At 67.9% G+C, this 56,852-nt stretch carries 51 protein-coding genes and 1 pseudogene (2 of these 52 running past the window's edge); 22 read left to right on the forward strand and 30 right to left on the reverse strand.

Going from position 1 to position 56,852, the window contains the following annotated elements; all coding sequences use genetic code 11:
* The 5 genes from AC3WLF_RS11125 to AC3WLF_RS11145 all read right to left on the reverse strand — a co-directional run.
* Positions 1-222 carry the start of a DUF3526 domain-containing protein gene (locus AC3WLF_RS11125; RefSeq protein WP_492358270.1) on the reverse strand. 1,176 nt of this gene lie to the left of the window's left edge, so 222 of the gene's 1,398 nt are visible here — the first part of the coding sequence; the start codon lies at positions 220-222; the stop codon falls past the left edge of the window.
* The gene (locus tag AC3WLF_RS11130) at positions 219-1,637 is read right to left on the reverse strand and encodes an ABC transporter permease (protein ID WP_492358212.1); all 1,419 of its coding nucleotides are present in this window, start codon (positions 1,635-1,637) and stop codon (positions 219-221) included. The genes AC3WLF_RS11125 and AC3WLF_RS11130 overlap by 4 nt, the downstream gene beginning before the upstream one ends.
* Positions 1,634-2,350 (reverse strand): ABC transporter ATP-binding protein, encoded by a 717-nt coding sequence (locus AC3WLF_RS11135; RefSeq protein WP_492317239.1) that lies wholly within the window; start codon positions 2,348-2,350, stop codon positions 1,634-1,636. The genes AC3WLF_RS11130 and AC3WLF_RS11135 overlap by 4 nt, the downstream gene beginning before the upstream one ends.
* Before the next feature lie 21 nt (positions 2,351-2,371).
* Entirely contained in the window at positions 2,372-4,483 is a 2,112-nt protein-coding gene (locus AC3WLF_RS11140) for a TonB-dependent receptor (protein WP_492358213.1), read from the reverse strand.
* Positions 4,484-4,621: 138 nt separating this feature from the next.
* Entirely contained in the window at positions 4,622-5,029 is a 408-nt protein-coding gene (locus AC3WLF_RS11145) for a DUF2946 family protein (RefSeq protein WP_492358214.1), read from the reverse strand.
* Positions 5,030-5,276: 247 nt separating this feature from the next.
* Here AC3WLF_RS11145 and AC3WLF_RS11150 point away from each other — a divergent pair, with 247 nt between their 5' ends.
* Positions 5,277-6,434 carry a methyl-accepting chemotaxis protein gene (locus AC3WLF_RS11150; RefSeq protein ID WP_492358215.1) on the forward strand — a complete coding sequence of 386 codons (1,158 nt, stop codon included), beginning with the start codon at positions 5,277-5,279 and terminating at the stop codon, positions 6,432-6,434.
* A gap of 110 nt (positions 6,435-6,544) precedes the next feature.
* Here AC3WLF_RS11150 and AC3WLF_RS11155 read toward each other — a convergent pair whose 3' ends face one another.
* The 7 genes from AC3WLF_RS11155 to AC3WLF_RS11185 all read right to left on the reverse strand — a co-directional run bounded on the left by AC3WLF_RS11155 (position 6,545) and on the right by AC3WLF_RS11185 (position 14,740).
* A complete protein-coding gene (locus tag AC3WLF_RS11155) occupies positions 6,545-7,882 on the reverse strand; it encodes an aspartate aminotransferase family protein (protein WP_492352368.1) in 1,338 nt (445 codons plus the stop codon).
* Between the two features lie 25 nt (positions 7,883-7,907).
* Entirely contained in the window at positions 7,908-9,413 is a 1,506-nt protein-coding gene (locus tag AC3WLF_RS11160) for an N-acyl-D-amino-acid deacylase family protein (protein WP_492317234.1), read from the reverse strand.
* 26 nt (positions 9,414-9,439) lie between these two features.
* Positions 9,440-10,393, reverse strand: a complete 954-nt coding sequence (locus AC3WLF_RS11165) for a Bug family tripartite tricarboxylate transporter substrate binding protein (protein WP_492317233.1) — start codon at positions 10,391-10,393, stop codon at positions 9,440-9,442.
* 208 nt (positions 10,394-10,601) lie between these two features.
* Positions 10,602-11,957 carry an AtzE family amidohydrolase gene (locus AC3WLF_RS11170; RefSeq protein WP_492358216.1) on the reverse strand — a complete coding sequence of 452 codons (1,356 nt, stop codon included), beginning with the start codon at positions 11,955-11,957 and terminating at the stop codon, positions 10,602-10,604.
* A complete protein-coding gene (locus tag AC3WLF_RS11175; RefSeq protein ID WP_492317231.1) occupies positions 11,947-12,126 on the reverse strand; it encodes a hypothetical protein in 180 nt (59 codons plus the stop codon). The genes AC3WLF_RS11170 and AC3WLF_RS11175 overlap by 11 nt, the downstream gene beginning before the upstream one ends.
* Before the next feature lie 18 nt (positions 12,127-12,144).
* Positions 12,145-13,470 (reverse strand): MFS transporter, encoded by a 1,326-nt coding sequence (locus AC3WLF_RS11180; protein WP_492317230.1) that lies wholly within the window; start codon positions 13,468-13,470, stop codon positions 12,145-12,147.
* Between the two features lie 181 nt (positions 13,471-13,651).
* Positions 13,652-14,740: a helix-turn-helix domain-containing protein gene (locus AC3WLF_RS11185; RefSeq protein ID WP_492358217.1), complete on the reverse strand. Its 1,089-nt coding sequence runs from the start codon at positions 14,738-14,740 to the stop codon at positions 13,652-13,654.
* A 236-nt stretch (positions 14,741-14,976) separates the two neighbouring features.
* Between AC3WLF_RS11185 and AC3WLF_RS11190 the strand changes: the two genes are divergently transcribed.
* The 15 genes from AC3WLF_RS11190 to AC3WLF_RS11260 all read left to right on the forward strand — a co-directional run bounded on the left by AC3WLF_RS11190 (position 14,977) and on the right by AC3WLF_RS11260 (position 32,095).
* The gene (locus tag AC3WLF_RS11190; RefSeq protein WP_492317228.1) at positions 14,977-16,098 is read left to right on the forward strand and encodes an aromatic ring-hydroxylating oxygenase subunit alpha; all 1,122 of its coding nucleotides are present in this window, start codon (positions 14,977-14,979) and stop codon (positions 16,096-16,098) included.
* A gap of 28 nt (positions 16,099-16,126) precedes the next feature.
* Positions 16,127-17,593, forward strand: coding sequence for an aldehyde dehydrogenase family protein (locus tag AC3WLF_RS11195; protein ID WP_492317227.1), 1,467 nt, complete (start codon positions 16,127-16,129; stop codon positions 17,591-17,593).
* 84 nt (positions 17,594-17,677) lie between these two features.
* Positions 17,678-19,414 (forward strand): choline dehydrogenase, encoded by a 1,737-nt coding sequence (gene betA, locus AC3WLF_RS11200; protein WP_492317226.1) that lies wholly within the window; start codon positions 17,678-17,680, stop codon positions 19,412-19,414.
* Between the two features lie 169 nt (positions 19,415-19,583).
* Positions 19,584-20,474, forward strand: a complete 891-nt coding sequence (locus tag AC3WLF_RS11205) for a TorF family putative porin (RefSeq protein ID WP_492317225.1) — start codon at positions 19,584-19,586, stop codon at positions 20,472-20,474.
* 39 nt (positions 20,475-20,513) lie between these two features.
* Positions 20,514-20,816, forward strand: a complete 303-nt coding sequence (locus tag AC3WLF_RS11210; RefSeq protein ID WP_010811003.1) for a CBU_0592 family membrane protein — start codon at positions 20,514-20,516, stop codon at positions 20,814-20,816.
* Positions 20,817-21,179: 363 nt separating this feature from the next.
* Entirely contained in the window at positions 21,180-22,802 is a 1,623-nt protein-coding gene (locus AC3WLF_RS11215; RefSeq protein WP_492317433.1) for a trimethylamine N-oxide permease, read from the forward strand.
* Positions 22,803-22,882: 80 nt separating this feature from the next.
* The gene (locus tag AC3WLF_RS11220) at positions 22,883-23,836 is read left to right on the forward strand and encodes a PDR/VanB family oxidoreductase (protein WP_492358218.1); all 954 of its coding nucleotides are present in this window, start codon (positions 22,883-22,885) and stop codon (positions 23,834-23,836) included.
* A gap of 103 nt (positions 23,837-23,939) precedes the next feature.
* Positions 23,940-24,404, forward strand: coding sequence for an SRPBCC family protein (locus AC3WLF_RS11225; RefSeq protein WP_492317223.1), 465 nt, complete (start codon positions 23,940-23,942; stop codon positions 24,402-24,404).
* Entirely contained in the window at positions 24,385-24,741 is a 357-nt protein-coding gene (locus AC3WLF_RS11230; RefSeq protein ID WP_492317222.1) for an ArsR/SmtB family transcription factor, read from the forward strand. Before AC3WLF_RS11225 ends, AC3WLF_RS11230 begins: the two co-directional genes overlap by 20 nt.
* Before the next feature lie 99 nt (positions 24,742-24,840).
* Positions 24,841-26,055, forward strand: a complete 1,215-nt coding sequence (locus AC3WLF_RS11235) for an efflux RND transporter periplasmic adaptor subunit (RefSeq protein ID WP_492317221.1) — start codon at positions 24,841-24,843, stop codon at positions 26,053-26,055.
* A gap of 10 nt (positions 26,056-26,065) precedes the next feature.
* Complete coding sequence (locus tag AC3WLF_RS11240) at positions 26,066-26,758, forward strand: ABC transporter ATP-binding protein (protein WP_492317220.1); 693 nt, start codon at positions 26,066-26,068, stop codon at positions 26,756-26,758.
* Between the two features lie 6 nt (positions 26,759-26,764).
* Positions 26,765-27,919 (forward strand): ABC transporter permease, encoded by a 1,155-nt coding sequence (locus tag AC3WLF_RS11245; RefSeq protein ID WP_492358219.1) that lies wholly within the window; start codon positions 26,765-26,767, stop codon positions 27,917-27,919.
* A gap of 15 nt (positions 27,920-27,934) precedes the next feature.
* Positions 27,935-29,101 carry an ABC transporter permease gene (locus tag AC3WLF_RS11250; protein ID WP_492317218.1) on the forward strand — a complete coding sequence of 389 codons (1,167 nt, stop codon included), beginning with the start codon at positions 27,935-27,937 and terminating at the stop codon, positions 29,099-29,101.
* A gap of 239 nt (positions 29,102-29,340) precedes the next feature.
* The gene (gene gltS, locus AC3WLF_RS11255; protein ID WP_492340405.1) at positions 29,341-30,531 is read left to right on the forward strand and encodes a sodium/glutamate symporter; all 1,191 of its coding nucleotides are present in this window, start codon (positions 29,341-29,343) and stop codon (positions 30,529-30,531) included.
* Between the two features lies 1 nt (position 30,532).
* Positions 30,533-32,095 carry a TAXI family TRAP transporter solute-binding subunit gene (locus AC3WLF_RS11260; protein ID WP_492317216.1) on the forward strand — a complete coding sequence of 521 codons (1,563 nt, stop codon included), beginning with the start codon at positions 30,533-30,535 and terminating at the stop codon, positions 32,093-32,095.
* Positions 32,096-32,117: 22 nt separating this feature from the next.
* Here AC3WLF_RS11260 and AC3WLF_RS11265 read toward each other — a convergent pair whose 3' ends face one another.
* On the reverse strand, positions 32,118-32,927 hold the full coding sequence (locus AC3WLF_RS11265; RefSeq protein ID WP_492358220.1) for a CDP-diacylglycerol diphosphatase: 810 nt from the start codon (positions 32,925-32,927) through the stop codon (positions 32,118-32,120).
* The gene (locus AC3WLF_RS11270) at positions 32,915-33,148 is read right to left on the reverse strand and encodes a CDP-diacylglycerol pyrophosphatase (RefSeq protein WP_436224843.1); all 234 of its coding nucleotides are present in this window, start codon (positions 33,146-33,148) and stop codon (positions 32,915-32,917) included. Before AC3WLF_RS11270 ends, AC3WLF_RS11265 begins: the two co-directional genes overlap by 13 nt.
* A 153-nt stretch (positions 33,149-33,301) precedes the next feature.
* On the opposite strand from AC3WLF_RS11270, the gene AC3WLF_RS11275 reads away from it, so the two are divergent.
* Positions 33,302-33,787: a DM13 domain-containing protein gene (locus AC3WLF_RS11275; protein ID WP_492317214.1), complete on the forward strand. Its 486-nt coding sequence runs from the start codon at positions 33,302-33,304 to the stop codon at positions 33,785-33,787.
* 823 nt (positions 33,788-34,610) lie between these two features.
* Here AC3WLF_RS11275 and AC3WLF_RS11280 read toward each other — a convergent pair.
* Complete coding sequence (locus tag AC3WLF_RS11280) at positions 34,611-35,681, reverse strand: porin (protein WP_492358221.1); 1,071 nt, start codon at positions 35,679-35,681, stop codon at positions 34,611-34,613.
* A gap of 310 nt (positions 35,682-35,991) precedes the next feature.
* Between AC3WLF_RS11280 and AC3WLF_RS11285 the strand changes: the two genes are divergently transcribed.
* Positions 35,992-38,571: a penicillin-binding protein 1A gene (locus tag AC3WLF_RS11285; protein ID WP_492317212.1), complete on the forward strand. Its 2,580-nt coding sequence runs from the start codon at positions 35,992-35,994 to the stop codon at positions 38,569-38,571.
* Positions 38,572-38,600: 29 nt separating this feature from the next.
* Here the strand turns inward: AC3WLF_RS11285 and AC3WLF_RS11290 are convergent, their stop codons facing one another.
* Together AC3WLF_RS11290 and AC3WLF_RS11295 are read right to left on the reverse strand one after the other, a co-directional pair.
* On the reverse strand, positions 38,601-39,923 hold the full coding sequence (locus AC3WLF_RS11290; protein WP_492317211.1) for a DUF1501 domain-containing protein: 1,323 nt from the start codon (positions 39,921-39,923) through the stop codon (positions 38,601-38,603).
* 13 nt (positions 39,924-39,936) lie between these two features.
* On the reverse strand, positions 39,937-41,526 hold the full coding sequence (locus AC3WLF_RS11295; RefSeq protein ID WP_492358271.1) for a DUF1800 domain-containing protein: 1,590 nt from the start codon (positions 41,524-41,526) through the stop codon (positions 39,937-39,939).
* A 198-nt stretch (positions 41,527-41,724) separates the two neighbouring features.
* Here AC3WLF_RS11295 and AC3WLF_RS11300 point away from each other — a divergent pair, with 198 nt between their 5' ends.
* The 3 genes and pseudogenes from AC3WLF_RS11300 to AC3WLF_RS11310 form a co-directional block, all read left to right on the forward strand.
* On the forward strand, positions 41,725-42,648 hold the full coding sequence (locus AC3WLF_RS11300) for a DMT family transporter (RefSeq protein ID WP_492317210.1): 924 nt from the start codon (positions 41,725-41,727) through the stop codon (positions 42,646-42,648).
* Positions 42,632-43,405, forward strand: a complete 774-nt coding sequence (locus AC3WLF_RS11305; protein WP_492317209.1) for a helix-turn-helix domain-containing protein — start codon at positions 42,632-42,634, stop codon at positions 43,403-43,405. The genes AC3WLF_RS11300 and AC3WLF_RS11305 overlap by 17 nt, the downstream gene beginning before the upstream one ends.
* Positions 43,406-43,587: 182 nt before the next feature.
* Positions 43,588-43,878, forward strand: a pseudogene (locus tag AC3WLF_RS11310) (carboxymuconolactone decarboxylase family protein); the annotation flags it as partial.
* Positions 43,879-43,966: 88 nt separating this feature from the next.
* Here the strand turns inward: AC3WLF_RS11310 and AC3WLF_RS11315 are convergent.
* The 7 genes from AC3WLF_RS11315 to AC3WLF_RS11345 form a co-directional block, all read right to left on the reverse strand.
* A complete protein-coding gene (locus AC3WLF_RS11315; protein ID WP_492352125.1) occupies positions 43,967-45,004 on the reverse strand; it encodes a Bug family tripartite tricarboxylate transporter substrate binding protein in 1,038 nt (345 codons plus the stop codon).
* Positions 45,005-45,089: 85 nt separating this feature from the next.
* Positions 45,090-46,001 carry an HpcH/HpaI aldolase/citrate lyase family protein gene (locus AC3WLF_RS11320; protein ID WP_492352126.1) on the reverse strand — a complete coding sequence of 304 codons (912 nt, stop codon included), beginning with the start codon at positions 45,999-46,001 and terminating at the stop codon, positions 45,090-45,092.
* A gap of 62 nt (positions 46,002-46,063) precedes the next feature.
* Positions 46,064-47,311 (reverse strand): CaiB/BaiF CoA transferase family protein, encoded by a 1,248-nt coding sequence (locus AC3WLF_RS11325; RefSeq protein ID WP_492352127.1) that lies wholly within the window; start codon positions 47,309-47,311, stop codon positions 46,064-46,066.
* A gap of 14 nt (positions 47,312-47,325) precedes the next feature.
* Positions 47,326-47,814, reverse strand: coding sequence for a MaoC family dehydratase (locus AC3WLF_RS11330; RefSeq protein ID WP_492352128.1), 489 nt, complete (start codon positions 47,812-47,814; stop codon positions 47,326-47,328).
* Positions 47,811-49,025, reverse strand: coding sequence for an acyl-CoA dehydrogenase family protein (locus tag AC3WLF_RS11335; RefSeq protein ID WP_492352129.1), 1,215 nt, complete (start codon positions 49,023-49,025; stop codon positions 47,811-47,813). The genes AC3WLF_RS11330 and AC3WLF_RS11335 overlap by 4 nt, the downstream gene beginning before the upstream one ends.
* Before the next feature lie 26 nt (positions 49,026-49,051).
* On the reverse strand, positions 49,052-49,588 hold the full coding sequence (locus tag AC3WLF_RS11340) for a MaoC family dehydratase (RefSeq protein WP_492352130.1): 537 nt from the start codon (positions 49,586-49,588) through the stop codon (positions 49,052-49,054).
* On the reverse strand, positions 49,585-50,955 hold the full coding sequence (locus AC3WLF_RS11345; RefSeq protein ID WP_492357092.1) for an MmgE/PrpD family protein: 1,371 nt from the start codon (positions 50,953-50,955) through the stop codon (positions 49,585-49,587). Before AC3WLF_RS11345 ends, AC3WLF_RS11340 begins: the two co-directional genes overlap by 4 nt.
* Before the next feature lie 250 nt (positions 50,956-51,205).
* Between AC3WLF_RS11345 and AC3WLF_RS11350 the strand changes: the two genes are divergently transcribed.
* On the forward strand, positions 51,206-52,108 hold the full coding sequence (locus tag AC3WLF_RS11350; RefSeq protein ID WP_492357093.1) for an HpcH/HpaI aldolase/citrate lyase family protein: 903 nt from the start codon (positions 51,206-51,208) through the stop codon (positions 52,106-52,108).
* A gap of 22 nt (positions 52,109-52,130) precedes the next feature.
* On the opposite strand, the gene AC3WLF_RS11355 is transcribed toward AC3WLF_RS11350, so the two are convergent.
* From AC3WLF_RS11355 to AC3WLF_RS11380, 6 genes are all read right to left on the reverse strand, one after another.
* The gene (locus AC3WLF_RS11355) at positions 52,131-52,856 is read right to left on the reverse strand and encodes an IclR family transcriptional regulator (RefSeq protein ID WP_492352133.1); all 726 of its coding nucleotides are present in this window, start codon (positions 52,854-52,856) and stop codon (positions 52,131-52,133) included.
* 134 nt (positions 52,857-52,990) lie between these two features.
* Entirely contained in the window at positions 52,991-53,599 is a 609-nt protein-coding gene (locus AC3WLF_RS11360) for a TetR/AcrR family transcriptional regulator (RefSeq protein ID WP_492352134.1), read from the reverse strand.
* A gap of 279 nt (positions 53,600-53,878) precedes the next feature.
* The gene (locus AC3WLF_RS11365; RefSeq protein ID WP_492352135.1) at positions 53,879-54,841 is read right to left on the reverse strand and encodes a tripartite tricarboxylate transporter substrate binding protein; all 963 of its coding nucleotides are present in this window, start codon (positions 54,839-54,841) and stop codon (positions 53,879-53,881) included.
* Between the two features lie 45 nt (positions 54,842-54,886).
* Complete coding sequence (locus AC3WLF_RS11370; RefSeq protein WP_492352136.1) at positions 54,887-55,669, reverse strand: enoyl-CoA hydratase/isomerase family protein; 783 nt, start codon at positions 55,667-55,669, stop codon at positions 54,887-54,889.
* Positions 55,662-56,807, reverse strand: coding sequence for an acyl-CoA dehydrogenase family protein (locus AC3WLF_RS11375; RefSeq protein ID WP_492352137.1), 1,146 nt, complete (start codon positions 56,805-56,807; stop codon positions 55,662-55,664). Before AC3WLF_RS11375 ends, AC3WLF_RS11370 begins: the two co-directional genes overlap by 8 nt.
* A gap of 8 nt (positions 56,808-56,815) precedes the next feature.
* A protein-coding gene (locus tag AC3WLF_RS11380; protein WP_492352138.1) for an acyl-CoA dehydrogenase family protein crosses the window boundary here: on the reverse strand, positions 56,816-56,852 show its final stretch. It continues 1,103 nt past the right edge of the window; the window shows 37 of its 1,140 coding nt (coding positions 1,104-1,140); its start codon lies off the right edge, out of view; its stop codon occupies positions 56,816-56,818.

Genomic DNA, 56,852 nt, shown 5'->3' on the forward strand with positions numbered 1-56,852 from the left:
TGCCGGCGATGCCTTGGCCTGGGCAAGGCGCAATGCCGCCTGCCCGTTTGCTTCCAGCTGCTGCAGCTTTTCATGCCATGCGCGCGCACTGAGACCCGATGCCAGCGCGCACGCGCACAGGGCGGCAGCGAACAGCAGCAGCGCCCAACGGGCACTGCCCGCCGCGCAGAAGCGGCGGCATTGCGCGGCAAGCGCCTGCCTGGTCTGTCTTATGGGGCTCATGGCTGTATCCTGCGAAGAGAGAAGAACAGGCCGGCCACGGCCAGCCCGCACCACCAGAACATGATCGCGATCTCCGGCAACGCTGCCCGCAGCGCGAAGAGCGCCGGCGGCATGGTGTAGGCAAAGGGCCGGATTGCGCGCCAAAGCGCAGCGCCGGCGTACCTGGCATCGAACGAAGTCATGCCGCGCGTGTGGCCGGCATCCCATTCATCGATGACCGTGTTGACGCTGCGCCGATAGCGCTCCGCGGCGGCCTCGTAGTCGCGCTGGTGCGAGAGATCCGTTCCTGCCATCTTCATGGCGAAGTTGCGGACCGCCAGCGTGGGGCTCAGCAGCGCGGCGGCGCGCATCACGTTCTCCTGCGCCGCATAGCGCTGCCACAGCGCATCGAAATGCAGCGCATGGACCCGGTCGGCGTAGGCGTCGCGCTCCAGCCGCCGCAGCGGCGCCGCGCCCACGGGCAGGTCCTCGAGGCGCGTGACGCCATAGCGCGACAGCAGCGCCGCGTCATGGCGTTCGGTGCGGGCCGCCAGGCTGCCGTCGCCCGGCAATCCCTCCGTGTAGTCGCGCTGGATCGCCGCCCAGAACGCTTGCGCCGACGGCAGCGGCACGGCATGCCGCGCACCCGCCGCGCCAATGCCCGGGATCACGAAGACAAAGGCCAGCCACAGGCCCACCAGCACGAACAACGCGCTCCTGCCGTCGGCAACCCAGGCCGACACCGCCAGGCCCAGTCCCACCAGGATCGCGGTGTATAGCAGATAGGCGGCACCCAGGCCCGCGGCCCGCCACCAGACCGCACCATCCAGCGTGCCGCCGGCGCTGGCCGCGATGACCGGGGCCAGCGCCACGGCCAGCGCAAACACGGCAAAGCCCGCGCCCAGCGCCAGGAATTTGCCGGCCACGAGCCTGGCCGGCGCCACGCCGGCGCCGTGCATCATGCGCAGTGTGCCGCGCTGCCGCTCGCCGCTGACGGCATCGAAAGTGACGGCGATCACCAGCAGCGGCAACAGCACCGCGAACACGAAGCCGGCGCTCAGGTCGCCGAAGCGGGTGGATGGCAGCGCATCCTGCGCGGGCTCGAAGCGCGCCACATTGCGCCGGTGCGGCTCCAGCCACAGCGCCTGGCCAAAGTAGTCGCCCAGCCCCGGCTCGATCACCGTCAGCGCGGAGGCCGGCCGGAACACGTACAGGCCGAAGTGCGCGCCGCGATGCGGATGCTTGTCACCCTGGTCGTCCCACTGCTGCCGCGTCGCGGCGGCAACCTGCGCCACCTCGCTGGCGACCGCGGCATGCCGCTGCAGCGAGGCCAGGATGGCGACGGCCAATACCGCGGCGCCGATCGCAAGCAGTGCTGCGAAGCGCCCCTCCCTGGCCATCGCCCTGAATTCCTTCACAACCACGGTCCTGATCATGGCGCAACACCCTGCGCGCGCGCATGGGCCAGGTAGGTTGAGGCCAGTGCCTCGTGGCCGACGGTGGCCGCGTCGAACTCGGCCACCAGCACGCCGGCACGCAGGATGCCGATGCGGTCGGCGAGCTGCCTGGCGTTGAACAGGTCATGCGTGGCCATCAGCACCGCCATGCCCGCGTCCGCCGCTTGCCGGACACGGTTTGCCATGTCATCGGCCGCGGCCGGGTCCAGCCCCGAAGTCGGCTCGTCAAGCAGCAGCAATGACGCGGATTTGGCCTGGGCAATGGCCAGGCCCACCTTCTGGCGCATGCCTTTCGAGTATTTCGCTACGCGCCGGCCGTGCGCGTCGCGGGCCAGCCCCGCGCCGTCCAGCAGCGCCGTAGCCTCGGCGCGCGACAGGCCGATGCCGGCAATCGCACAGAAGTAATCCAGGTTTTCCGCGCCGGACAAGTAGGGATACAGCGCGACGTTCTCGGGCAGGTAGGCGACGCGCCGCCTGACCGCAGCCGGATCGGCAACGGGCGACAGTCCGTCGACCAGCACCGTGCCACCGGCCGGCGGGACAAACCCCAGCGTCACATCGATGGTGGTGGTCTTGCCCGCGCCGTTGCCGCCCAGCAAGGCGTAGACGCAGCCCTTCGGCACGGTAATATTCAGGCCGTCCACAACGCGACGCCCGTCGCGATGGACGACCAGGTCACGAATTTCAAGCATGTCGTGTCTCCGTCGAATACGTCAGAAGAAATAGCGTGCCGCCATGCCGGCTTGCCATTTCGGCTGCGGCGCTACCAGCAGCCCCGCTGCGGACCCATACGCGGCCTCGGTCGAGAACCGGTGCGGCTGCAGCACCGCGAACAGCGACAACTGGTATTGCTTCCAGTCGAGCACCGCGCGCAGGTCGAAGCGCGTGTAGGCCGGCATGAAACGCAGCTGGGTCTGCGGCGTTCCCATGTAGTAGGGAATACCGGTAGTCAGATAGGCATCGGCATTGACGGTCAGCTGCGCGCCCTGCAGCCGCTGGCGGTACTCGGCGCCCAGCTTGAGCTGGTGCCGGGGAACCGACAGCCTGGCCCCCGTGTTGGGCAGCGGGTTGTTCGCTTCGGCCTGGATGATCTGCCCGTAGCTGGCGTAGACCGACACCGGGCGGATGGGCCGCCAGCGGGCCTCCAGCTCATATCCCTTGCGCGTCGTGTCGCCGACCGACTTGAACGATCCGTCCGGCTGCCCCACGATCTCGTCCTCATTCAGCGTGTAGTAGGCTGCTGCGGTCACGGTCAGGTTGTTGGCCGGCGTCGCGGTAAAGCCCACGTCGTAGGATTTCACCTTCGACGGCGACCCGTCATAGACCGTGCCGCCGGGCGCGCCCAGCGGGCCCGTGGCCCCGCTGCTGCTGATCTGCTCCGCGGCGGGCGAACGGAAGCCCTGCGCGACGTTGGCGAACAGGTCGAGCCGGGGCAGCACCGACCAGACCGCGCCGAGCTTGGGCGTGGTGACGCCCGAGAAGTAGTCGGTGCTCGCTGCCGGCAGCTTGCGGTTGACGATGTCGTAGTCGAACCAGTCGCGCCGCAGGCCCGCGGTCAGCTTGACCGCTTCGACCGGCTTGAACTGCCCCTGCACGAACAGCCCGTAGGTGAGCAGGTCGAGCTGCTGCGCGTTGATATAGTTCGCAGTGGGCACGCCACGCACCCAGATCCGGCGCTGCGCGTCCCCCCGGTCGCGGCGCACTTCCGCGCCGACCATGAGCGCGGCCCGGTCTCCGAACGTGAAATTGTTGGCCAGCCGGCCGCCGAAGATATTCCGGTCATCCGAACCCACGGTGTGCTGCACGCTGCTGGTGGCAATGCCACGCTCGCGCTCGAAGGCTTCCCCGTACAACGTCGCATACCAGCCGTCCTCGCCATGCGCCGGGGCGCGATTCAGCGCGAACATCGAACGCTTGCCGCTGCCGAAGCCCGGCAGCCCGTATTGCGTGGAGCGCGGGTCCACCTTGCCGGATTGCAGGTCGCTCAGCAGCAGGTAGCCGGCGGCTGTCGATTCGGAGCGATAGTGGTTGAGCCGCAGGCTGTAGACGCCATCGCCGATCCTGGTCGACAGCTTCCAGAAGAAGTTGTCGCGGTCGGTGCTGCCGTCGTACCGGTAGCTATGGGTGCGGTAGATATCGGCCACGAACAGCGACCGGATCGACTCGGACCCGGGCCGCAAGGCATGGCTGCCTGACAGGACCAGTGTTGCGCGCTTGCCGTTGTACCGGTCGAAGCCGATGCCGATACTGGAGGGCACGTCGCCCGACTGCGTGCTGATCGGCACGGCACCCGCCCGGTTCTGGTCGCCATACAACGCGGACACCGGCCCCTTGACGACGTCGATCTGGCCGATCATGTCCGGGGTCAGCCATTCCAGGAATGCAGGCCCATGTCCGGCGCCGGCCTGGCTGGACGGCATGTTCTGCGGCACCCCGTCCACATAGACTGCGGTGTCGGCGCCGTGCGTGCCCTGGGTGGCGAAGCCGCGCATGCGGAAACCGTTGCCCGTGTCGCCCTGGTCGATGTTGTTGGCCACCACCCCAGGTACACGACGGAACATGTTGGAGATGTCCCGGCCGATATTGATGGTGCCCAACTCGTCGGCGGTGACGACCGAGACCGCGGCCGGCAGGCCGGTGCTGTCCGTGGTCACGAGCTTGCGCTTGCCTTGCAGGCTGGTGTCCTGCGTCGCCACCACGCTGACTTCCGGCAGCACCGTATGCTGGCCTTCGGCAAATGCGGCCTGGCTGAAGACGCCCGACGAGAGCGCGAGCAGTGTCCAGGCCAGGGGGCGCGCGGCACCCGTGTTTTCGTTCTTGTTCATGAGGCCTCGCGGCAGCCCGGCGGTATCCGCTATGGGCACCGGGCTTGCCGTACAAAATTCGGACGTGAGGATGCCGCCCGCCTGGCATGACGCAGCGGACGCGCAATCAGATGTAAGGGAAAGGGATGCGGCCGGGGGTTAGCCGGCGGCGCGGGCCAGCGCCGGTGGCGCGCGCAAGGCGGGCGGAGAGAGGAAGCGGGTACGCCATGTCGGCGCGGCGACATCGACCTGCCGTACCCGTGACAGCAGGCGCAGGATGACGCAGAGCAATTGCACCGCGATGGCGGCGCTGATGAAGAGATGCAACCGGGGCGAGCACCACAGGCAATCGCATTCCGTCGTGCCATCGGCAGGCACGCGGTCCGTGTCGGACGTGTCCGGCGTGGCGGCCGCATCGGGGATTGCGCCTGCGCTTGTGTTCGCCACGACAGCCTCCAACCGCGTTCCCGGTACCGCATGCACGTGCGTCACCGCGGCCCACGCCTGCACTAGCAAGAGCAGGAGCACGGCCCAGATGAGACGAACGATGTTCGCATGCTTACGCATTGATGGAGGCGCTGGCTGTGTCGACCGGCGCCATATTAACGCAACTCAATTGCAATTGTAAGTCGATGCCGCGACATATTGCTGCCGCCCGGCACCACCAGCGGCGGCGCAGGTCTGCCTGTCCTGCAAGCCGCTAAAGACTGCACCGTTCCCGCCGTTAAGCAAGAGTTGGCCAGCGAAGACATTGGCAAGACAGGCAGCCGGCACGCCGGCGCCTGCACTTCTGGGGTGGAAACGGGGGACAGACATGCAAAACCTGGGGATTCGCATACGCCTGGGCGCGGCGTTTGGCGCCATGTGGTCGCTGATGGCGATCGGGATCGCGGTGGCCTTGCCGCGGATGCAGGATGCGGCCGATGCGCGGCGCCTGCTGATCGCGTTGGGCGTGGGTGGGCTATGCCTGGCGGTGGGCGCGGTCTGGGCGCTGGCGCGCAGCATCGAGGCGCCGTTGTCCGAGGCCGTCTACATTGCCGAAACCGTGGCGGCGGGCGACCTCAGCCAGGAGTTCGACACCGAGCGGGGCGGCGAGTTTGGGCGGCTGCTGGGCGGCCTGGGAGAGATGGAAGACATGCTCACCGACCTGGTGACACGCATCCGCGCTTCCACCGATTCGATCACCGCCGCTTCGCACCAGATTGCCGCGGGCAATACCGACCTGTCGCAGCGCACGGAAGAGCAGGCAGCGGCGCTGGAAGAGACCGCGTCGAGCATGGGCGAGCTGACCTCGATGGTGCAGCAGAACACCGAACGCGCGCGCGCCGCCAACGGGCTGGCGGCAACCGCATCGGGCATCGCCGCGCGCGGTGGCGAAGTGGTGGGCAACGTGGTGCAGACCATGTCGGCGATCAGCGCCAGCTCGCGCAAGGTCACGGACATCATCGAAGTGATCGAAGGTATTGCCTTCCAGACCAATATCCTGGCGCTGAACGCGGCGGTGGAAGCCGCGCGCGCGGGTGAGCAGGGGCGCGGCTTTGCCGTGGTGGCCGGCGAGGTGCGCACGCTGGCGCAGCGCAGTGCTTCGGCGGCGCGGGAGATCAAGCAGCTGATCGACGATTCGGTGCAGCAGGTGGACAGCGGCTCGGCACTGGTGGGCCAGGCCGGCGAGACCATGCAGGAGATCGTTCAGGCAGTGGCCAGCGTGACCGGGCTGCTGGGCGAGATCACTGCGGCCTCTGAACAGCAGAGTGCCGGGATTGCGCAGGTCAACGAGGCGGTGGCGCAGATGGACACCGTGACGCAGCAGAATGCGACGCTGGTGGAGCAGGCGGCCAGTGCCTCGCACGAACTGGCGGGCCAGGCCACTGAGCTGCAGCGCGTGGTGGGCGAATTCAAGCTGGATGCGGAACCGGCGTCAGCACAGGCGCCGGGGCATGGCGCATTCAGGCAGGTTGCTGCGTTCGGCTGATGTGGGCAGCGCTGCAGCTGCGGCCATGGCCCGCTGACCGCTTGTTTGCCCCCCTCTCCCGCAAGCGGGAGAGGGGGGCAAACCCGCGGGAGGCAGGAGCCTTCAGCAATTCAAGCCGTCACGCAAGCCGGCAGCACCGCCTGCACCGCCGCCGCAAAGCGCTCGACGATGCGGTCAATATCCTGCGGCGTGCAAATAAACGGCGGTGCGAACAGCACGTGGTCGCCGCGCACGCCGTCGACCGTGCCCCCCATCGGATAGACCAGCAAGCCATTCTGCATCGCGGCGGATTTCAACCGCGCATGCGTCTTCAGCGCCGGATCGAGCGTGGCCTTGCTGTCGCGGTCGGCCACGAACTCCACGCCAACGAACAAGCCGCGTCCACGGACATCACCCAGGTTGGGATGGTCACCCAGCGCCTCGCGCAGCTGTGCGCGCAGTTGCTCGCCGCGGGCCAGCACGTTGGCCAGCAGCTTGTCTTCGGCAATGGTCCGCTGTACCGCCAGTGCCGCGGCGCAGGCAGTCGCATGGCCGATATAGGTGTGGCCATGCTGGAAGAAGCCGCTGCCGCCGACGATGGCGTCGTAGATCCTGCGCGTCGACAGCATCGCGCCGATCGGCTGGTAGCCCGCGCCCAGGCCCTTGGCGATGGTGACGATATCGGGCACCACGCCATCCTCTTCGCACGCGAACAGGTAGCCGGTACGGCCCATGCCTGACATCACCTCATCCAGGATCAGCAGCACACCGTACTTGTCGCACACGGCGCGGATGCGCTTCAGGTAGTCGCCCACCGGCGGCACCGCGCCGGCGGTGGCGCCCACCACGGTTTCGGCGACGAAGGCGGCCACGGTGTCCGGGCCGAGTTCCAGGATCTTCGCTTCCAGCTCGTCGGCCAGGCGCTGTGCGTACTGCGGGTCGGTCTCGCCGGCCTGCTGGTCGCGGTAGGCATAGCACGGCGACACGTGGTGCGCCGGCACCAGCAGCGGCAGGAAGGGCTCGCGCCGCCAGGCGTTGCCGCCGATGGCCAACGCGCCCAGGGTGTTGCCGTGGTAGCTCTGGCGACGCGCGATGAAGTGGCGGCGGCTGGGCTGCCCTACTTCGACGAAATACTGGCGCGCCAGCTTCAGCGCCGACTCCACCGCTTCGGAACCGCCGGAGACAAAGTAGACATGGTCGAGATCGCCAGGCGCGGCCTGCGCCAGCGTCTCGGCCAGCGTTTCCGACACCTCGGTGGTGAAGAACGAGGTATGCGCGTAGGCGATGGTGTCGAGCTGCGCCTTGATCGCCTCGATCACGCGCGGATGGCCGTGCCCCAGGCACGACACGGCGGCGCCGCCGGAGGCGTCGAGATAGCGCCGGCCTTCGCTGTCGATCAGTTCGATGCCCTGCCCGGCAACGGCAACGGGCAGCTTCTGGCGCGGATTGCGATGGAATACGTGGGTCATGATGATGTGGTGGTGGGGCCGCGCGTCAGCGGGGCAAAGCGGAATCGGTGTCGGCGGGGCAGCGCTCCAGCACGCGGCCGGAAAACGCGGGCAGTGCGCTGCCTTCGCTGTCCGTCTGCGTGGACTGTTCCCAGACCCTGGCGCCGTTGACCCAGACGCCGTGGATGCCGGTGCTCAGTTGCAGCGGGTCTTCAAAGGTGGCACGGTCCTGCACCCGGTCCGCATCGAACAGCACCAGGTCGGCAAACGCGCCCGGCACGATCCGGCCGCGGTCCGCCAGCCCGTATTGCTGCGCAGCCAGGCCGGACATCTTGTGGATTGCGGTTTCCAGCGTCATCAGCTGGTCTTCGCGCACCATGCGCGCCAGGATGCGCGGGAAGGTGCCCCACTGGCGCGGATGCGGGCGCGGATCGAAGGGCAGGCCGTCCGAGCCGAAGATGGTCAGCGGAAACTGCGCAATGCGCTCGACGTCGCGCTCATCCATGATGAAATAGATCGCCGCCGCGGGGCGCAGCTTTGCCAAGAGCGCGTCTTCGTCCAGGCCAAGCTCCTGCATCAGCTCGTGGAAGTCGCGGCCGCCCGCGGGCGGGTAGCCGGTGGACCAGGTGACCATGGTGCGCGTGGACTGGCGCACGCGGTCCAGCCGCAGCATGGTCGAGGTCGCGGGATAGGGATGGCAGTCCAGGCACAGCGGCTGCAGGCGCGCGGCGTCGGCCAGCAGCCCGAGGGTTTCGACCGAGCGGCCATGATTGCGCTTGCCCGCGACCTTGTGGTGGGAAAACACCACCGGGCAGCCAAGCGCGCGGCCAATGCGCAGCGCTTCTTCGATCGACGGCACGATGTCGTCGGTCTCGTCGCGCAGGTGGGTGGAATAGACGCCGCCGTGGGTGCGGACCGGCTCGCTCACGGCGATGATCTCGGCTTCGGTGGCGGCTGCCGCGGGCGGATAGAACGTGCCGGTCGAGACACCGAAGGCGCCCGCCTCCATCGCCAGCCTGACCTCGTCCCGCATCGCAGCGATTTCTTCTGCATTGGCGGCCCGGTCCAGTTCCGGCATCGCGCGCACGCGCAACGTCGAATGCCCGAGCAGCGGCACCACGTTGACATTGGCCGGCGTCGCGCGCAGCGCGTCGAGCCACTGCGCGAAGGTATCGAAGCGGAACAGCGCGGGCGGCCCCAGCAGGTCCAGCGGCTGCGGCGGCGCGCTGCTGACCAGCGGTGCCACGCTGATGCCGCAGTTGCCGGTGACCACGGTGGTGATGCCCTGCGACACCTTGGGCGTCATGTCCCGATGCACCAGCAGGTAGCCGTCGTCGTGCGTGTGGGCATCGATAAAGCCCGGTGCCAGCACGCGGCCGGCTGCGTCCACGGTATGTTCCGCGGTCATGTCAGCGCAGTCGCCCACGGCGACGATGCGGTCGCCCGCGACTGCCACATTGGCCACGCGGCGGGCTGCGCCCGTGCCGTCCACGACCGTGGCGTTGCGGAAGATCAGGTCGGCGCGCCGGGGCGCGGCTGGTTGCGATGCCATCGTCAATCCTTGTCTCGTCGGCGGTGTTATTGCGGCGTGATGCCGGCCTGCCTGACCACGGCCGCCCATTTGTCGGTTTCACGCGCGGCATAGCCGGCCAGCGCCTGCGGCGTGCCGCCGACCGTCTCGGCGCCCAGCGCGGCGAACTTGTCCTTGATGGCCGGATCCGCCAGCGCGCGGTTGAAGGCGCCGTTGAGCTTGCCCACCACCCCGGCGGGCGTGCCTTGCGGCGCGACCAGGCCGCCCCAGGCCACCCCTTCGAAACCCGGCACGCCGGACTCCGCGATGGTGGGCAGCGCCGGCAGCAGCGGCGAGCGCGCCAGGCTGGTCACTGCCAGCGGCTTGAGCTTGCCGGCCTTGATCAGCGGCAGGATGGTCGGCATGTTGTCGATCAGCACATTGACCTGGCCGCCCATCACATCGGTGGCGGCCTGCGGGCTGCCCTTGTAGCCGATGTGCGTCCAGGCCAGCCCCGCCTTGTCCGCGAGCAGCTGGCCGGTCAGGTGGCCGGACGTGCCCTGGCCCGGCGAGGCATAGGTGACCTTGTCGGGGTTGGCCTTGACGTAGGCCACCAGCTCGGCAAAGGTCTTCACCGGCATCTCCGGCCTGACCGCGATCACATTCGGCACCTTGAACAGCAGCACCACCGGCACGAAGGCATCGGGCCGGTACGGCAGCTTGCGGAAGGTACTCTTGTTGATCGACAGCGTCACGTTGTTGGCATAGCCGAGCGTGTAGCCGTCAGGCGCGGCGCGTTCCAGTTCGGAGATGCCGATCACGCCCGAGGCGCCGGGCTTGTTGTCTATCACGAACGACTGGCCCAGCGACTTGCCGACTTCGGCGCCCAATGCGCGCATCAGCACGTCAGGACTGCCGCCGGCGGCTGACGGCACCACCAGGCGGATCGGGCGCGACGGATAGCTGTCCGCCACTGCCGGGCCAGCCAGGCCCGCGGCGCCCAGCCACAACAGGGTGGCCATGAGCCGTCGCTTTTGCTGCTGCCTTTGCTCTTGCATCTCGTTATCCCGTTCAGTACCTGGGTTGGACCCGGCTACGCGTTTGCAGTATAGGGGCATGGCCCGAGTCAATGCAACATTTGTTTCTTTAATCATTATTATGAAACAAAACCGATGCGACGCCGGCGCGAATGCCTTTGCCGCAACGGCCCCGAACTCCATGAAACAGTCGTTACAGCCATCGGGGCGTCGCACTGCGGCACAGCCCCTGCGCCTCAAGGAAGCGCGCCGCCGCCAGTGCCTGGCTCTCGAGCCAGGGCGCGGCCACGATCTGGATGCCTGCGGGCAAGCCCTCGCCCGCGCACGGCGCGGCCACCACGGGCAGGCCCGCCAGCGACAACGGCCGGGTCAGGTGCCCGGCATCGGCACGCGGGCGATAGATGCGGCGGGTGCCGTTGACGGTGTCGGCGCCGATCGGCGTGGCCGCATAGGGAGTTGAAGGGGCCAGCAGCAGGTCGACGTCATCGAACAGCGCCAGCAGCCGCTGCCGCCACGCCGACTGGTGCTGGCGCGCGATGTCATACCAGCCGCGCGGCATCGCCAGCCCGGCCAGGATGCGCTGGCGCACGAAGGCGCTGTAGCCGCCATGGCGCACGGAGAATCCCATGGCCTGGTGGTTGCGCCCGACTTCGTAGGCGGAGATTACCGAGGCGGCGTCGCGCGCCGTGTCGGCGTCGGGCAGGTCTATGGTGCGCACCGCGCCAAAGGCCGAAGCCACGCGCAGCACTGCCGCCTGCACCGCGGGCTCGGCAAAATCAGAGAAGCCGCGGCCGAGCACGCCGACGCGCAGCGTCGCGGCACCACGGCCTTGCGGATCAGCAGGCGCGTCCACGCCGAGCATGGCCGCATAGGCAAGCGCGAGGTCACCGGCGCTGCCGGCCATCGGGCCGACCGTATCCAGGCTCTGCGCATACGGCACGCATCCGGCCAGGGACAACCGCCCCGTGGTCGGGCGCAGCCCCCAGATGCCGCAGAACGCTGCCGGGGCGCGGATCGACCCATTGGTATCCGAACCCAGCCCGAACGGCACCACCCCGGCAGCCACCAGCGCCGCGGTGCCGGCCGACGAGCCGCCGGTGATGCGCGACGGATCGAGCGGATTGCGCACCGGACCGCCGATCACGTTCTCGCCGGTGGCGCCGCACGCGTATTCGTCCATCGCCGCCAGCGCAACGGGCACCGCGCCCGCGGCGACCAGCGCCTCGACCGTATCGGCATGGCGCGGTGCCGGCGGCTCCTGCGCGCGTGGCGCGGCGCCGGCCAGCGTGGCGTGGCCGCGCACGTCCAGCAGGTTCTTCACCACGAACGGCACGCCCGCCAGCGGCGGCAGCGGCCGGCCCTGCGCGCGCAGCCGGTCCAGCGCGGCGGCCTGCGCCAGTGCACTGTCCGCCAGCAGCGCCGAGCAGGCATTGAGCGGCGCGGCGGCTTCGGCGCGCTGCAGGGCGTCTTGCACCAGGTCGAGGGCAAGCCGCTCGCCGCTGCGTACCTGCGCGGCCATGGCGGCGGCGATCAGCGTGTCAGCAGCCATGCTGCCCCTCCGCTTGCGCCAGCGCCTGGCGCAGGCCCGCCACCATGGCCGCCATGCCGGCCAGCAGCGCGGCGGCCTGCTCGCAATCCTGAGGTGCCACCGGCACCTGCAGGCTCGCGGCGGCTTGCGCCACCAGGCCGGCGGGAGCGTCGTCGCTTGCTTGTGCCATGGTTGCTTGCGCCATCCCTCAGCTCCGCGATTGCATCAGCTGGCGCGGAATCGCCAGGATCAGCACGGCCGCGGCCAGCATCAGCCCGGCCAGCGCCAGCACGCCCAGCGAGATGCTGCCGGTGCTCTGCTTGATGCCGCCCATCAGCACCGGGCCGATCAGGCCGGCCAGGCTGGCCGCGCTGTTGATCATGGCAATGCCGCCAGCCGCGGCGGTGCCGGCCAGCACGCGGCCCGGCAGGCCCCAGAACATCGACAGCGTGGCCATCAGGCCGGAAATGCCGATAGTCAGGAACACCATCGCCATCACCGTGTTGTGCGGAAACAGCGTGCTCGCCCACATGCCAACGGCGGCCACCAGCAGCGGCAGCGCGGAGTGCAGGCGGCGCTCGCCGGTGCGCTCGGCGTGCGCGGCGTTGACGTTCATCGCCACGCACGCGACCGCATACGGGATCGCCGTCAGCATGGCGATCTCAAGCGGCGACGACATCCCGGTCGACTGGATGATGGTGGGCAGCCAGAACACCAGGCCGTAGTTGCCGATATTGAACAGCAGGCAGATCGCCATCAGCATCCACAGGATCGGCGACTTGAGCGCGGCGATGAAGCGGGTGTTCTTCTTCGCGTTCTCGGTGGTCAGCGTGCGCGTGATGGCGCCCGCTTCGGCCGGCGTGAGCCACGGCGCGGCCTCCGGCGACTCGGGCAGCATGCGCAACAGCAGCAGGCCCAGCACGATGGCCGGCAGCGCCTCGATCAGGAACATCCACTGCCAGCCTTGCAGCCCGTGCAGGTCATGCGTGGCCGACATCAGCGCGCCGGAGATCGGGCCGCCCAGCACCATGCCCAGCGGCATCGCCAGGAACAGGATCGACATGATGCGCGACTGCCGGTCGGCCGGGTACCACTTGTTCAGGTACATCACCGCGGCCGGGAAGAAGCCGGCCTCGGTCACGCCCAGCAGGAAGCGCGCGGCGTAGAACTCCATCGGCGTGGTCACGAACATGGTCGCGGCGGATACCAGCCCCCACAGGATCATGATGGCCGCCATGCTGCGGCGCATGCCGAGCCGGTAGATCAGCAGGCTGCTGGGCACCTGGCACAGCATGTAGCCCCAGAAGAAGATGCCGGCGCCCAGGCCATAGACCACGTCGCTCAGCCCCAGCGCCTGCTGCATCTGCAGCTTGGCGAAGCCGACGTTGACCCGGTCCAGGTAGCTGAAGAAGTAGCACAGCACGATAAACGGCACGATGCGGCGCGTGACCTTGGCGAACGCCGTGGCGGCGGCGTCCGGCAGCAAGGCGGCGTGGCCCGGGGACTGCGGGATGGCTGGCTTGGCCAGGGACATGATGGATCTCCTCCTTGTACAGGCGCGCGGGATCCGGCGCCATGGAGATGCCATCATAGCGGAACATGAAACAAACGTTCCACTAACGTTTACGCTGAAACAAACGGTCTTATTCCTTCAAGTGACGCGGAAGACCCGCCCCAAGAAAAAGGGCGGCAATGCATGCCGCCCTGTGGTGCTGTCAGGCTGGTGTGCGTGGCCTGTCCGCCGCACGCTTGCGCGGGGCCTTGCCGCCGCCTCTTGCCGGCGGCGCTGCCGGCTCGGTGACATCCTGCGAGGCGCCGACCATGGTCAGGGCGTTGCCGTGCTCGTCCAGCGTGACCTCGCCTTCCTCATGGATGTCGCGATGGCTGCCGTCGGGCAGCTGGATGCGGTAGTCGACACTGTACGGCGCCTTGTCGACGATGGCCGCGCGGATGGCCGCCTGCACGCGGGCGCGGTCTTCCTCGACGATCGACGCCAGGTAGCGCTCCATGGTCACCTTGAACGCCTGCGGGGCCCAGCCGAAGATGCGGTAGGCCTCGTCGGTCCAGGCGCAGTCGTCGGTCTGGATATTCCAGTACCAGCCGCCCAGGTGGGCAATCTCCTGCGCCTTGGCCAGCAGCGCCTCGTTCTGGCGCAGCGCAGCCTCGGCGCGGCGCCGCTCGGTGATGTCCAGGCTGACGCCGATCATCTTGACCGGGCGCTGGTCGAAGTCGCGCACCAGCGTGGCCCGCGACGAGATCCAGCGCGTGGTGTCCCCGTGCACGACGCGGAACTCCCACTCGTGCATCTCCTGCGCGCCCAGCGTGCGCGCCAGCACCTCGCGCAGGCGCGCAACGTCGGCCGGATGCACGCAGGCCCAGAAGTCGTCCATGTTGCGGATGTGGCGGCCGAACAGCGTGACGTCGTTGGACGAGTAGGTCAGGCCATCGGTCAGCACGTTCCATTCCCAGGTGACGATGCCCGAGACCTCCTGCGCGAACTTCATGCGCGCCTCGCTCTCCATGATCTCCGCCAGGTGCTTCTGGCGCAGTTCCTTGATGTGCGGGTCAGAGGCGGTGCTGGCCTCCAGGTCGGCGATGGCCTGCTCGCCGTAGCGCAGCCACAGCCAGTTGACGCCCAGGAAGCGCGCCAGCGCGAGCAGCCGCTCGTATTCGATCTCGCCGCCGCGGGTCCACTTGTGCACCGCCGACGGCGATACCGACAGCGCCTCTGCCACCTGCTTGAGCATGATCCTTTTGCCTTCCAGCACCCCCTTCAGGCGCGCGGCAAAAGTGTCTTCCGTCATGGGCATCCCCTCCGCTTTTTTTCAACCGATGGTGAATTGAGTTACTCGAACCTTACACCATCCCAGCAAATCGCGCGAATTGATAGCTACAGACCATCAATTTAGCAGACTTCATCGCTTTTTTGAATTGCGGTACCCCTACGCTCCTCACTAGACTTCATCTCACATCACCAATAGTAATTTAATTAACTATTAGTGAATCGATAAAGCACCGAGACCAACGAGGAGACAACCCCATGCAAGAGACCATCGCCCCCGCCTGCGGCACCACCCCGCCGCTGGCCTATACGCTGCCGGCCCACTACTACACCTCGCAGGAAGTCTTCGAGCAGGAGAAGAAGACCATCTTCGCGCGCAGCTGGGTGTGTGTGATGCACAAGAGCCAGGTGGCCGAGAACAACCAGTACGCCACGGTGAAAGTGGCCGGCGAGAACGTGTTCGTGGTGCGCGGCCGCGACGGCGTGTTGCGCGCGTTCTACAACGTCTGCCCGCACCGCGCCCATGAGCTGTTTGCGGATGGCGCGGGCAAGGCCAAGAACGTGATCACCTGCCCGTACCACGCCTGGTCGTTCGGCCTGGACGGCAAGCTGATCCACGTGCGCAACGCCGAGAACGTGCCGGGCTTCTGCAAGGACAACGCCGGCCTGACGCCGGTGCGCGTGGAAGAGTTCTGCGGCCTGGTCTTCGTCAACCTGGACATGGACGCGAAGCCGCTGGCCGAGCTGGCAGGCAGCCTCAACGACGAGATCCGCGCGCGCTGCCCGGATGTCGACAAGCTGGTGCCGGCGCACAAGCTCAGCTACGAGATGAAGGCCAACTGGAAGGTGGTGGTCGACAACTACCTGGAATGCCTGCACTGCCAGACCGCGCACCCGGCGCTGGTCGAGTCGATCAGGATGGAGACCTACAAGCACGAAGTGCGCGGCCTCTACACCAGCCAGGTCGGCCAGACGCGCTCGGGCAGCGACGCCTTCACCTATGACAGCGACGCCCCCAACACCGACTTCGCCGCCTACTGGCTGTGGCCCAACGTGACGCTGAACGTGCTGCCGGGAGATGGCAACTACGGCGTGTTCTACATGTTCCCGGTGGATGCCGACACCACCATCCAGCACTTCGAGTTCTACTTCCGCGACAGCACGCCCACGGCCGAGCAGGAGCAACTGATCGAGTACTACAAGAACGTGCTCAAGCCCGAAGACCTGAGCATCGTCGAATCGGTGCAGCGCGGCCTGAAGTCGCGCGGCTACCGCAACGGGCAGGGCCCGCTGCTGGTCACCGACGACAAGACCTCCGCCATCGGCGAGCACGGCGTGCAGCATTTCCAGCAGATGGTGCTCGACGCCCTGGCCGCCTGAAACGAACCACCGAACCGGAACCGCAGCAATGATCCAGACCCAGCTCTATATCGACGGCCAGTGGCAGTCGCCCATCGACCAAGGCACGCGCGCCATCCTGAGCCCCGCCGACGAGTCCGTGATCGCCCAGGCCGCCGAAGCCACCCGCGCCGACGCGCGCCTGGCCATCGCCGCTGCGCGCAAGGCCTTCGACGGCCCGTGGCGCCAGACGACGATCCGTGACCGCGCCAGGCTGCTGAACAAGATCGCCGAACTGATCGACCGCGACGCCGGGAAGCTCGCCCACCTGGAGTCGCTCAACACCGGCAAGACGCTGACCGAGAGCCGGACCGACATGGGCGATATCGCCGCCACCTTCCGCTACTTCGCGGGGCTGGTCGCATCCGAGTCGGGCGCGGTCAACGAAGCCCCGCACCATGTGATCAGCCGCACGCTGCGCGAGCCGGTTGGCGTGTGCGGCCTGATCACGCCGTGGAACTACCCGCTGCTGCAGGCCGCATGGAAGATCGCGCCCGCGCTGGGCGCAGGCAATACCGTGGTGATCAAGCCCAGCAACCTGACGCCGCTGACCACGCACCACTTCACGCAACTGGTGGCCGAGCTGGACCTGCCGCCCGGTGTGTTCAACCTGGTGACCGGCGGCGCCGAAGTCGGCGCCGAGCTGGCCGAGAGCCTGGACGTGGACCTGGTCTCGTTCACCGGCGGCGCCTATGCCGGCGAGAGCATCATGAAGGCCGCCACCGGCAACTTCAAGCGCATCGGCCTGGAGCTGGGCGGCAAGAACCCGAACATCGTCTTTGCCGATGCCGACCTGGACGCAGCGGTGGATTACGCGCTCAATGCCGCGTTCTTCCACGCCGGGCAGGTCTGCTCCGCCGGCTCGCGCCTGATGATCGAGGACAGCATCTATGATGCATTCATCAGCCGGCTGGCCGAGCGCCTGCCGCGCATCGTGATCGGCAACGGCTTCCACGGCGAGACCCAGATGGGCCCGGTGCAGTCGGCGCAACAGCACGAGAAGATCCTGGGCATGGTGCAGGCCGGCATTGCCGAGGGCGCACGGCTGGTTCACGGCGGCAAGCGGCCGGCGGGCGACGTCTTCAAGAAGGGCTACTGGCTGGAACCGACGCTGCTGGCCGACGTGACGGCAGACATGAAGATTGCGAAGGAGGAGATTTTCGGGCCGGTGATCACGGCCGAGCGCTTCCGCTCCGAGGAAGAAGTACTGCGTGCCGCCAACGACACCCCGTACGGCCTGGCCGGCGCGGTCTGGACCCGCGACCTCGACAAGGCCAACCGGATGTCGCGCGGCCTGCGCTTCGGCACGGTGTGGGTCAACGACTACCACCCGTACTTCCCGGAAGCGCCGTGGGGCGGCTACAAGGCGAGCGGCATCGGCCGCGAGCTGGCCCGCGTCGGCCTGGACGAGTACACCGAACTCAAGCACAGCTATATCAACCTGGCCCCCAAGGCGATGGGCTGGTTTGGCGCCTGAGCGCAGCTGACTTCGCAATCGCGTGCGCGGCAGGCCCGCCCCCGGGCGCCACGCACGGCGTCAAGCAAACAAGGAGATTGCACCATGCAGGCAATCCATGAGTACGACTACATCATCGTCGGCGCGGGCTCGGCCGGCTGCGTGCTGGCCGCGCGGCTGACCGAGGATGCCGATGTCTCGGTGCTGCTGCTGGAAGCCGGCGGCCCCGACTGGCGCCTGGACTGGCGCACCCAGATGCCGGCCGCGCTGGCGTATCCGCTGCAGGGCACGACTTACAACTGGGCCTACGTGACCGAGCCCGAGCCGCATATGAACAACCGGCGCATGACGCAGGGCCGCGGCAAGGGGCTGGGCGGTTCGTCGCTGATCAACGGCATGGTCTATATCCGCGGCAACGCGATGGACTACGACGGCTGGGCAGAAAACAAGTCGCTGGAGAACTGGAGCTACGCCGACTGCCTGCCCTACTTCCGCAAGGCCGAGACCTATGACAAGGGCGCCAACGACTACCACGGCGGCAACGGCCCGCTGCACGTGACCACGCCCAAGGCCGATATCAGCCCGCTGTTCCGCGCCTTTATCAAGGCCGGCGAGCAGGCCGGCTATGGCCAGACCGATGACCTGAACGGCTACAAGCAGGAAGGCTTCGGCCCGATGGACCGCACCACCACCGCGCGCGGGCGCCGCTGCAGCACCTCGCTGGCCTATCTGGACCAGGCCAAGGACCGGCCCAACCTGACCGTGCATACGCGCGCGCTGGCGGACCGCATCCTGTTCTCCGGCCAGCGCGCCATCGGCGTCTCGTACATCCAGGGCGACCATGTGCGCGAAGCGCGTGCGCGCCGGGAAGTGATCGTCAGCAACGGCGCGATCGCCTCGCCGCAACTGCTGCTGCGCTCGGGCGTGGGCAATGCGGACGAGCTGCGCGCATTTGGCATCGAGTCGGTGGCAGACCTGAAGGGCGTCGGCGAGAACCTGCAGGACCACCTCGAGATGTACCTGCAGTACGAATGCACCAAGCCCGTATCGCTATACCCGGCGCTGAAGTGGTGGAACAAGCCCGCGATCGGCATCGAATGGTACCTGCGCGGCACCGGCACCGCGGCCTCCAACCACTTCGAGGCGGGCGGCTTTATCCGCAGCAGCGATGACTTTGCCTGGCCCAACCTGCAGTACCACTTCATCCCGCTGGCGATGAACTACGACGGCAGCAACCCGGTGCAGTCGCATGGCTTCCAGTGCCATGTGGGCTCGATGCGCTCGCCCAGCACCGGCTTTGTCAAGCTGGCCAGCCGCGACCCGCGCGTGAAGCCGCGCCTGTTGTTCAACTACATGGCGCACGACGTCGACTGGCGCGAGTTCCGCGCCGCGGTGCGCCTGACGCGCGAGATCATCGGTCAGCAGGCGCTGGACCAGTTCCGCGGCCGCGAGATCAAGCCCGGCATGATGATCCAGAGCGATGCCGAAATCGACGCCTTCGTGCGCGAGCATGCCGAGACCGCGCTGCACCCGTCCTGCACCTGCAAGATGGGCGACGCTTCCGACCCGATGGCGGTGGTCGACAACCAGGGCCGCGTGCACGGGCTGTCGGGCCTGCGCGTGGTCGATGCCTCGATCATGCCGAAGATCATCACCGGCAACCTGAACGCGCCCACCATCATGATGGCCGAGAAGCTGGCCGACGTGATCCGCGGCCGCGCACCGCTGCAACGCTCGACGGCGCCTTACTACAAGGCCGCCACCGCGCGTGGCGGGGCGCAGGCAGACGCGGTGCGGCATCCGCCAGCCACTGCGCGAATGCCGATGCCGATGCCCGCCTGACCAGGCGGCGCGGCGCGCGGGCTTCCCGCCAGAACCCCTGACCGACGCATGTGCTGCCGGGACTTCGGTCCCCGGCGGGCAGCGTGCGTCCGGTCGGCGCGCCGCGCACCCACACCACAAAGCCGGCTACCCAGAACAAACCCAGACCGGCTGCAAGGAGGAGACTTCCATGCTGCGCAAATGCTTTGCTTCAAAACGGGCCCTGCAAGGCGCCCTGCCCCTGCTGCTGTGCCAGGCGCTGAGCGCGCAGGCGCAGACCAGTGCCGGGGCCGAAACCACGCTGGCCGTGGCGCCGGTGCCGCAGGTCACGGCAACCGTGCCGCCGGCCGAGGCTGCATCGCCAGCGCCGCTGAGCGCCAACCTGACCCTGACATCGCAATACGTATCGCGCGGCTTCCGCCAGACCTGGGGCAGGCCTGCGGTGCAGGGCGGCATCGACTACGCCCACCCGAGCGGCTTTTCCGCGGGTACGTGGATGTCGAGCATCAGCGACAAGTTCATCGAGGGCGGCACCGTCGAATGGGATCTGTATGCCGGCTACACCGGCACCGTCGGCGATCTCACCTATGCCGGGCAGGTCTACTACTACCTGTACCCGGGCGCGAAACTGCAGTACGCGCAGACCAAGTACAACTACGGCGAGGCCGTCGCGTCGCTGACGTACAAGTGGTTCAACGTCAAGTACTGGCTGACCTATACGCCCGACTACTTCGGCTACAACAGCGCCTCGCTGCTCGCCGGCAATGACCTGCACAGCCGCGGCTCCGGCTATCTGGATATCAACGGCACCTTCGACCTGGGCCATGGCGTCACGCTGCTGCTGCACTACGGCCAGGAGCGCGTGCGCAACTTTGCCGCCTACAACTTCCGCGACGTGCGCGTGGCGCTGTCCAAGGCCTTCGAGGGCGGCTGGACCGTGACCGGCGCCTATACCCGCGGCTGGGGACGCACCGACGTCTACGACAAGTACACCACCGGGGCGCTGGATTCGTCCGGCAACCCGTCCGTTTCCAACCCGCTGAAAAGCACGTTCCTGGTCTCGGTGACCAAGACGTTCTGACGGCAATCTTCAACCGCTGTTTTACCGCTTCCTACCACCATGGCCTCCCTGGGTCTTACCGACGCGACCGGACTTGTCGGCGTTGCCGCCTACGTTGCCGCGCATTTTGCCGTGCAGGTCCTGCACAAATCCCCGACCGGCAGGCTGGCCGTCGTCCTCAACGTGATCGGGCCGAGCTGCATCCTGATCTCGCTGACCGGCGCCTTCAACCTGGCGTCGTTCCTGACCCAGTGCTTCTGGCTGGGGCTGACGCTGCTGGGCTGGTGGCGCAACCGGCGGGCGGGGCATGCGGTGGTGGAAACGCTGGGCGGACCGCGCCCGGGACAGCCCGTGCAGCAGTAACAAAGAGGCGGCCAGGGCGCTTGGCAACGACGATACAAAACTTCCGTTGCCTTGGCTCCCAGCCGTTTCTATACTCACCCCGAAACACCATTGGTAATCTAATTAACCTATGGTGAATCAACAAGAAACCCGCATGCCTGAGACCCGTAACGGGCCGCATGGCAACCCCGGGATGACAACAGGAGACAAGGATGAGAAACGCCCCCAGAATCCCCGCCAGACATTCCCGACCGTCGTAACCCCGGCAGGCAGTACCGCAACGTACCCACCCAGACCGCAGACGGCAGACCGTGACGGAGCGCAGCTCCAGATAAACGGCAACCCGGGAAGCAAGGAGACATCGTGTATTCACAGAAAGACGTGCTGTCGATCGGCGCGCAGGCGCCGATCGCCCCCGCCCAATCGCAGCAGCAAACCCAATCGCATGAACTGCAGCGCACCCTGACCTGGAAGGATGCCTTCTGGGTCACCAGCGGCGTGCCCGCGGGCGTGCTCTTCACCATCGGCGGCGTGTCCGCCACCATCGGCAACCCGGCCTGGGTGATCTGGATCCTCGCCATCCTGGTCGGCTTTGCGCAGTGCTTCGTCTATGCCGAGATCTCGGGCCTGTATCCGCACAAGTCCGGCGGCGCCTCGGTGTATGGCGCGCTCGGCTGGGTGCGCTACAGCAAGTTTGTCGCACCGGTCTCGGTGTGGTGCAACTGGGTGGCCTGGTCGCCGATGCTGGCGCTGGGCACCAGCCTCGCCGCCGGCTACATGCTGAGCGCGCTGTTCCCGCCCGATTCGGTCATCAACACCTGGCAACTGACGCTGGTGGACCTGGGCTTTGTCAGCAAGGGCCTGACGCTGCGGGTGAACTCCACCTTCATCCTGGCCACCGCCTTCCTGCTGGTCACCTTCAAGCTGCAGCACAGCGGCGCTTCCGCCGCGGCCACCACGCAGCGGATCCTGGGCATTGCCTCGCTGACGCCGCTGGTGCTGATCGCGCTGGTGCCGATGTTCACCGGCGACATGCCGTCCACCAACTTCCTGCCGCTGCTGCCGCTGACCCATGACGCCGCAGGCGCCCCGGTGCTGGGCGGCTGGAACGCCGCCGGCATCAGCACCGCCATGGGCGCGATGTTCCTGGCGTGCTGGTCGACCTTCGGCTTCGAGACCGCGGTCTGCTACACGCGCGAGTTCAAGGATCCGCAGAAGGACACCTTCAAGGCGATCTTCTGGTCCGGCGTGCTGTGCCTGTTCATGTTCATCGCGGTGCCGATCGCGTTCCAGGGCTCGCTGGGCCTGTCGGGCATGCTGGAACCGGCCATCGTCGACGGCTCCGGCGTGGGCGCGGCCATGGCCAGGTTCGTCGGCGGCGGCGCGGTGGTGTTCAACGTGATCGTGGTGATGCTGGTGCTGGCGATCCTGCTGATCGTGATGACCTCGATGATGGGTTCGTCGCGCACGCTGTACCAGGCCTCGGTCGACGGCTGGCTGCCGCGCTACCTCTCGCACGTGAACGAGCACGGCTCGCCCACGCGCGCGATGTGGACTGATCTGGTGTTCAACCTGTTCCTGCTGCTGATGTCGAACTACATGGCGGTGCTGTCGATCAGCAACGTCTGCTACATGATCTTCGTGTTCCTGAACCTGCAGTCGGGCTGGATCCACCGCATGGACCGCCCGGACTGGGCCCGCCCGTACAAGTGCAAGAACTGGCTGCTGGCACTGGGCGCGTTCTTCGGCTTCTTCGACCTGGCCTTCGTCGGCGCCGGCGCCAACTTCCAGGGCGAGCACACGCTGCGCAACGGCCTGATCGCCGCGCTGCTGATCGTGCCGGTGTTCGTGTACCGCCACTACATCCAGGACAAGGGCCGCTTCCCCGAGTCGATGCGCCGCGACATGGAGCTGCCCAATGCGCGCGCCGGCGTACTGCCCTACGTGGCGCTGGTCGTCGGCGGGCTGGTGGTGTGGATCGCTGCCAAGCTGACGGTGATCACCTGACGGCTCCGGCAGGCCGGCCCGATGCCGGCCTGCCCCCCTTTCCCGATTTCCCTGCTTTTCCTGAATTCCGAGGTACCGCCATGACTGACACGCTCCGCGTGCGCGTCGGCCGCGTCGAGCCGCTGGCCGCCGGCATCAAGCGCTTCACCCTGCAACCCTGCGACGGCGGCGCGCTGCCCGCCTTCGACAGCGGCAGCCACGTGGTCGTCCATATGGACGGCGGCCGGCTGCGCAATGCCTATTCGCTGACCAGCACGCTGGGCGAGCCCGGCCACTACCAGATCGCGGTGCGGCTGGAAGAGGCTTCGCGCGGCGGCTCGCGCTATATGCACGAGCAGGTCAGCGAAGGCGACGAACTGCATATCGGCGCGCCTGGCAACCTGTTCAGCCTGGACCACGGCGCCGGCCGCCACCTGCTGATCGCCGGCGGCATCGGCATCACGCCGTTCATGACGCATATCCAGGCGCTGGCCGCGCGCGGCGCGGCGTTCGAACTGCACTACTGCTTCCGCAACGCCCGTTCCGCCGCCTTCCTGGACGTACTGCCCGCCACGCTGCAGCCCGGCCAGCTTCACCTGTACGAGAGCGACAGCGGCACCATGCTCGACCTCGCCGCGCTGATCGCCGCGCAGCCTGCCGACACGCACGTCTATGTCTGCGGCCCGGCGCCGCTGAACGACGCCGTGGTCAACGCCGCGCGCGCCGCGGGCTGGGACGCGGGCCGCATCCACTTCGAGCAGTTCCGCAACGAGGTCGACGCCACCGGCGGCGCCTTCGAGGCCGTGCTGCAGAAAAGCGGGCTGACGTTGCAGGTCGGCGCCGACGAGCCGCTGCTACGCGCCATCGAGAAGGCGGGCATCAAGGTGGACTGCATGTGCCGCGAAGGCATCTGCGGCTCCTGCGAAACCACCATCCTGGAAGGGCAGGCCGATCACCGCGACCAGTACCTGTCGGATGCCGAAAAAGCCGCCCAGAAGACGATGATGCTGTGCGTGTCGCGCTGCAAGGGCCAGCGGCTGGTGCTGGATCTCTGACCATACTGAGGTCATTCGCAACCTTTTGGTTGCGTTTCCCCACCCGGTCTCCTAACATGCAACCACAACGTTGCCTATTCATCCCTGAACAAGGAGACCGGACATGGCTTCATCCACCGACCGCATCGAGCGCAGCATCCTGCTGGCCGCACCCATCGAACGCGTCTGGCACGCACTGGCCGACGCCGACACCTTCGGCAGCTGGTTTGGCGTGAAATTCGACGGCGTGACCTTCGCCCCAGGCCAGCGTGCCGTGGGCAGCATCACCTATCCCGGCTATGAATACCTGAAGTTCGACGTAGAGGTCGAGCGCATGGAACCACCGAGGCTGCTGTCCTGGCGCTGGCATCCGGCGCCAATGGAGCGCGGCCGCGACTATTCGGCCGAACCGCCCACGCTGGTGGTGTTCGAGTTGAAGGAAGCCGAAGGCGGCACGCTGCTGACCGTGGTCGAATCCGGCTTCGACCAGATCCCGCCCGAACGCCACATGGAAGCCTTCCGCATGAACAGCGGCGGCTGGGACGGGCAGATGGAAAACATCCGCAAGCATGTCAGCGGCGCAGCCTGAAACCCCGCCCGCGCTCGAAGCGCGCGATGCTGCGACCGTCTTCGCCGCGCTTGGCGACGAAACCCGGCTGCGGCTGGTGGCAGCGCTGTGCGCGGGCGGCGCGATGTCGATCGCGCAGCTGACCGCGGGCAGCGCCATGACGCGCCAGGCGGTCACCAAGCACCTGCAGGTGCTGGCGCAGGCCGGGCTGGTGCGCGACAGCCGCGCCGGCCGCGAGCGCCTGTGGCAGCTCGAGCCCGGCCAGGTCGAAGCCGCGCGCCGGTCGCTGGAAGCGATCGGGCGGCAATGGGATTTCGCGCTGGCGAAGCTGAAGCTGGCGGTGGAGACCAGTCACTAGCCGCCCAGGTGGTTTTCCCCCTTGCTCGCGGGCAATGGACACCCTTTCACTCGCCGCTATACTGGGAGCCCCTCCCATCACAGCGAGAGGAAGCGCGCAGTGGCTGACCACGACCTGTCCAGGCTGAAAATCGACCGGAGCGCCGCCGCGGCCGGCGCCGGCATCCGCCCCCGGCGCAGGTGGCTGCGCTACGCAGTGATCGCGCTGGCCGTGCTGGCCCTGGCCGGCATCGCCATGAAGCTGGCCGGGCCGCAGGCGGTGCAGACCGCCACCGTCACCTCCGCCTATCCCACGCAGAATTTCACCGTGCTCAATGCCACCGGCTATGTCGTGCCGCAGCGCAAGGCGGCGGTCGCGTCCAAGGCGCAGGGCCGGCTGGAATGGCTGGGCGTGCTGGAGGGCTCGCACGTGAAGAAGGACGAGATCATCGCGCGGCTGGAGAGCAAGGACGTCGCCGCCTCGTTCGCGCAGGCGCAGGCACAGGTCCAGGTGGCGCAGGCCAACCTGGCGCTGCAGCAGGCCGAGCTGAAGGACGCCGAGGTGAACCTGCGCCGCTCGAAGATCCTGATCGTGCCGAACGCCATCTCGCGCACCCAGTACGACGCCGACGTGGCGCGCTTTGACAAGGCGCGGGCCTCGGTCAACAGTTCGCGCGCGTCGATCGCCTCGGCCCAGGCCAATGCCCGCGCGGCCGAGGTCGCGGTGGAGCAGACCGTGGTGCGCGCGCCCTTCGATGGCGTGGTGCTGGTCAAGCATGCCAACGTGGGCGACAACATCACGCCCTTCTCTGCCGCCGCCGACACCAAGGGCGCGATCGTGACCATCGCCGACATGGAGACGCTGGAGGTGGAAGCCGATGTCGCCGAATCCAATATCGGCAAGATCCGCGCCAACCAGCCGTGCGAGCTGCTGCTGGATGCGCTGCCGGGATTGCGGCTGGCGGGGCAGGTGTCGCGCATCGTGCCGACGGTGGACCGCTCCAAGGCCACTGTGCTGGTCAAGGTGCGCTTTGTCGACCGCGATGCGCGCGTGCTGCCGGACATGAGCGCCAAGATCGCCTTCCTGTCGCGCGCCGCCTCGGCGCAGGACCGCCAGCCGGTGGTGGCGGTGCAGCCCGCCGCCGTGGTCACGCGCCAGGGCCGGGAGCTGGCCTATGTGGTGAAGGACGGCCGTGCGCATGAGGTGCAGGTCAAGACCGGCGACAAGCTGGGCGAACTGGTAGCCGTGCAGGGCGTCAAGCCGGGCGACGTGCTGGTGCTGTCGCCGGCCGACAATCTCGGCGACGGCGACCGCGTCACCGTGGCCAAGCCGTAGAGAGGACAGCATGAGCGCAGCACCGCTGGTGCAGATCAGCCACGTCGCCAAGTCCTACCGGCGCGGCGTGCAGACCGTGCCGGTGCTGACCGATATTTCGCTCGATATCGGCGCAGGCGAATTTGTTGCGCTGATGGGACCGTCGGGCTCGGGCAAGAGCACGCTGCTGAACCTGATCGCCGGCATCGACCGGCCCGACAGCGGCACGCTGCACGTGGCGGGGCTGGACATCACGCGGCTGCCGGAAGCCGAGCTGGCCGACTGGCGCGCCGCCAATGTCGGCTTTATCTTCCAGTTCTACAACCTGATGCCGGTGCTGACCGCGTTCGAGAACGTGGAGCTGCCGCTGATGCTGACCAGCCTGCCGCGTGCGGAGCGTCGTGCGCGCGTGGAACTGGTGCTGGACATGGTCAACCTGGCCGACCGCATGCGCCACTACCCGTCGGAGCTGTCGGGCGGCCAGCAGCAGCGCGTGGCGATTGCACGCGCGCTGATCACCGACCCGGCCCTGATCGTCGCCGACGAGCCCACCGGCGACCTCGACCGCACCTCCGCCGCCGAGATCCTGGCGATGATGCAGCGGCTCAATGCCGATGCCGGCAAGACCATCATCATGGTCACGCACGATGCGCACGCCGCGGCCGCGGCGGGGTCGCTGGTGCACTTGGAGAAGGGAGAGTTGATCCGTGGCGAGATTGCCTAAGTCGTCATGTACGCACTCAAGCTGATCACCCGCAACGCATTGCGCCACAAGCTGCGCACCGCGCTGACGGTGTTCGGTCTGGTGATCGCGGTACTGGCGTTCGGGCTGCTGCAGACCGTGATCGACGCCTGGTATGCGGGCGCATCGGCGGCTTCCAGCGCGCGCCTGGTCACGCGCAATGCGATCTCGCTGGTGTTTCCGCTGCCGCTGAGCTACGAAAGCCGCATCAAGGGCGTCGACGGCGTGAGCTCGGTGGCGCGCTCCAACTGGTTCGGCGGCGTCTACCGCGATCCCAAGAACTTCTTCGCGCAGTTCGCGGTATCCGACAACTACCTCGACCTCTATCCGGAATTCATCGTGCCCGACCAGCAGCGCGCCGACTACCACCGCGACCGCAAGGGCGCGCTGGTCGGGCGCCAGCTGGCCGACCAGTTCGGCTTCAAGCTTGGCGACGTGGTCCCGATCAAGGGCACCATCTACCCCGGCACCTGGGAGTTCGTGGTGCGCGGCATCATGGAAGGGCGCGACGAGAGCACCATCACGCGCCAGATGGTGTTCCACTGGGAATACCTGAACGAGACCGTGCGCAAGCGCACCCCGCGCCAGGCCGACCAGGTCGGCGTCTTTGTGCTGGGCGTGGACAACCCCGACAACACCGCCGCGATCTCGCGCAATGTCGATGCGGTGTTCCGCAATTCACTGGCGGAGACGCTGACCGAGACCGAGCAGGCCTTCCAGCTGGGCTTTGTCGCCATGTCCAACCAGATCATCGCGGCGATCCGCGTGGTGTCCTATGTGGTGATCGTGATCATCATGGCGGTGATGGCCAACGCCATGGCGATGAGCGCACGCGAGCGCACCGTGGAATACGCCACACTCAAGGCGCTGGGCTTCGGCCCCGGCTTCCTGGCGCTGCTGGTGTTCGGCGAGTCGCTGGCGATCTGCGTGGCCGGCGGCGCGCTCGGCATGCTGGCGACACCGCCGGTGGCAAGCGCCTTCAAGCAGGCCGTGGGCGGCGTGTTCCCGGTCTTCACCGTGTCGCCCCAGACCATGCAGCTGCAGGCGGCCTGCGCGCTGGCGGTGGGCGTTTTTGCCGGCATCGTGCCGGCGGTGCAGGCTGCGCGCGTGCGTATCGTCGAGGGCCTGCGGGCCATCGGCTAGCGCGCGGAGGCTGACGTGGCGATCCCGCTGACCTATATCGCGCGCAACCTGTGGGCCAGGCGCCTGACCACCGCGCTGACCGCGGGCGGGCTGGCGCTGGTGGTCTTTGTCTTTGCCACCATGCTGATGCTGGACGCCGGCCTGAAGAAGACCCTGGTCACCACCGGCGAGCAGAACAACGTGGTGCTGATCCGCAAGGGCGCCGAGACCGAGATCCAGAGCTCGGTCAACCGCGACCAGGCCAGCATCATGGAGATGCACCCGGCCGTGGCCATGAGCGGCGCGGGCCGGCCGCTGGCCTCGCGCGAGGCGGTGGTGCTGATCTCGCTCACCAAGACCAGCACCGGGCAGCCGTCCAACGTGGTGATCCGCGGCATCTCGCCGCCGGGCATGGACCTGCGCCCGCAGGTGCGGCTGGTGGCCGGACGCATGTTCCGGCCGGGCTCGTCCGAGATCATCGTCGGCAGCAGCATCGCCGGCGGCTTTGCCGGGGTGCAGATCGGCGAGCACCTGCGCTTTGCCCAGCGCGACTGGACCGTGGCCGGCCACTTCGACGCCGGCGGCAGCGGCTTCGACTCCGAGATCTGGGGCGACGTGGACCAGCTGATGCAGTCGTTCCGGCGCAATGCGTATTCGTCGATGGTGGTGCGTCTGGCGGATTCGGCGCTGTTCGACCGCTTTCGCGCCGATATCGACGTCGACCCGCGGCTGGCCGACGAGGCCAAGCGCGAGCAGGCCTTCTACAGCGACCAGTCCAAGGCGCTGTCCGGCTTTATCAATATCCTGGGCTTCACGCTGTCCACCATTTTTTCGGTCGCGGCGATGATCGGCGCCATGATCACCATGTACGCCTCGGTGGCCAACCGCGTGGCGGAGATCGGCACGCTGCGCGCGCTGGGTTTCAAGCGCGTCAACGTGCTGACCGCCTTCCTGATCGAAGCCGCGCTGCTGGGGCTGGTGGGCGGCATCGCGGGCCTCGCATGCGCCGCGCTGATGCAGTTCGCGTCGTTCTCGACCACCAACTTCCAGACCTTCGCGGACCTCTCGTTCCGCTTCATCCTGACCCCGGCCATCGCGCTGCAGACGCTGGCGTTCTCGATGGTGATGGGGCTGGCGGGCGGATTCCTGCCGGCGGTGCGGGCGGCGCGGATGAATATCGTGGACGCGTTGCGGGCGCGCTGAGCGAGGGTTTGCTCCCCTCTCCCGCAAGCGGGAGAGGGGGCACGGCATCGGCATTCACGGCCCGGTAGTCGCTGCGCCCCACCCCCATCCTTTCCTTGCCTTATTCCACCCGCGCGTCTACAACCCGTAGTGATGCATGCTCCCCGTCAGGCATTGCCGGCGGCCAGTGCACCCCCGGCACGGCCAGCGGCGCCCGATGGCAAGGTACCCCCGCAACCCTCTCCGCCAGGACGCCCCCGATGAACCTCGACCTGCTGGGCTCGCTGCTGACTGCCGTCGTGGTGCTGCTGATCGGCACGCTGGTCAACCGCAGCGTCGGCGTGCTGTCGCGCTACAACATTCCCGACCCTGTCACCGGCGGCCTGCTGTTCGCGATCATCGCCTCGGTGGCGCTGGCGGCAGCGAACTTCCGCGTGGTGATCGATCCCGGCATGAAGCCGGTGCTGCTGCTGATGTTCTTCGGCGGCGTCGGGCTCTGCGCCGACCTGCGCATGCTCAAGCGCGGCGGCAAGGCACTGGTGATCTTCCTGATCATCCTGCTGCCCTATATCCTGGTGCAGAACGTGGTGGGCGTGGCCATGGCCAGGACGCTGGACCTGCATCCCATCTTCGGGCTGGTGAGCGGATCGATCACGCTGGTGGGCGGCCACGGCACCGGCGCCGCCTATGCCGAGCGCTTTGCCGAAGTCAACAACCTGCAGGCGGTGATGGACCTGTCGATGACGGTGGCCACCATCGGCCTGATCGTGGGCGGCATCATCGGCGGCCCGGTGGCGCAGTACCTGATCTCGCGCTACAAGCTGCGCTCGACCGCGCGCGAGGCCGGCGACACCGAGGAAGAAGCCGCCGCGGTTTCGCCCATCACCACCGTGGGCGCGCTGGCCTCGCTCGCCGGCATCCTGGCCGCGGTGATCGGCGGGCGCTGGATCGCCGCGCAGATGCCCACCGGCGCCATCACCATCCCCGGTTTCCTGTGGTGCATGATGCTCGGCATCGCCATCCGCAACCTGCTGCCCTTTGCCGGCGTGCGCTTTGACGACCGCGCCACCGACCTGATCACCAATATCTGCCTGTCGCTGTTCCTGGTGATGACCATGATGGCGCTGGACCTGGCCGAAGTGGCGCTGTCCGCCGGACCCTTCCTGCTGATCATCGCCATGCAGGTGGTCTTCATCATCCTGTATGTGGTGCTGGTGTGCTTCCGCTTCATGGGGCGCGACTACGAGGCCGCGGTCACCTCGGCCGCCTTTATCGGCTTCAACATGGGGTCGACCGCCACCGCCATGGCCAATATGCGCGCCATCACGTCCCGCTACGGGCCGGCACCCACCAGCTATTTGATCACGCCGCTGGCAGGCGCGTTCTTCGTCGACCTGATGAACGCCTTCGTGCTGACCATGCTGCTGGCGTTGCCGCTGATCGGAGGCTGACATGCGCCGCGCCCTCTTCACCCTCCTCATCGCCTTGCTGGCCAGCGCCTGGCTGGCAGGCTGCGGCGGCGGCCCGCCCGCCGACGGCATCCGCGCCGGCATCAACGAGCGGCTGGCGCAGGCGCTGCCGCCGGGCACGGTGGAACTGGCCGGCCTGGACCGGCGCGGCTCGCAGGCAGACACCAAGGCCCCGGCCGGTGAAACCCGCCGCGTGGTGTACTTCGATGCGGAACTGAAACTGCTGCGCGACTACGACTTCGGCGCCTGGGACTCGCCCGGCGTGGCCGGGCTGGTGTCGGCGCTGGGCGCGGGCCCGCGCGGCATCACCGGCATCACCAGCGGCGGCAACAAGGCCGGCGACATCATCCGCGCGCATGGCACGGCGCTGTACCGGCGCGACGGCGAGCGCTGGGTCGGCGTGCTGCCGGCCGGCTACCGCCCCGCTGAAGCCCCGACCGTCGCCACCGATGCGCAAAGGGGCCCGGCGGCGATCCTGGACGCGATGCGCAAGGTGATCGAGTCCGTGCAGAAGGATGCCTCGCCGGCACAGCGCGCCGTGATCGAGCAGGAGCTGACCACCGCGCACGCCAACATCCGCGCGCGGCTGGCACGGGTCAACGAGGGCTATGCCATTGCCGCCGGCGCCGAACACGGCCAGTACCTGCGTTTTGCGAAGGCGCTGGTGGACGGGGCGCGCGTGCGCGCGATGCCGCTGGTCACGCACGGCGGAGAAGAGAACCTGCGGCTGCTGCGCGCCGGCAAGGTCTCGGTGGCGCTGGCGCAGGGCGATGCGGCGCTGGAAGCCTACGAGGGCAAGGGCGTGTTTGCCGCCGACGGCCCGCAAGCCTCGCTGCGCGCCATCGGCAGCCTCTACCCCGAGCCCGTGCACGTGCTGGTGCGCGACGCCGATCCCGCCCGCTCGGTGTCAGAGCTGCGCGGCAAGCGCATCGCCGTGGGCGAGCGCGGCTCAGCCTCGCGCGTGACCGCGCTGCGCGTGCTGGCTGCGCATGGCCTGACCGACAAGGACTTCAAGGCCGAGGAAGTGGGGCTGGGCACCGGGCTGGTGGCACTGCGCCAGAACCAGGTCGACGCGGTGATCCAGGTGATCGGCGTGCCGGCCGACAGCATCCGCGACGCGCTCGGCGAAATGCCGCTGCGGCTGCTGCCGCTGGACGAACGGGTCATCACCGCGATGGTCGGGCAGAAGGCGGGCTATTTCCGCGCCACCATCGCGCCGGGCACCTATCCCGGCCTGCACACGCCGGTGCGCACCATCGCCACGGCGGCGATCCTGGTGACCGGGCCGGACCTGTCCGATACCGAAGTGGCCGAGCTGACGCGGCTGGTCTACCGCCACGGACGCGACTTTGTCGCCCGCGGCAGCGCCCAGGGCGCGCAGATCGCCGTGGCAACGGCGCGTGAAGGGCTGATGATCCCGCAGCACCTGGCGGCGGCCAAGACGCTGGACGCGCTGGCGACGCCCGGCATTCCGCCCGCCAAGCCCGGCGGAACGCCCGCGAAGCCCGTTGCAACGCCTGCGGCTTCGGGCGCCCGTGCGCAGTAAGGCCCGGCGGGCGGGCCGCCGATCAGCCCGCCGCGCTCGCCAGGCCTTCAGCCAGCCGGCAGCGCCGGTCCAGGAAATCGCTGGCGTGGCCGTTGCTGCCGGCCGCGCTGTCGACGGGCTGGTCGATCACGACAAAGCCTGCCCCGCCCTGCCGCTCCCGCACATAGGTGACAAAGATGCCGCGGTCCGGCGGCGCTGCGGCGGCGACCCCCTTGGTGCCGTCACGCACAAGCTGGAAAGGGTCGACCGCCAGCACCGGCGCGCTGGCCGGCACAAAGATCGCGCGCATCGGCTTGTCCTCGATCCGCAGCGTGGTCCAGCCGGTGCCGATCGGCCCGGCCGCGCCATTGGCCACGGCGCGCGCGGCCGCGCTGATGCAATCGAGATGGATATGCAGCTGGTCCTGGCTGCGCGAGGCGCGGGAATTGATCGCCAGGCCCAGCATGTCGTCGGGCACGGCCTTGCCAAGCGAGCGGCCAACGATGCCGCGCTCGGCCCAGCCGAAGGCCCAGGGGTTGGCGCCTGCGCCGTCCCAGGCTCTGGCGTCGTCGATGCCGGTCACCGTCCGTGCCGGGATCACCAGGTAATGCGACTTGCCGATCGCGTCCTTGTAGAGCACCAGTCCCTGGGACCGGTCCACTTGCGCGCAATCGGGATGAGCCGCCGCTGTACTGCCAAGGCAGCGCTGCTGCACGTTGCGCCACAAGCCATCGCGGCCGCCCGACAGGACGCCGACGACGTTTTCGGCGGTGCAGCCGGCCAGGGCCAGGATGGCCGCCAGCCACAACGCGGGGGCACCGCGCCAACCGCGGGCCGGCTTCAGCGCCGGCACGAAACTCCGTAGAAAGTCCCGGCGCGTGGATTAGACACCACATAGGCGTGGCGCTGCGCCCAGAACTGCGCGGTACGGAAGGCATCGGCCTCGCGCTCGCTCCAGTCCGTTGCAAGCAACGGCAGGGCTTCGGCATCGGTGGTGAGATAAACCCGCGCCTGATAGCGGGCGGATTGCAGCGTGCCGGTACGGATGGTGCGGATCGTGACGTGGAGGGTCATAGGCAGCTTCTCGACTAGGCGACTACCAAATCATAACCACTTCCGTGTGTTGGATTGGTGAAACCGTTGCGAATGTGCTAAGGCACCACAGATCTGTCAGGATCCGGCTCCGGCGACGACATACCCGCATCCTCATGCCTTCGGGAGAAAAACATGCCGGCCAACCCGCTCCGCAAGTCCGCCATCCTTGTGCTGACCCACCTTGCCGCGCTGGCCGTGGGCTTTGCTGCGGGCATCTATGTCTTGCCGATCCTGACAGAACAGGCTGGCGCCAGTGCGGAGCAAGTGCAGGCTGTGTCACAACAGTCGCGCTACACCGGCACCTTCCGCAAGGACTTGGCGGGCAGTGACGCGCTGCACTGGGTCAGCGGCCGGCTCCATGTTTCGCCGCAGGCGCTTGCCTTTGAAGGCAGCGTTGCGCCGGGGCCGGATTATCGGATCTACCTGGCGCCGGAGTTTGTCGACAACAAGGAGGCCTTCCTTCGGATCAAGGATCGGTCGCTGCAGGTTGGTGAGCTGAAGACCTTTGGCAACTTCACCGTGGCGTTGCCGGCTGGCGTGGATCCGGCGCGGTATGGGGCGGTGGTGATCTGGTGTGAGAGGTTTGGGCAGTTTATTGGGGCGGCGGGGTATCGGTAGTCATCGCCATACGACCGGCTTGTCGCTCTTGGCGGGCGTGGGCTGTTTCGCCGGCGTAGCCGGCGACCTACTTCTTGTCCAAGCGACAAGAAGTAGGCAAGAAACGCGTCGCCTATGCGGCTGGCAATCAATTACGCGGCGTCGGTCATATGGGCGGCGGTGCTTGCCGTTTGGATGTGGTCGCGGTTCGACCCTGCTACGCCATGTGAGTGTGGGACAGTGCCTGCGATAACCGGCTTTTGAACGATCCCCAAGTCGGGCGGTGGCCCGCGCTCTCGAGCGATATCGCATCAACGCCTTCGGCTGCGCACCGCGCAAGCGCCCAATGACCGTCAACGCATTTTGAGCCTGCGCAGCAGCCGTAGGCGTCCCCGCGATGCGGCTGGCAGCAGGCGGCCTACGCCCTGCATGGGGATTGTTCAATAGTGGGTTAACGGAGGCACTGGCTCACACTCACATGGCGTAGCAGGGTCGAACGGGCACCCACGCCGAACGGCAACCACCACCGTGCGAACCACCAACACCGTGAAATTTATTGCCAGCCGCATAGGCGACGCGTTTTTTGGTTACTTTTTGTCGCTCGGACAAAAAGTGACTCGCCGGCTACGCCGGCGAAACAGCCACGCCCGCCAAGGGCGACAACCGACCGCATGGCAACAATAGAAACACGCCGCAACCAAGGGCGGGGACCAGAGAAAAAAGGGCCGATCAAACCAACCGGCCCAACGAACCCCGCAATGCAATCCGCAGGTGTCGATATGACAGTTAATCGCCCACCCATGCAGGCATCACAACCTGCCAGGCGGGCATCAGACAGTTACGCTCAGAAGCGATGACGCAGACCAACGGTAGCACCGGTCTGGTTCTCACCAGCCACCACCGTACCAACCCCATTCAGCCCCAGCGCCGACCCCGACTTGTTCTTCGAGTACCCAACATTCAGGTACACATCCGTACGCTTGGACAGCGAGTAATCCGCCGACAGCACGAACATCCACGGATCGGCATCGCTATTGCGCGTGTCGTTGTAGTAGGCCGCGCCGGTCAGCTGGAAGGCAGGCGTGAAGCGGTACTGCGCGCCAGCCCAGTACACATTGCTGCGGGTCGAAGCAGCGCTGGCGCTCGACACGCCGTCGTCCTTCAGCCAGCGATAGCCGGCAAACACCTTGGCGCCGCCGAAGGCATAGGCCGTACCCACCGCGGCGCGCTTGGCGGCACGGTCCTGCAGCGCCACGGTGGCGCCCTGGTACTGGTCGTAGGCAGCGCCGACCGAGAAGCCGCCCGCGGCGTACGACAGGCCGCCGCCGAAGTTGCGCGCGACCTTGGGCTCGCCCGCGACTTCGCCGTTGTTGTCGCGGCCGAAGCTGTAGAAGCCGGTGGCGGTCAGGCCGCCGAACTTGCCGGTGTACTTGATGGCATTGTCGGCACGGCCGTTGAAGGCCGAGTCAACGCTGTTCAGCGAGTAGCGCGGGCCCACGCCCATCGGGTCGAAGGCGCCGAACAGGTCGTACAGCGCGTTCTGCTGGCGGCCCAGCGTGACCGCGCCCCAGCCGCCCTGCAGGCCGACGTAGGCCTGGCGCCCGAACAGGCGGTTGCCCTGGCCCGAGGTGCCGGTATCGATGTCGAACCCGCTCTCCAGCACGAAAATACCCTTCAGGCCGCCGCCCAGGTCTTCGGTGCCGCGCAGGCCCCAGCGCGAGCCGGACAGGTTGCCGGAGTTCAGGCGCGTTGCCGTACCCTGGGCGCCGTTGCTGCCCGGCACGTGGCTGATCACTTCGACGCCGGCATCGACGATACCGTAGAGCGTCACGTTCGACGCGGACTGGGCCGACACCACCCCGGATACGGCCGACGCGGCCGCTGCTGCCGTCATTGCAAGGAGAGCTTTCTTCACTGTGATTTCTCTGTGTTCTGTTTGAGGCACGACACCGCGCCGGACCCAGGCCGGGTCGGCAAGGCCAACCCGGTCCGCCGGGCAACCCGGCAACGGCGCATCGTCCGCACAAAGTGCGGCTCCGGCATTGTCGTGGCGCAATATGAAAGCTTTGTGACCCTTGCTTCGCAGCAACAAGTGGCGGATAACCCTCGAATGGGGGTTTTCCCTGTAACCAAGGGGAACGTTTTGGTAGGATGCATGCTTTTCCGACGACGGTAATGCCAGTGCTCCGTGCCGCCATGTGCCTGTGCCTCGACCGCTTCGCCTCATGAGGCTGGCTGAGATCAAGACCCGGCTTGCCCCGCTGCTCGCCTCGCTGCAGGCTTCATTGCCTGCCCCCCTCCAGCAACGCCTGTCAGGCATGGCCGCGCGCCTTGCACGCGCCGGCCTGACCCGGCCCGGGTCGCTGCGCCCCACGCGGCGCGGCGTGCTGGTGGGCCTGGCCGCCATCCCCGCGGCCCTCCTGCTCTATGTGCTGGTCCTGATCCCGTTCACGCCGGGCATCAGCGATATCCGCAAGGCCAAGTCCGAGCAGCCGGCCCAGGTACTGTCCGCCGACGGCAAGGAACTGGCGGTGTTCAAGTGGGCCAACCGCGACTGGGTGCCGCTGTCGCAGATTTCACCCAATGTGGTGGCTGCGCTGATCTCCACCGAAGACCACCGCTTCTACCAGCACCATGGGCTGGACTGGCGCCGGCTGGCCTCGGCCGCGGTGCATACCTTCTCCGGCGACCGCCAGGGCGGGTCCACCATCACCCAGCAGCTGGCGCGCAACCTGTATCCCGATGAAATCGGCCGCGCGCCCACGTTGACGCGCAAGCTCAAGGAAGCCATCACCGCGCTCAAGATCGAGGCGCTCTATACCAAGGACGAGATCCTCGAGACCTATCTCAACACGGTGCCGTTCCTGTACAACGCGTTCGGCATCGAGATGGCGGCGCGCACCTACTTCGACCGCCCGGCGCGCTCGCTCGACGTGCTGCAGAGCGCCACGCTGATCGGCATGCTCAAGGGCAACAGCTACTACAACCCGGTGCTCAACCCCGAGCGCGCGCTCGACCGGCGCAATATCGTGCTGGGCCAGATGGTCAAGCGCGGCAAGCTGGATGCGGCGCGCTACGAGCAGCTGAAGAAGCGCCCGCTGCGCATCGACTTCGAGCGCCAGACCGAGCCGCCCGGCCCCGCGCCGCATTTCGCGCAACAGCTGCGCAAGTGGCTGATCGGCTGGGCCGACCGCAATGGCTACGACATCTACGCCGACGGCCTGGTGGTGCATACCACCATCGACGCCCGCCTGCAGGCCATGGCCACGCAGGCCGTGGTGCAGCAGGGCAACCGGCTGCAGGCCATCGCCAACGCGGCCTGGGCGCCGCGCGCGGGCTGGGCCGCCAACCTGCCGCTGGTGCAGGCCTTCGTGCGCGAGACCCCAGAGTACCGTGCCGCCATCGCCGCCGGCACCGCGCCGGAAGAGGCGCTGCGCCATCTGATGTCCGACCATGCCTTCATGCGCGCGCTGCACCAGCAGAAGACGCGCATCCAGGCGGGCTTCCTGGCCATCGATCCGCGCAACGGCGAGATCCGCGCCTGGGTCGGCAGCCGCGACTACACCCAGGACGCGTTCGACCACGTGCAGCAGGCGCGCCGCCAGCCGGGCTCGACCTTCAAGCCCTTTGTCTACGGCGCGGCCTTTGAAGAAGGCAAGACCCCCGACGACACGCTGGTGGACCAGCCGGTGGAAATCGAACTGGCCGGCGGCGAGGTCTGGCGCCCCACCGATGAAGGCCGCCCCACCGGCCGCGCCATGACGCTGCGCGACGGCCTGGTCTATTCGCGCAACACCATCACCGCGCAGCTGATGCACGAAGTGGGGCCGACGCGCGTGGCGCGGCTGGCGCGCGACATGGGCGTGCGCGACAGCCAGCTCGACGTGGTGCCGTCGCTGGCGCTGGGCACCAGCCCGGTCACGCTCAAGGAGATGGTGGCCGCCTACGGCACCATCGCCAACGCCGGCGACTATATCGCGCCCACCATGGTGACGCGCATCGAAGACCGCCAGGGCAATGTGCTGCAGGTGTTCCGGCCGGCGCGCGCCGAGCACGCGCTGCCCGCCGCCACCACGCAAACCCTGCTCGACGTGATGCGCGACGTGATCGACCGCGGCACCGGCGCCAGCATCCGCTCGCGCTTCGGCATCCGCGCCGACGTGGCCGGCAAGACCGGCACCACCCAGGACAATGCCGACGGCTGGTTCATCCTGATGCATCCGGAGCTGGTGGCGGGCGCCTGGGTCGGCTTCAACGACAGCCGCGTCACGCTGCGCAGCGACTACTGGGGCCAGGGCGCGCACAGCGCGCTGCCGATGGTGGGCGACTTCTACCAGCGCGCGCTGCGCTCGCGCATCGTCGACGGCCGCGCGCGCTTTGCCGAGCACGAAGAGACCAGCCTGTTCGCATCGCTGGGAACGCAGCTGCGCGGCTGGTTCAGCCAGCTGTTCACACGCGACAAGGCCAGCGAGACTCCGGCGCCGCGCCCGGCACCGCGTCGGCCGGCGCTGCCCGCGCCGGAGGCTGATGCCGCACCGCCGGCCGGTGCGGCATCGTCTGCCGCGGCGGATGCCGGCCCGGATGAGCCCAGCCTGGCGCTGGACCGGGGGGAGACGGTGATTGCGGTGCCGCAGGACATGAGCGCGGGCAGCGCTCCGGTTGCGCCACCCCCTCAGGCCGAACCAGCGCCTAACGCCGCCCCTGCCTCCCCGGCTTCCGCAAATCCGCCCGCACCGCCTGCGCCCCCAGCGCCCATCACGCCCCTCGCGCCAACCGTCATCACCCCAGCCAACGGCAGCAACTGAACGCCCCTCCGGAGAGCGCGGCGCGGGGGCTACACCAAGCCGATATCCCGCCCCCGCACCCCCGGAAACACCTGCGCCAGCCGCACCTCATCCAGCCCGTACAACCTGCGGAAGACCCCGCCCAGCACCGCCCGGTACTCATTGCGCACCGGCCAGTCGCGGTTCTGGTTGAGCGTGGCCGGTTCTACCGCCACCTGCTCACCGGCGATGCGGCCCCCGCGCACCGCACCGCCCGCGGCCCAGTAAACCGTGCCGTGGCCGTGGTCGGTGCCGCGCGTGCCGTTCTCGCGGAAGGTGCGGCCGAACTCGGACAGCACCACCACGGTGGTCTTGTCCCATACAGGACCCATCTCGGCAGCGAAAGCAGACAGGCCGCGGCCGAGGTTGTCGAGCAGGCCGGCCAGTTGCCCCTGCGCGCCGCCCTGGTTGACGTGGGTGTCCCAGCCGCCCACGTCGATAAAGCCCAGGTTGAAGCGCTCACGCATCAAGCCCGCCATGCGCCGGGCCTCGACCTCGAAACCACGCGCGCTGAGCGAGCGGCGGTTGGCGGCCTGCATTTCCTGCATGCGCGCGGCCATGGTGCCGGCGTCACTGCCTGACCTGCCGGGCTGCGGCTGCGCCTGGCGCGCCACCGTTTCGCGCAGCTCGAAGCCTTCATCGATCAGCGATTCGAAACGCGTGCCACGGTACATCTGCGCCAGCAGCTTCGCCTGGCGCGCATCGAACGGGGTGCGGCCGCTGCCCTTGAGCGAGACATTGGGCACGTCGCGCGGACCGGACAGCACCATCGGCAAGCCGTCGGTGAAGGCCACGGGCGCGGCCTGCCCGCCCATGGCCTGCGCCAGGCGGTTCAGGAAGCCGCTGCCGCGCAGCGAGGCCACGGACTTGCGGTCCTCGCCTTCGCCGGGCAAACCGGCCTCGATCCCGTCCTGGGTCTCGAAGTGGCTGCGCGACAGGTCATGCGTGCCGGCGAACGGCACGAAGGCCAACTGGCCGCGCTGCCACAACGGCAGCATGGTCGCGGCCAATGCCGGGTGCAGCGCCCAGTCGCCGATGCCGCGCGCGGCGCTGTCGGCGGCAAAAGCCGGCGCCAGCGCCACTGCCGCGTTGGGGTCAGCGTCCGTACCGGCCGCGGGCGGGCGGCGGATGGCGATATTGGGCCGCGCGGCATAGTAGAAGTCGCTGCCCGCCGGCACCAGCACGCTGGCGGCGTCATAGCCGCCGCGCAGGAACACCAGCAGGAAGCGCGCATCGGCCTGCGCCGGCAGCGCATAGACACGCGAGGCGATGGCGGGCAGCGCCAGCCCCAGCGTGGCGCCGCCCATTGTTTTCAGCCATTGTCGGCGTTGCATGGTCTGCTCCCTGTCAGCGCTGCATCCACTCGGGTGAACCGAGCAGCACGGTATTCCATTCGGCCTGCGATTCCGCCTGCGCCAGCGCGGCGCGCGTGGCGGGGCCAAGGGTGGCTTCGATGGTGTCGAAGTACAGCTTGTTGCCGATCATCGGGAAGCGCGCGCCGCTCGGCCTCGCGCCATCGCCGGCAAACAATCCCGCCGGCCCCGAGCCGATCGCGCGCGCGATCTCGAAGCGCCGCACCATCTGGCCCGAGCTGGCCCACGCGCTTTCCGACGACGGGTAGCCGTCCGGCGCCACGTGGCCGTAGAGCGGCTCGCCGAGCTGGTTCAACCAGTTCATCACGGGGCGCAGGTTGGTTACGGGACGGCCTTCATAGGCGAGCCGCATCGACGACACCACATAGACCATCGGATCCTTGAACTTGCGCGTGGGCGCCGCCAGTTGCCGGTCCAGTTCCGGCGCGAGGAACAAGGTGCGCAGCACTGCGGCGATATCGCCATCGGTGCGCGTGAAGGTCTGCGCCATGCGCTCGACCAGCGCCGGCGGCGGGTTGTCGGCGATGAAATAGGCGGCCAGCTTGGCGCTGATAAAGCGCGCGGTGGCCGGCTCGCGCGCCAGGATCGACACTGCGCGCGCCACCTCGTCGAAACCGGCCGGCTCGATGCGCTGGCCCAGCAGCGTCTTCGCACCGAAGTCATGGCGCGCGGGGTTGAATTCGAACAAGCCCTCGCTGCGGTACAGCCCCGCGCGCGCCGGCGGCAGCCGCGGCGGCGGCGTGCCGCGCAGGTTGACGCCCACGCCGGTCAGCACGCGCGCCAGCTCCTGCACGTCCTGCTGGGTGTAGCGGGAGCCGCTGGGGCCGCCCGATACGCCCATGGTATGCAGCTCCATCAGCTCGCGCGCGTAGTTCTCGTTGATGCGGTTGGCGCTGCTCTGGGCGTTGTCGAGGTAGACCAGCATGGCCGGCCCGGTCACGCTGGCCATCAGCAGGTCGCGGAAGCGGCCCAGCGCGTGCGGGCGGATGGCGCGCTCTTCATAGTCGGCCAGCAGCAGCCGGACCTGGCCCTTGCCCGAGTAGACGTTGAAATGGTTCATCCAGAACCACGTCATCTGCTCGCGCAGCTGCGCCGGAGAATACAGCGCGCGCAGCAGGTGGCGCCGCGCGGCATCGGCCACGATCTCGCGGCCCTGCGCGTTCAGCGCCTGGCGGGCCTGCTGCTTGCGGTCGTCGTCGGGCGACGCGTCGATGCGCTGGCGCGCGTCGCGTGCGGCCTGGATCTGCGCGGCGGCATCGGCCTGCAGGTTGGGCAAGGCTGCGATGGCAGCCGCCAGTTCGGGCGGATCGGCCAGCGGCAGCGTCAGTTGCCGGTCGAGGAAGCCCTTGCGGCCCAGCCGGCGCAGGTCGCCAAGGGTGGCCTGGTCAGCGCCGTAGGTGACGGTGTTGAGCCAGCGCAGGTCGGTGGCGGCGGTGCTGCCGCCAGCCTCGGCCGGCACCTGTGCGCAGGCGGCCAGGCACGCTGCCAGTGCCAGTGCCGCGGCGGCCCGCCAGGCGGCGAGCCGGCCCGGGCCGGATTGTCTCGAATGCTGCGCCGGATTCATGCCTTGCTCCTCGCCCTGTTCGATCAACATCACTATGTTACGTGGCAAGCGCACATTGGTTGACCCGGAGGCGCCGCCGGAGTGTTACCAATGCTTTCAGCATGCCGATTGCCGGATTTGCCAAGACAGCGGCGCGCTGCCTGGCTAGCCTTGCGCTCTGTCCCTCCGATCCCGCCCCCGGCGGAAACGCCTGCTTGCATGTCGCGCCCCCTGTCCGCTGCCGCCTGGCTGCCCACCGTTGCCTTTGTCCTGATCTGGTCCACCGGCTTTATCGTCGGCAAGGCCATCGTGCCGCTGGCCGATACCAGCCTGTTCCTGCTGGGCCGCTTTGCCGTGGCGGCGCTGATGTTCGTGGCCTGGTCGCTGGCCGCGCGCGCGGCCTGGCCGCCGCTGCGCGAGGCGCCGCGCCACCTGCTGGCCGGCGCGCTGATGCAGGGCATCTACCTGTGCGCCGGCTACGGCGCCGTGGCCAGGGGCCTGCCGCCGGCGATCATGGCCCTGCTGGGCGCGCTGCAGCCGCTGCTGACCGCGCTGGTTGCCATTCCCCTGCTGAAGGAGCTACCTTCCAGGCGGACGTGGCAGGGCCTGGCGCTGGGTGCGCTCGGCGTCGCGCTGGTGGTCGCCCCGGCGATGCCGGCCGGCATGCACCCGGCCGCGCCGGCGCTGTCGCCCTGGATCGTGCTGCTGGGCGTGCTGGCCATTGTCTCCATCACCATGGGAACCCTCTTGCAGAAATCCGTCATCGCCGCCTGTGACCTGCGCGCCAGTTCCGCCTGGCAGAACCTGGGCGCCATGCTGGTAGCCGCCGCGATGGTGGCGATCCAGGCCGCCGACGCGCCGCTGCACTGGCATGGCGGCGTGGCGCTGTGGGCCGGGCTGGCATGGGCGGCGATCGGCCTGTCGGGCGCCGGCACCTGGCTGCTGGTCAGCCTGGTGCGGCGCGGCCAGGCCGCCAATGCCGCGGCGCTGATGTTCCTGGCGCCGCCGCTGGCCGCGCTGCAGGCCTGGCTGCTGTTCGGCGAACGGCTGGATGCGGTGCAGGCGCTGGGCATGGCGGTGGCCGGCGCGGGCGTCTGGCTGTGCCAGACCCGTGGCAGGTTGCGGCATGCCGAAGCCCGCTGAACCCCACGCCTCGCCGCTGGTCGAGCACCGGCGCTACCGCCCGCAGCCGGACGGCCACCAGCACGGCTACCACCAATTGCTGTTCGGCCTGGCCGGCGCCACCGAGCTGGAGATCGACGGCCACGTCTATCGCGTGGACGACCGCAGCGGCCTGATCGTGCCGGCCGGCAGCCATCATGAATTCCTGGGCTTGGACGGCAACCTGCAGCTAGTGGCGGACTTCCCGGCGCGCTCGGTGGCGCTGCCCGCGCGGCTGATGGCGCGCCCGCGCACGTTCCCGCTGGACGGCGCCTTCGGCAGCCGCGTGCGCGCGCTGTCGGCGTGGCGCGCCGCCGCGGCAGCGCGCGGGCCGCAGACCGACTGGCAACTGGCGGCCACGCTGGCCGCGGCGCTGGCGGACTGCCTCGGCATGCCCGGCGACGAGCAGGTATTCCCGCTGATGGCCGTGGATGCCTACCTGCGCGCCAACCTGGCCGCGCCCCTGCGCGCGGCGGAAGTCGCCGGGCATTTCGGCTGGAGCGTGCGGCGCTTCCAGACCCTGTTTGCCGAGGCCTTCGGCGATACCCCGCACCGCTACCAGACCCGGCTGCGGCTGGACCGCGCGCTGCAGCTGCTGACGCAATCCGCGCTGCCGCTGGCCGAGGTCGCGCTGGCGTCAGGCTACCCGGACCAGACCACCTTCACGCGCAGCTTCACGCGGCGTTTCGGGCAGCCGCCCGGGGCGTGGCGCGCGGCCGCACGCGTCCATCCCGACTGACGCCCGTTCGTTGCGCGCGGGCCGGCTTCGCGCCGACGCGGCTGATGCCGCCGGCGCACAGTAAGTATGGGGCAGAGATGCGACGCAGAGCATCATGGCCGACGGAGCTGCGCGGGTCTGCGCGGAGTCGGAAATGCTAATGAGCAGGACATTCGCTACCGCATGGGCACAACAGTTTCAATACGCCCGAGAAGCTTGCGCTCGTGCAAGCCTGGCGTGAAGCGGGGCCGTTGTTCACTCACCGTGAAAAGGCCGCACTCGCATGGGCCGAGTCGGTCACCCTGGTGGCGGACACACACGTGCCCGAGACGGAATTCCAAGTCGCGGCCGCGGCGTTCAATGAGAAAGAGCTCGCTGACCTCACGATGGCTATCAGCCTGATGAACGCCTATAACCGGCTCGCCATCAGCTTCCGGCGCGCCCCCGAATCCGCACTGGCCGCGAAAGACTGGTGCTTGTCGTCCCTCGGATGAGGGGTCAAGGCAGTTGAGAAGCGCGCCTTAAGGCGCGTTTCCCTTTTTGAGGCACGACATCACCACTTCGCTGCGGTTCGCAGCCTACTCATTCCATTTTGAGCCCTACCGTCCTGGTCATGGCCTGGTAGGTCGGCCACGTGCGCGCGATGAAGCGCTGCAGGGCTTCGCCGGTCAATGGCGTGTCCTGGCTGCCAAGCTGCTCCCGCACATTCCTGACCGCCTCCGATTCCGTGACCGACTGCCGCACCAGCGTGGCCAGGCTGTTGACGATGCCGGCTGGCAGCCCCGCGGGGCCCAGCAGCATATTGCATTCGGCCAGGTTGGCAAAGACCGGGTCGGATATGCCCTCGTCCGCCCACGTCGGTATCCCGGGCAATTTCGCGCTCCGCAACCCGGAGATCAGCAGCAACGGCTTCAATCCGCCGGAAGCCAGCCCGCCGGACATCCCGAGCAGCGAGCCGGCGCCGATATCGATATGGCCAGCCAGCAGGTCGCCGATCATGGCACCGGTGCCCTTGTAGTTGATGATGTCGAACTGCGCTCCGGTCAGCTTCTTCAGCTGGGCCACCATCAGCTGCCAGCCCGAGCCGATGCCGTAGTTGCCGACGCTGACCGGCCGCTTGTGCGCGAGGGCGAGCAATTCCTTGAAGGTGTTGGCCGGCAGCCCCTTGGTCGCCACCATCACGCCGACGCCGGTACTGATCGACGCCACCGGCGTGAGGTCGCGCGACGGATCGATGGGCGGCTTTTTCAGCAACACTGGCGCCTGCGCCAGCTGGCTGTGCAAGGTGCACAGCAGCGTGCTCCCGTCTGGCTTGGCGCGCGCCACCGCCTCGGCGGCAATCATGCCGATGCCGCCGGGCTTGTTTTCCACCACCACCGGCACCTTCAGCCTGGTGGAGAAAAACTCCGCGAATGCACGCGCGGTGCTGTCGTTGGAAGAGCCCGGCGCCTGCGCCGCGATGATCCGGATCGGGCGCGAGGGCCAGTCGCTGGCAAGCGCATGGCGTGGCAGCAGCCAGGGCAATGCAGCAGCTCCCGCCGCTGCGCCGAGCACCCGACGCCGGCGAAGGTCGATGGTATCCACGGGCAAGTCGTTGCCCGGACGAAAAGAAGAACGCATGGGTATTCTCCGGAATGCTTCAAGCCTGCGCCCGCGATGGCTCGCGGACACCCGGGTGGCCGGCGCGGCATGCCGCTACATGCCGCTACATGCCGATCTGGTCGGCCCGCTGTACCAGGTTCCTGACGATGCGGACCGAGGCGATGTCGATCATCTTGCCCTCGTACTGGACGGCGCCCAGTCCTTGCGACAGGGCTTCGTCATAGGCACGGATCATGTCGCGGGCACGCGCCACATCGGCGGCGGTCGGCGAGAAGACGTCCTGCGCGAGTTCGACTTGCGACGGATGGATGGCCCACTTGCCGACCATGCCTAGAATCATGGCGCGGCGCGCTTCCTCGCGGAACGCGTCGGGGCTGCGGAAGTCGGCGAACGGGCCATCGACGGCGTCGAGCCGGTGCGCGCGCGCGGCAATCGTCAGGCGCTGGCGCTGGTAGTGCCAGATGTCGCCCGGATAGCCGCCGCTGCCGCCAATGTCGCGCATGGATACGCCCTGGCTGGCCGAGTAGTCGCCCATGCCGAAGATCAGGCATTCCAGCCGCGGCGTCGACGCGGCAATGGCCTCGACGTTCATCATTGCCTCCACCTCTTCGATCAGCACGTCGATGCCGATGCGGTGGCGCAGGCCAAGCTTCTTCTCCATCATCGACAACAGCTTGTCGACAAACTGCACATCCGCCGCCGACATGGCCTTCGGCAGCATGATGACATCGAGATTGCGGCCGGCACCCTCCACCACTTCGATGATGTCCTCGTACGCGTACTCGGTGGTCAGGTCGTTGATGCGCACGCAGCGCGTGGTGCGTCCCCAGTCCAGCCCGTTGAGGGCGTCGACGATCTTGCGCCGTGCCGGGCGCTTTTCGCTGGGTGCCACCGCGTCTTCCAGGTCAAGGAAGATGAAGTCCACGCCCATGCCCGCGGCCTTGGCCATCATCTTCTCGCTCGAGCCCGGCACGGACAGCTGGCAGCGGCGCAGCCGCTTGGCTTTTTCCTGCATGATGTTGTCTCCTGCTTGTTGTACTAGTGTTGTCTGTAGTCGTCACGGCGTGGCGCCACCGCCTACTGCACCACGCCGTCCGCGCGCAGCGCGGCGATCTCGCCGGCATCGAAGCCGAGGTCGGCCAGGGTGCGGTCGGTGTGCTCGCCGGTCATGGGGGCCCGATGCCGTACGCCTCCGGGCGTGGCGCTCATGCGCACCGGACTGCCGGCGATGGTCAGTCCGCGCGCTGCGCCTGGCTGCTCGGCTTCGACCAGCATCCCGCGGATGCGGAAATGCGGATCGTCGAAGATGTCTGCGGCATCGAATACCGGGCCGAACGGCACCTCGCCGCCCAGCATCTCGGCAAGCGCGCGCTTGGTGTGGCGCACCGTCCAGGCGGCGACCGCCTGCTCCACCTCGGCCCGGTGCCGCACGCGCGATTCGTTGGTGGCAAAGCGCGCATCGCCGGCCCATGGCGGATTGCCCATCCGCTCCACCAGCAGCCGCCAGAAGCGGTCGTTCGGCACCCCAAGGCTGATAAAGCCGTCACTGGCCGGAAAAAGCCCGAACGGGCAGAGCAGCGGATGCCCGTTGCCCTCGGGTCCCGGCGCCTGCGCCGAGGCGCTGTACTGGAACACCATGCGTTCGCACACCGCCAGCACGGCATCGACCATGGCCACATCCACGAACTGGCCACGGCCGGTGCGCTGGGCGTGCCAGCACGCCGCTGCGATGCCGTAGGCCAGGAACATGGCCGGCACGATGTCGCCAACGCCCGGGCCGATCTTGGTCGGCGCGCCGCCGCGCTGCGGGCCGGTGATCCCCATGATGCCGCCCATTGCCTGCGCGACGGGATCGTAGGCGGGCCAGCCCGCGTAGGCGCTCTCGCCGCTGCGCGGGTCGCCGAAGCCGCGCAGCGCCGCGTACACCAGCCTGGGGTTCTCCTCGGCGAGCCGTTCATAGCCCAGCCCGAAGCGCTCCATCACGCCGGCGCGGTAGTTCTCGACCAGCACGTCGGCGCTGCGCACGAGCCGCAACAGGGTCTCGCGCCCGGCGGACTGCTTCAGGTCCAGCACCAGCGATTCCTTGTTGCGGTTGATCGAGCCGAAGTAGCCGCCAAACCCGCCGGACTCCATCCGCAACGCGCCCTCGAGGTGCGGGCCGTTGCGTCGGGTCTGGTCGCCCCCGGGCGGCTCGATCTTGATCACGCGCGCGCCCTGGTCGGCGAGCATCATCGAGCAATAGGGGCCCGCCAGCATCTGGGTCAGGTCGAGTACCACCATGCCGTCGAGCGCGCCCTTGGGGCGGCCATCTGCATGGCCATCCATGCTCCCCTCTGCGCTCATCGCCCGCCCCAGTGGCTCTCGCGCTTGATCAGCGCGGTGCGCTCCGCTTGCACGCACAGCTTGTCGTCCTGGTTCACGCCGTAGTGCCGGAAGCGGACGATGCCGGCATCCTCGCGGTCGCCGTCCTCCTTGCCCAGCACCTCGGTGAAGGCGTAGAGCGTATCGCCGTGGAAGACCGGATGCGACAGGCGGATCTTGTCCAGCGTCAGTTCGCGCAGGCATTGCTCGGCAGTGTCCTGCGCCGCAAGCCCGAGCACCATCGACAGGTTGATCCCGCCAAAGACCACGCGCTGCGCGAAGATGCCGCCGGCGGCACGCCGCATGGCGTCTTCGTTGAAGTGCCCTTCGGCCGTATTCATGACCATGTTGGTCAGCATGACGTTGTCCATCTCGGTCACGGTCTTGCCGCGCGCATGGCGGATCAGCATGCCCGCTTCGAAGTGCTCGAAGTATCCGTCGGGGCTGGTGAGTGCGCAGAGCTTCATGCCGCCTCCTTCGACTGTCGGACCTGCCCGCCGAACGCGCGGCTGGCGATCATGCCCTCGACCTCGGACTTGCCAAGCAGGCTGTTGGCGATGATGCGTTGCTGGATCTCGGAAGTGCCTTCGAAAATCTTGGTGAGGCGCGCGTCGCGCCAGTAGCGCTCCACCGGGAACAGCCTGGTATAGCCCGCGCCGCCGAAGATCTGCAGCGCCGACGAGGTCACGCGCTCGGCCATCTCCGAGGCGAAGTACTTCACCATCGACGCCTCCTTGTCGCAGCGGCGCCCGCTGTCGATCTCGTTGCAGACGAAGTAGAGCAATTGACGCGCGGCCTCGATCTCGGTGGCCATGGTCGCGATCTTGAAGCGGATCGCCTGGTATTCGGCGATCGGCATGCCGAACTGGCGCCGCTCCAGTGAATAGGCGATCGCGTCTTCCAGCGCGCCCTGCGCCAGGCCGATCGCCCGTGCGGCGGTATGCGCGCGGGCGCCCTCCAGGCCCTTGGCCATCAGCAGGAAGGCCTTGCCTTCCGGACCCATCAGGTTGCGCTTCGGCACGCGCACGCCGTCGAGCGCCAGCTCGAAGGTCTTCCAGCCGAAATACCCGATCTTGGGGATCGGCGAGCCGGTCATGCCAGCGGGGAAGCCGCCCCGCTGCTTCTCGATCATGAAGCACGAAATGCCTTCCCAGCGCTTGTCGGGCGATGGCGGCGCCGAGGTGCGCGCGAACAGGATCAGGTAGTCGGCGCCGTCGGCAAAGGTGCACCAGTACTTGTTGCCGGTCAGCACCCACTCATCGCCATCCAGCACGGCGCGGCACGAGATCGACGCCAGGTCGGAACCGGTATCCGGCTCGGACAGCGCGCTGGCATTGAGGAAGTCGCCACGAACCACGCGCGGCAAGTATTCGCGCCGCATGTCCTCGGGCATCGATTTCATGATCCAGCCGCCCTGCGCACGGGCCACGATCGAGGCCACCGACATCCAGCCGCGCGACAGCTGCTCGCAGATCAGGCAATACTCGAAAATGCCAAGGCCCAGGCCGCCGTACTCCTCCGGGATCGTGATGCCGAAGTAGCCCATCTCGGCCATCTTGTCGCGCAGCGACATCGGGATCTCCGCATCCGGGCCGTCCAGCGCGTTGGCAACCGGCAGCACCTCTTTCATCGTGAAATCGCGCGCCGCATCGCGGATCATGCAACGCGCTTCCGTCATGTAACCCAGACCGTCTCCTGACATGCTTATCCCCTCATCCTGACCAGATTGGTACGCTTGAACTCGATCACTACATCGCCCTGCTGATTGGTGCCATGCGTGTGCCACGTGACGATGCCGTAGCCGGGGCGGTTGCTGGCCGGCCTGCGCGACACCACGACGGAGCTGGCATAGAGCGTCTCGCCGGGGTAGACCGGCCGCAGATAGGCCAGCTCGTCGACCCCGAGAAAGGGGCCGCCGCCCTCGGACAGGTCTTCCACCGACAGGCCGAACACGGTGTTGAACACCAGCAGCGGATTGACCGGCACGCCCGCGTGGCCGTTGGCCTGCGCCACCGCCTCGTTGGTGTATTGCGGGTTGTAGTGCAGCGTCAGCACCGAGAACATGGTGTTGTCCGACGCGGTGACGGTACGGCCCCAGTGATGGTCGAAGCGCCGGCCCGGCTCGAAATCCTCGTAGCGGTTGCCGCGGGCGCGCAGCCGGGCTTCTGCTTTCAGGCGGGCGACGACCGGATCGGCGGGGATCTCGGGAGCGCGCTCGATGGCGGGATGGGTGGATGTCATTGAATTGCCTCAAACAAAGGTTCGACGGAAGGAAGCTGGTCCAGCGTGTCGACCACCGACACCAGCTTCGCGAACTTGGCCGCGCCGATGCGCGGCACGACGATGGCCTGCGCCTTGTCGACCAGGCGCCGCCACTGCATGGCAAGGTCCGCGGCCGGCACCGCGACATTGGCCTGCGCGCGCAGCGTGCGGCCGTCGCGCGTCAGGATCTCGACCGTGGCGGCGTTGCGGTCCGGGCCGGGCACCACCTGCAGGGCGGTCCGCTGCCGCGCCCTGACATAGCGTGGGGCGAGCGCGGTCTCGGGCGAATACAGGGCGAGCGACGCAGTGGGCGCACCGTCCATCGCCAGCGCCGCAAGATGCTGGATCGCGAACTTGATCTCCAGGCCGGTCTGCGGGTTGGCGATATCGCACACGCCACGATGCGCACCCGACACGAAGATGGTCATCGACTCGAGCGCATCGAGGTCGATACGGTGCTCACGGCAAGCCTGGCGCACGGCTTCAATGGTGGAGTGCGTCAGGTAGCAGGACGCATGGAACTTGAACAGGGTGCGTTCGATCGCCATGCCTGCGCGGCGCTCGAAGGTGGCCGGGAACGCCGGCGCAGCGGGCGCCTGGGTGCGGCCAAAGCCCTGCTCGCACTCGATGCCGCTGGCGTTGGCAGTGAACCCGCGCGCCGCCAGGCGGGCCGCCATCACGCCATTCATGGCGGCCTTGCCTGCATGCAGCGGCTTGGCCATGGTGCCGAACATGCATTTGAGCCCGGCTGCCTGCGTCGCGGCGAGCCCGAGCGCGTGGGCCGTGCCCTCCGGGTCGAGTCCACCCAGCCGCGCACAGGCAGCGGCGGCGCCCAGCGTGCCGGTGGTGCCGGTCGGGTGCAGCCCGAGGCGATACTGCTCGGCGCCAACCACTTCTCCGACCCGGCTTTCGACTTCATGCCCCAGTATCAGCGCGCGCAGCAGGTCCTTGCCGCTGGCGCCGGCGGCCTGCGCCACCGCCAGTGCGGCAGGTGCCACGGGCACGGTCGGATGGCCGTGCATCGCCGAGGCGACGTCGTCAAAGTCGAGAGCGTGGCCGGCAGCGCCATTGATCAGCGCGGCCTGCGCCGGATCGGCGCGCAACGGGCTGCCCACCAGCGCGCACGGCAAATCGCGCGAGCCGGCATATTCGGCGACGAGCATTTCGACCAGCGGCTCGCGGGCGGCGGCGAGGGTAACGGCGATCCAGTCGAGCATGGCGTGCCGTGCCCAGGCGAAAGCCGGCGCGCCGAGCTCGGCATCGTCGACCGTGCTGATCCAGCCGGCCAGCGCCCGGGTGAAGCCGGTGCTGTCCGCTGTCTTGTCGATGGTATGGTCAGGTTCCACTCGGAAGCATCGCCGCGTTGGCCGGCGCCGTGTTGTTGTCGATGGAGCGAGTATTGGCGAACGCCGACGGGCCCGGCATCACATATGTGATGGATGCCGACGCCGGGGCATCGATCACATATGTGATGGAAGCCGGTGCGTGCGGGATCGAAACTCTTGTCCGCGGCCATTCGCGGCGCACGGCGCCGCGCCATGGCCACACTGCCCTCAACGCTTCACGTCCACGTCGCCACCGGCGACGCTATATCTCATGACCATGAACAAGACCGAGCCCCGCCGCTCCGTGCTGTATGTGCCCGCGACCAATACCCGCGCCATCGAGAAGGCCCGCAACCTGCCCTGCGACGTCATCGTGTTCGACCTGGAGGACGCCGTGGCGCCGGCCATGAAAGGCCAGGCCAGGGACAACCTGGCCAGCGCCTTTGCCACGCAGCCGTTTGCGGCGCATGAGACTGTGATCCGGGTCAATGCGCTGGGAACCGCCGAATTCGATGCCGACCTGCGCGCTGCCGCCGCCTGCGGGGCCGATGCGATCCTGCTGCCGAAAGTCGACACCGGTGCAGACCTGGAACGCTTTGCCGAGGCGATCGACGCCATTGCCAATGGCGCTGCCCCCAAGCTGTGGGCCATGATCGAAACGGCTTCCGCGATCCATCACCTCGATGGCATCCTGCAAGCCGGCCAGCGCCGGCAGGTGCAGCTCGACTGCCTGGTCGTGGGCACCAACGATCTCGCCAAGGAGACCGGCGTGTATCCGGGCGACAACCGTGCGTATCTGCTTCCCTGGCTGATGTCGGTGGTGCTGGCGTCAAAGCGCTATGGCACGGACGTGCTCGACGGTGTATGGAATGACTTCGGCGATCGCGCCGGCTTCGACAATGAAGTGCTGCAGTCGTGCAGGATGGGCTTTGACGGCAAGACGCTGATCCATCCGTCGCAGGTGGATCCGGCCAACGCGGCGTTCACGCCGTCGGATGCCGCCATCGCCGAGGCGCAGGCGATCGTCGCGGCCTTCGCGCGGCCCGAGCATGCCGCGGCGGGTGTGATCAATCTGGCGGGGCGCATGGTCGAGCGCCTGCACCTGGCGCAGGCCACGCGCCTGCTGGCGCGGCTCGATGCCGTCCGGGCGCGCAGGGAACGGCCCGGCCGCTGATTTCGCGCCGCCGCGGCGGCGTTCAGCAGTCCTGCGCTACCGCCAGCACGGCGGCCAGCAACTTCTTGCGGCGTGCGTGCAAACGCGCTACCGGGCCGCCGGTGCCGATGCCGAGCCACTGGCCGCGTATCGGCGTGGCCACCAGCGTGGCGATCACACCGGCCCCCGGCGACGCCAGGCTGGCCGACTCGTAGTAGCCTTGCCGGCGCGCCTGCTCCACCTCGCGCATGATCTCGTCAGTGCGTACCGGCGGCTCGCCCGGGGCCACCTCGGCGCTGTAGCGGCGCAGCAGCCGCCCGATCTGTTCGTCTTCCATCCGGCTCATCAGCATGATGCCGATCGCGGTGCGATGCATCGGCCGGATGGTGCCCGACGATACCGACAGGCGCAAAGCATGACTGGATTCGATGACGGACAGGTATTGCAGCATATTGCCGCTCTGGCGGCCCAGCAGCACCGTCTCGCCGGTCTCGCTCGAAAGCCGGCGCAGGGCGTCGTGGACCGAGGCGCCGGTACCGTGCATTCTCGTGGTCCACCCGCACAGGAACGCGACGCGGACCGACGGGCAATAGGTTCGCATCTGAGCGTCGAACTCCATGTAGCCGCGCGCCACCATGGTCCGCAGCAGCATCGACACACTGGACTGCGGGATGCCGAGGCGCTCGGCGATCTCGCCGACGCGCAGCGGCCGGCGCACCCGCTCGAACAACTCCAGCAGATCGAACACCCGATTTGCCGACTTGACCATGCCGCTGTCCATAGCAGTCCCTCCCTGGCCCGCGCGCGTCTCCGGCGCTGTCTTTGCCATGCTTCGGACCGGCCGGCGTCTCCCAAGTGCTTGCCTTTCAGCCCACCCTCAACATCGCCATGGCGATGGTTCTTCTACACCAGCCACTCCCCGATCATCCGCAGGATTTCCGCCTTCACGGCTGCAGGGTCCATGGAGGCCCGGTTCAGGCGGTGCACGGAGATACCGCGCAGCAGGCTCATCAGGATGAAGGCCGCGGATTTTGCGTCCACGTCCGCCCGGATCTGCCCAAGGGTTTTCGCCTCGTTGAGCTTGTACTCGACGTAGGCCATGTTCTTTTCGTTGTAGTCGTGGACAAAGCCGTGCAGCGGCGAGTCGGCAACGGACGAGTCAAGCACGATGAAAAACATCGCACGGATACTGTTGACCGCGTTTTCCGGCCGCTGGGTGTAGGCGTCCACCAGCGAATAGATGCCGTGAATGCCGCGGGTATCGCTGCCATCCTTCTTGCGCTGGGCATTGAATTCACGCGAGAGCTGTTCCAGGCATTCCTCCAGCAGCTTTTCCTTGGAGCCGAAGTGATTGTGCGCCAGGCCGCGGCTATAGCCCGCCTTGGTGCCGACTTCATTCATCGTCAGCCCGGCGAGGCCTTTTTCAGAAATCAGCTCGATAGCGGCCTGCACCATACGGCTGACAGACTCCTCACGCCGTTGCTCCTGGGTGCGACTGGTTTGCTGTTTCATAGGTAGTGAACGTTTTGTCGCCCGCGGCCCGCCCCGCATGGTCCGGGGCTGCGCCTGGCGCGGGCTCGCCGACCGATGCACGGATCGGCCGGCTATGTCTCGAAGCAGTGGTAATGGTCCATGGCGCCGTTGTGGCTTGCGTTGAACAGGGTTTGGATCCATTCACGCGGAGCTGCACGGCAGCTCAAATTGTACCGAAGCGAAAGGGCCACGTTCCAGAACTGCGTCGACACAAGCCCCTGCGTGCGCAGTTTCCGGCGCAGCAGTAAGGCCAGGCGCTCAACTCGGCCGGATATTGGCTTTTTCCGCCACACGCTTGAAGCGCAGGTATTCCGCACGCTGGAATTCCCCCAATTCGCCGAGCGCCTTGTTCAAAAAAGTACCCGCGCGCTTGGACTGGTATGCCTTTGCCGCCTCGGTCCCTTGCGCGGCGGAAATCGCTGCGGCAAGCGCCTTGAGCTTGTCCTGCGCGGTGCCGGCCTTCATCGAGAAGGACGACCACACGTAGGATTCAAAGTCCGTGTAGCCCAGTTCCTTCATCGTCGGGGCATTCGGCAACAGCTTGTCGCGCGCCCCGCCGGTGATGGCGAGCACGCGGAGCTTCTTGGCCTTTTCCATGGGGGCGATGCCGGTGATGTCGTTAAGGGCGATGTCCAGCCGGTTGCCGATCAGGTCCGTCACCATGGGCGCTCCGCCCTTGTAGGGCACGGGCGTGGTCTTGATACCCGTTACCTGCGCCAGCCACTCGCCTACCAGGCGATAGCCTTCGGAATAATTGCCGATCGAGATCGGGTTGCCCGTGGCCTTGTAGCGGGCCACCACATCCGCAATGCTGTTGTAGGGTGAGTCGTTGCCGGCCACAAAGGCGGCGGCGGAGATCGCCAGGCCGTGCAGCGGCACCAGGTCCTTGAACGGGTCGTAGCCCAGGTCCTTCACCATCACCGGGTTCACCGCGATCAGCGAGTTGCTGCCCAGCAGGATGGTGTTGCCGTCCGCCGGTTCCGCCAGCACAGTGCGCACGGCGATGAGGCCGCTGGCCCCCGGCTTGTTCTCGACCACGATGGAGCGTCCCAGCGCCTTGGAGATCAGCTCCGCGTAAAAGCGCGCGCCCTCGTCCGAGCCGCTGCCCGCCGTGAAGGGCACGATGACGCGAATCACCTTGCCCTGCGCCCGGGCGATGTAGGGGAAACCCAACGCTGCCGCGCCAGCCAGCAGCGTGGCGCCAAATTGTCTCCGTTGCATGGTGCTTGTCTCCTGTATATCGAAATGGATTGGCCTTGGCCGGATTCAGTCTTCAAAGACTGGCAGCCGCCTTTCGACCATGGCCTTCACGCCCTCGGCCATGTCCGGCCCCGCAAACTGGGTAGCCTGCTCCGCGCTCTCGCGCGAGATGGCATTGCGGATGTGGCTGAGCGAGTCCGCCTTCAAGGTTTGGCGGGTGGACTGCAATGCACGCGGCGATGAAGTGGCCATTTCCCGGGCCAGTGCCATCGCGGCGGTGCGCACCTCCGCCTTGGGGACGATGAAGTCCACCAGCCCCAGCTCACTGGCGCGGGCGCCATCCACGCGGGCGCCGGTGTACAGCAACCACGCCGCCATCTGCTTGCCGATCAGCGAAGGCAGGGTGTACGAGAGCGCGAAGCCAGGGTGAATCCCGAGCCGGTTGAAGTTGGCCGAGAACCGGGCCTCTGCGCATGACACCCGGAAGTCCGCCGCGAGCGCCAGGCCAAGGCCGCCACCCACGGCCGCGCCCTCGATGGCGGCCACAATCGGCTTGCTGAAACTGAAGATGCGCAGTGCCTCCAGGTAGATGGGATTAATGCGCGAGGCGCTACGCGGCGCCTCAGCGCCATTGCGCCGCGAAAAATCCGCCCCCGCGCAGAACGCGCTGCCGCCCGCCTGCAGCAGCACCGCACGGCAGGTCTTGTCGGCCTGCAGCCGGTCCAGCTCGTCGGCAATCCGGGCAATCATTTCCACATCAAAGAAATTGTGCGGCGGGCGGTTCAGCTCGATGATGGCGACATGGCCGTCGCGGCTGGTCAGGATGGCCTGGTTCGGCGTCTCAGACATGGGTGGCGGTCCTTTCTGCATGCGTGGGTCGGGCTTGGGGGTCAGCCGGCGTTGCCGGGGCATCCGCCGACGGCAGGGTGCGCGCGGTCAGGTGCGGCCAGAACTGATCCGAGCCTGCCTGGATGAACGCCTGGCCGAGGCGCTCTGCCCATTCGGTGCTGCTGCCGGCCTCGGCACGCCAGGCCCACAAGCGCCGGGTGGCAAAGTTCAGCGGGTATTCGTGGGTAAAGCCAATGGCGCCATGCACCTGGTGCGCAATCGAGGCACCCGTGCGCACCGCGTCGCTGGCCGTCACCTTGGCTACGGCGGCGCTGAATTCAGCCTGGGGCGCGCTGTCCTCCTGCATGGCGGGCAGATCGCGCAGCGCCGTGGTCGCAGCCGCGTAGCTGCAGGCCACCTCGCCGGCCAGCACGGCAAGCTGCTGTTGGATAGCCTGGTTCTTGCCGATGGGCTTGCCAAACTGCACGCGGTCCTTCACATACTGCACCGCCAGGTCCAGCGCGTATTCCAGCGCGCCGGTCAGCTGCGCGGCGGTGGTGGCAGCGTAGAACACTTCCAGCGGCCGGCTCAGCCCGGAAATGCCAGCAGGCAGCACATGCGCCACGGGGGCATGGTCAAGCACCACCGTGTCGGCCGGCAGCGATGCGGCATCGGCCTTTGGCTCCACCCGCACGCCAGTCCCCCTGGCATCCACCAGGCAGACGTGGCCTGCCGCCTCCACCACCAGCCAATGGGCATGGCGCGCCCACTTCACCGCTGTCATCGTGCCGGTGAGGGTGGCGGGCGTCCCCGCCTCATTGCCGGTCAGTGCCAGTGCCCGCGTCTGCGCGCCGGCGGCCAGCGCGAACACGCCGTCGGCCGCCAGGTCCAGCCCGCTGCGCGATGCCAGGTACTGCCCCACCACCGCCTGCGACAGCGGCACCGGCGCCTGGGTATAGCCGACCTGGTAGAACAGGGACAACGCTTCCGGCCACGAGGCCTCGATGCCGCCATGCGCCTCACGGCAGAGAATCTTGGTCATGCCGGCGTCGGCGATGGCTTGCCACAGTGCGCCGGCAAATTCACCGGCCTCGACAGCGGTCAGCAGCTCGCGGCTCACCTCGTTGGCCAGCAGTCGCTTGACGGTTTCTTCAATCATGTTGTCGCTCATCGCAGCCCCAGTCCTTTCGCAATAATTCCGCGC

This window comes from Cupriavidus sp. FW306-01-F10A, from assembly GCF_058782785.1.

Coding starts and splice junctions, on each gene's coding strand:
- AC3WLF_RS11130 (WP_492358212.1), bottom strand. CDS start 1,637: ATGATCAGGACCGTGGTTGTGAAGGAATTCAGGGCGATGGCCAGGGAG.
- AC3WLF_RS11135 (WP_492317239.1), bottom strand. CDS start 2,350: ATGCTTGAAATTCGTGACCTGGTCGTCCATCGCGACGGGCGTCGCGTT.
- AC3WLF_RS11140 (WP_492358213.1), bottom strand. CDS start 4,483: ATGAACAAGAACGAAAACACGGGTGCCGCGCGCCCCCTGGCCTGGACA.
- AC3WLF_RS11145 (WP_492358214.1), bottom strand. CDS start 5,029: ATGCGTAAGCATGCGAACATCGTTCGTCTCATCTGGGCCGTGCTCCTG.
- AC3WLF_RS11150 (WP_492358215.1), top strand. CDS start 5,277: ATGCAAAACCTGGGGATTCGCATACGCCTGGGCGCGGCGTTTGGCGCC.
- AC3WLF_RS11155 (WP_492352368.1), bottom strand. CDS start 7,882: ATGACCCACGTATTCCATCGCAATCCGCGCCAGAAGCTGCCCGTTGCC.
- AC3WLF_RS11160 (WP_492317234.1), bottom strand. CDS start 9,413: ATGGCATCGCAACCAGCCGCGCCCCGGCGCGCCGACCTGATCTTCCGC.
- AC3WLF_RS11165 (WP_492317233.1), bottom strand. CDS start 10,393: ATGGCCACCCTGTTGTGGCTGGGCGCCGCGGGCCTGGCTGGCCCGGCA.
- AC3WLF_RS11170 (WP_492358216.1), bottom strand. CDS start 11,957: ATGGCTGCTGACACGCTGATCGCCGCCGCCATGGCCGCGCAGGTACGC.
- AC3WLF_RS11175 (WP_492317231.1), bottom strand. CDS start 12,126: ATGGCACAAGCAAGCGACGACGCTCCCGCCGGCCTGGTGGCGCAAGCC.
- AC3WLF_RS11180 (WP_492317230.1), bottom strand. CDS start 13,470: ATGTCCCTGGCCAAGCCAGCCATCCCGCAGTCCCCGGGCCACGCCGCC.
- AC3WLF_RS11185 (WP_492358217.1), bottom strand. CDS start 14,740: ATGACGGAAGACACTTTTGCCGCGCGCCTGAAGGGGGTGCTGGAAGGC.
- AC3WLF_RS11190 (WP_492317228.1), top strand. CDS start 14,977: ATGCAAGAGACCATCGCCCCCGCCTGCGGCACCACCCCGCCGCTGGCC.
- AC3WLF_RS11195 (WP_492317227.1), top strand. CDS start 16,127: ATGATCCAGACCCAGCTCTATATCGACGGCCAGTGGCAGTCGCCCATC.
- betA (WP_492317226.1), top strand. CDS start 17,678: ATGCAGGCAATCCATGAGTACGACTACATCATCGTCGGCGCGGGCTCG.
- AC3WLF_RS11205 (WP_492317225.1), top strand. CDS start 19,584: ATGCTGCGCAAATGCTTTGCTTCAAAACGGGCCCTGCAAGGCGCCCTG.
- AC3WLF_RS11210 (WP_010811003.1), top strand. CDS start 20,514: ATGGCCTCCCTGGGTCTTACCGACGCGACCGGACTTGTCGGCGTTGCC.
- AC3WLF_RS11220 (WP_492358218.1), top strand. CDS start 22,883: ATGACTGACACGCTCCGCGTGCGCGTCGGCCGCGTCGAGCCGCTGGCC.
- AC3WLF_RS11225 (WP_492317223.1), top strand. CDS start 23,940: ATGGCTTCATCCACCGACCGCATCGAGCGCAGCATCCTGCTGGCCGCA.
- AC3WLF_RS11230 (WP_492317222.1), top strand. CDS start 24,385: ATGTCAGCGGCGCAGCCTGAAACCCCGCCCGCGCTCGAAGCGCGCGAT.
- AC3WLF_RS11240 (WP_492317220.1), top strand. CDS start 26,066: ATGAGCGCAGCACCGCTGGTGCAGATCAGCCACGTCGCCAAGTCCTAC.
- AC3WLF_RS11245 (WP_492358219.1), top strand. CDS start 26,765: ATGTACGCACTCAAGCTGATCACCCGCAACGCATTGCGCCACAAGCTG.
- gltS (WP_492340405.1), top strand. CDS start 29,341: ATGAACCTCGACCTGCTGGGCTCGCTGCTGACTGCCGTCGTGGTGCTG.
- AC3WLF_RS11260 (WP_492317216.1), top strand. CDS start 30,533: ATGCGCCGCGCCCTCTTCACCCTCCTCATCGCCTTGCTGGCCAGCGCC.
- AC3WLF_RS11270 (WP_436224843.1), bottom strand. CDS start 33,148: ATGACCCTCCACGTCACGATCCGCACCATCCGTACCGGCACGCTGCAA.
- AC3WLF_RS11275 (WP_492317214.1), top strand. CDS start 33,302: ATGCCGGCCAACCCGCTCCGCAAGTCCGCCATCCTTGTGCTGACCCAC.
- AC3WLF_RS11285 (WP_492317212.1), top strand. CDS start 35,992: ATGAGGCTGGCTGAGATCAAGACCCGGCTTGCCCCGCTGCTCGCCTCG.
- AC3WLF_RS11290 (WP_492317211.1), bottom strand. CDS start 39,923: ATGCAACGCCGACAATGGCTGAAAACAATGGGCGGCGCCACGCTGGGG.
- AC3WLF_RS11295 (WP_492358271.1), bottom strand. CDS start 41,526: ATGAATCCGGCGCAGCATTCGAGACAATCCGGCCCGGGCCGGCTCGCC.
- AC3WLF_RS11300 (WP_492317210.1), top strand. CDS start 41,725: ATGTCGCGCCCCCTGTCCGCTGCCGCCTGGCTGCCCACCGTTGCCTTT.
- AC3WLF_RS11305 (WP_492317209.1), top strand. CDS start 42,632: ATGCCGAAGCCCGCTGAACCCCACGCCTCGCCGCTGGTCGAGCACCGG.
- AC3WLF_RS11315 (WP_492352125.1), bottom strand. CDS start 45,004: ATGCGTTCTTCTTTTCGTCCGGGCAACGACTTGCCCGTGGATACCATC.
- AC3WLF_RS11320 (WP_492352126.1), bottom strand. CDS start 46,001: ATGCAGGAAAAAGCCAAGCGGCTGCGCCGCTGCCAGCTGTCCGTGCCG.
- AC3WLF_RS11325 (WP_492352127.1), bottom strand. CDS start 47,311: ATGGATGGCCATGCAGATGGCCGCCCCAAGGGCGCGCTCGACGGCATG.
- AC3WLF_RS11330 (WP_492352128.1), bottom strand. CDS start 47,814: ATGAAGCTCTGCGCACTCACCAGCCCCGACGGATACTTCGAGCACTTC.
- AC3WLF_RS11335 (WP_492352129.1), bottom strand. CDS start 49,025: ATGACGGAAGCGCGTTGCATGATCCGCGATGCGGCGCGCGATTTCACG.
- AC3WLF_RS11340 (WP_492352130.1), bottom strand. CDS start 49,588: ATGACATCCACCCATCCCGCCATCGAGCGCGCTCCCGAGATCCCCGCC.
- AC3WLF_RS11350 (WP_492357093.1), top strand. CDS start 51,206: ATGACCATGAACAAGACCGAGCCCCGCCGCTCCGTGCTGTATGTGCCC.
- AC3WLF_RS11355 (WP_492352133.1), bottom strand. CDS start 52,856: ATGGTCAAGTCGGCAAATCGGGTGTTCGATCTGCTGGAGTTGTTCGAG.
- AC3WLF_RS11360 (WP_492352134.1), bottom strand. CDS start 53,599: ATGAAACAGCAAACCAGTCGCACCCAGGAGCAACGGCGTGAGGAGTCT.
- AC3WLF_RS11365 (WP_492352135.1), bottom strand. CDS start 54,841: ATGCAACGGAGACAATTTGGCGCCACGCTGCTGGCTGGCGCGGCAGCG.
- AC3WLF_RS11370 (WP_492352136.1), bottom strand. CDS start 55,669: ATGTCTGAGACGCCGAACCAGGCCATCCTGACCAGCCGCGACGGCCAT.
- AC3WLF_RS11375 (WP_492352137.1), bottom strand. CDS start 56,807: ATGATTGAAGAAACCGTCAAGCGACTGCTGGCCAACGAGGTGAGCCGC.